Below are 56,892 nucleotides of genomic sequence, written 5' to 3' on the forward strand. Positions count from 1 at the left end.
CTTTGCCATGATCCGCGGAGGTCACGTCGACTTGTCTATTCTGGGCGCCCTTGAGGTTGCCCAGAATGGCGATCTCGCCAACTGGACCATCCCTGGTAAGATGGTGAAAGGCATGGGCGGCGCGATGGATCTTGTCGCTGGCGTGGCGCGGATCATCGTCCTGATGGACCATGTCTCGAAAGGCGGAGAACCCAAGTTTCGCAATGAGTGTAGTCTTCCACTTACCGGAGCGGACGTGGTCGACATGATCATCACCGATCTGGCGGTCTTCGAACGTCCCGAGCGCGGATCATGTCCCTTCAGATTGAGGGCAATGGCACCGGGTATCACTCTAGATGAAATAAGATCTAAGACGGAAGCGGCGTTCGCCGTCGATTGAAGTCGGCTCCTGTTATCATGGCGGGTCTGCTTCAGTCGAAGAACACCCGCCACTTACCGGCTGTCCCTGCACTACCTCATCGGCATCCGGGGCTCTATGAGCCAGTGGCTTTAGGCCACTTCGTCGTAACGTGTGGCGTGCGACAAGGATGGCAATCGACATGTCATCCCGCCATCCACGGTAATGGACTGGCCGGTGACGTAGCCACCGCCATCGGAAGCTAGATAGAGGGCGGCTGCAGCGATATCCTCAGGCTGACTATAACGACCGAGTACCGATGCTATTTCAAGATAAGCCTGCCCTTCAGCAGAATCTGCCGGGGAAAACCAGTTGCGCGTTATGCCGGTGACCGTGTTCGCCGGATTGATGCAATTTGCCGTGATCCCATATGAACCCAGTTCTATGGCAAAGCCCTTCATCAATCCGGACACAGCGTGCTTCGACGCGACATAAGCCCCTTGGAGTCGAAGTCCATATTCCGCGCAGACGGAGGCAGTGGTGATGATGCGCCCGTATCGGCTCGATCGCAGCAACGGCACACAAGCCCGCGTGAGACGAAAAACAGCATCGACATTCACAGCGAACACGCGGTTCCAGTTTGCGTCTGTCGTCTCATGCAGCATCGCTAGATCGCCCGGAATCCCCGCATTGTTCACGAGGACGTCCAGTCCACCCAAAAGCTCAGAGGCCGTGGTTACAAGGGTTTCGTGCGCGTTGTCCGACACGAGGTCCTGCGCAACCGGAAGTATTGCCGTGCTGCCCGCAAATGCACTCTGCAACTTCTCAGCGGATATGTCGACGGCCAGAACCCGAGCGCCGTCGCGTGCGAAGGCTTCCGCGACCGCCCTTCCAATTCCGTCGGCTGCACCTGTGACGAGCGCGCGGCGTCCCTCAAGTTGTGCCATGCCCTATCCTTTCATGAATGACAGGTTCAGTCGTCAGTTGAAATACATACCCCCATCGACATTCAGCGTCTGGCCGGTAACGAACGCGCTTTGGTCAGTGCAAAGGTAGAGAATCGCGTCGGCGCAATCTTGTGGGCGACACAGACGTCCGAGTGGCGTCGCTGCCAGAAGGGCCGCTTCAATGCTCAAGGCACTCTCAGAATCGCCCTTCTCGTAGGCGCTCTTGACGGCATCCCACATGGGTGTCTCCACGGCACCTGGTGCAATGGCATTCACGCGTATCTTATGGGGCGCGAGTTCCTGAGCCATTCCCTGCGTCAGGTTGATGACGCCCGCCTTGCTGGCTGAATACACAAGCGATCCGATGGATGGCTTGCGCCCAGCCGCCGAAGCGATATTCACGATAGCACCGCCCCCACCCACCTTGATCATATAGCGCGCGGCAATCTGGCTAACGAAGAACAGACCCTTCAGGTTGATATTCAGGACCTTGTCAAACTCGTCCTCTGTGACATCCATCAGCTGCTGCATCGAATACACGCCTGCACAGTTGATCAGTATGTCCAGTGCACCATGCTCCTGCCAGACCGCATCGAGTGCCGCTCGCACGCTCGAGACGCTTGTGACGTCGCAGGCCAGGTAAGACATTCGTTCGGGGAAGGCCGCACAGGTTTCAATACATGCCGCACCCGCCTTGTCAGCGGCGAACACCATCGCGCCTGATTCAGCGAGAGCCCTTGCCGTCTGACGACCGATTCCACTAGCCGCACCGGTCACAAAGGCAATCTGGCCGCCAAGATCTACAGTTGGCCTGGTTGTCTTCGCTCCCGCCTTTTGCATTATTATCTCGGCCCCATCCGAATTGCGCCATCGAGACGGATGACCTCCCCGTTCAGCATGGGATTTACGATGATCGACCGTACAAGATCGGCATATTCATAGGGCTGACCCAAGCGGCTCGGATGCGGCACCTGCTGGCCAAGGCTGTCTTGAGCGGATTGGGGAAACGCCTTCATCATGGGTGTCATGAAAATGCCCGGCGCGATTGTCATCACGCGGATCTTTTCGCGTGCCAAGTCTCGCGCGACGGGGAGCGTCAGTCCAACAACCCCGCTCTTCGACGCAGCATAGGCTGCCTGCCCTATTTGCCCGTCGAAAGCCGCAACCGATGCGGTGTTCACAATAACGCCCCGCTCTTCGCCAATCGGCTCTGCAGCAACGAGGCGCGCGGCGAACTGACTAAGAGCATTGAATGTTCCGATGAGGTTGATCTCAACGGCCCGTCGGAAATCATCGAGCGGGTGCGGCGTCCCGTCGCGGCCAACTGTTTTGATCCCTGGCGCAATCCCCGCGCAGTTTACGAGGATCCGGGCTGTCCCAAAAGCTGCCTCTGCCTCGGCCAGCGCTGCCTCAATGCCGCTCGCATCCGTCACATCCGCCGGGATGAACCGCCCCTCAATCGCACGAGCATGCGCATCACCTGCCTCGCGGTCCCGGTCGAGGATCGTGACCTTCGCACCTTCGGCCGCAAGCATGGCCGCGGTTGCAGCACCCAGTCCCGAGGCCCCGCCTGTCACCAGCGCGGTGAGGCCGTCAATTTTCATAATGTTTCTCCCAATCCCTTCGCGCTGAGCGCGTTCCGCCGCCCCTTGTCGCAAAATCCGGTTGGCGTTTGCCCAGGAAGGCCGCCACGCCTTCCCTGCCTTCCGCAGCGGCAGCTTGGGTGCGCACGCTCAGCGCTTCCAAGTCCATCTGCGCTTCGGGGCTCATGCTATCGGAAGACAGTAGCAGGCGGCGGGTCGCGGCAAAGGCTCCGACAGGGCCTGACGCCAGCGTTTCCGCTAGGGCACGCGCTTCCCGAGCTAAGTCTCCAGGGGGAACCGACCTCGTTACGAGGCCGAGTGCCACTGCCTCCGCGCTTGTCAGGCGCCCATTGGTATAGGCAAGTTCTTGTGTCTTGCGCAGTCCGATTAGGCGCGGCAGCAGCCAGGTCGCGCCGCCGTCGGGCGAAAAGCCGATGCCGGCATAGGCCATGGAAAAATGCGCGGCATCGGACGCCAGAACGATGTCGCCGACAGCCGCAAGCCCAAGGCCGCCGCCCGCCACCGGGCCGTTCACAGCCACCACCAGCGGCTTGTCCATATGGAGTAATTTACTGACGGCCGCGTGCAACGGGGTGGTGATGCGGTCCAGCAATATCCCCACTTCGTCTCCGCTTGCGGCGATACGCTTCACGTCACCGCCGACGCAGAAGAAACGCCCCTGCCCCGTTAGCAGAACGCATCGGACCGCAGCATCACGCGCTGCCTCCTGCACTCTCTCAAGGAGCGCCTCGGCCATTTCGACGTCCAGCGCATTCCCTGTCTGAGAGTTTGAGAGGGTTATAACGGCAACCCCGTTGGTCCGCTCGATGCGCACCGGTGGCTTGCTGTATTCCGCGGGGTTCACGGCTCAGGCCGCCTGTTTGGCTGCGGCCACCCGGCCCGCGATGATATCGGCCGCCTTTTCGCCGATCATGATGGCGGTGGCATTAGTATTGGTGCTCGGCAGTGTCGGCATGATGGATGCGTCGGCGACGCGCAACCCTTCAATGCCTCGGACCCGCAGCTGCGGATCGACGACCGACTGAGCGTCACTGCCCATGCGGCAGGTTCCCACCGCATGATAGCCCAGCGCCGCCTTGGCGCGAATGAACGCCGCCCATTCCTCATCGTTGGCAGGAATCGGATTGGGACTGCGGTCGGCGGTCACAAGGCTCCGCATCGCTGGTGTATGATAGAGTTGGTTGATCAACTTGCAGCCCTCGATCATCGTGGCCAAATCTCGCTCGTCATCGAAAAGACGATGCATTATCCGTGGCCGGAGATCTGCGTTCAGCACGACTCTGCCACGACTCTTGGGGTGACAGACGGACGCATAGAGCGTGATGATCTGTTCCTTTGGAAGTCCACTGGAATCCCAGGAGGTTGCGTTGGGGTCCATGTCGTAGCCGAGCGGCATGAAATGGAACTGGACGTTGGGCTCATCCAGATCGTCGCGCGTTCGCACCAAGCCCATTGCCGGTACAGCCGGTGCGGAAAGCGGACCGCTGCGGTTCCATGCATAGCGCAATAGATAACGGAGAATATCGACAGGCCGCATCCGGCTGTTCATCGTCGGCTGGTTCACATATTTATTCTGCCCGACGCCCGGATGTTCCTGAAGATTGGCGCCGACCTGGGACGCATCCTGGCGAACACTAATGCCGTGCTCTTGCAGGATACCGGCAGGCCCGATGCCAGAGCGCATCAACAAGGCCGGTGTCCCCATAGCGCCTGCAGAGAGGATCACTTCGCCGCGCGCCCTGGCCTTGCGCTTGATGCCTTTGTGCAGATAGGTAACCCCGACCGCGCGCGCACCTTCAAAGTCCACATGTTCAACATCGGCATCGACGATGATCTCGAGATTGGGCCGCGAGCGGGCTGGGCGCAAATAGGCTTTCTCCGTGCTACAGCGCCAACCGTCGCGTTGCGAGCCATGGGTGAGATACACCCCTTCCATCTGCCCGTCCTGATATTCGAAAAGGGTCGGAATTCCAAGCTCGTTGCAGGCCTTCAAAAAGGTATGCGTTAGCGGGTGGAAACCTGGTCGCATGGGCGCAACGGACAGCGGACCGTGCGACCCATGAGCTTGGCTCGGCTTGCCCGACCAGTTCTCAGACTTGAGAAAATAGGGGAAGACATCGTTGAAGCCCCAGCCCGTTGCGCCCGCCTCGGCCCAGCGATCATAATCCCGTCGCGTGCCGCGGACATAGACCATCCCGTTGATGGCGCTGCCACCCCCCAATGCCTTGCCGCCGGACCAGGCGAATGACCGATTGTCGATGGTGGGGTCCGGATCCTGGGGATAGACCCAGTCGTATTTGGTGTTGCCAATCAACTGAACCACGCCGGCGGGAACCTGCATCACCAGCGACCGGCCGTTCCCCCCTGCTTCGAGAAGAACCACCTTGGACCGCCCGTCTTCGCTGAGCCGGTTTGCGAGTACCGCGCCGGCGCTACCCCCGCCTACGATGATGTAATCAGCGACTATCGCGTCGTCTTTCATATGCTTCCTCTCCGGCTCGGCCATGTCGCTCAAAAGGTCGGCCGATCGACCTCACCCTACCGCTGACGGCCGGTTTACTTTCGTTTCCTCCATGGCAGCGATGCGCTCTTCGCGCAGTTGCTGCCGCCGGACCTTGCCGGCGTCGTCCCGCAGCGCGCCCGTCACGAACTCGAAACTTCGCGGAAGCTTGTAGGCAACCAGCCTTTCGCGCAGGAATGCGAGCAATTCGTCGGCGGTTAGGCGCCCCTGCGCCTCCACCGTCGGTTGAACGATAGCGTGGGTGGTGGCGCCATAATCATCATCGGGCAGCCCGATGACCACGGCTCCCTCTACGTCCGAGTGCGCCATCAAGGCGCCTTCGACCTCGGCTGGGAAGATGTTAGCGCCCCCCGACACAATCATGTCGGTGCGGCGATCGGCGATGTAGAGATAGCCGTCTTCATCCATCCAACCGAAGTCGCCCAAGGTTTCAAAGCCATCTTCGGTCGTCCGCGCGTCGGCGCCGATATAGCGATAGGTGGACCCCCGGCCTCCGGCCGGAAGCGCGAAAATCTCGCCCACTTCCCCGCGCGGCAATTCCTTGCCTGCTTCATCGACGATCTTGATCTTGTCGAGGTACGGACGCCCCACCGACCCGCGATGGGCCAGCCATTCAACGCCGTTCAATATGGTGGTGACAATCCCTTCTGTACCCCCGTAAATTTCCCAAATCTTCTCGGGACCAAGCCAGTCGATCCACTCCTGCTTGAGCTCTCGCGGCATGGGCGCAGCCCAATGCCACACCGTCTCAAGCGAGGAGACGTCATATTTTTCGCGCACCTCTTTGGGCAGGCGCGAAATTCGCATCATCATTGTCGGTACGAAGCTTGTCCATTTAACTCGGAAAGCTTCAATTAGTCGAAGCGCCTCCTCCGGATCGAACCGCGTCATGCCGATGATCGAGTGGCCCTCAGACAATGCCTGGATGTTCGTCGTCACCGGCATGTTGTGGTAGACTGGGCCAGTTGCGAGGATCGGCCCCTTGTCGGGAAATCGCAATGGGGGTTTCCGATCGGTATCGAAACTGTTTGGCCCCGGGGCTACGATAATCTTCGGGCGGCCGGTCGATCCCCCGGAAGACATCGCTTTCCATCGGGGAGCGATGACGGCCTGTAGCGGCGTTGCTTCCGGATGGTCGCGTCCAAAATCACCAGGCTGCGCCCCGAATGCTTTCCGTAGCGCCGCGTCGGATGCGATCACCATCTTCGGCTCTGCCACTGCTACGATCGCTTGAAGTTCGGCGAGCGGCAGACGATAGGATACAACGTGCGGCGTAGCCCCGATCGTCCAAAGTGCGAACATCAGCTCGTAAAATGCCGATCCATTCGGAAGCGCCAACGTGACAAGATCGCCAGGGCCGATGTTGACGCCACGCAACGCATGGGCGCGCCGGAGCGCCCGGTCAGCCAATTCGCCCCAGCTTATCACATCGTCGCCATGCCGGATCGCCCACGCATCGCAGCCATGGAGCGCTGAACCCCGCGCAGGAATTTCAGCCAGAGGAATTATGGCCATTCGCAACATCCTTTATAATGTGCCACCGCTTATTCAGAAGCGGGCTTGCCCTTCCAGGCGGCCTTGTCCCTCACAGCGGCTGGGAGGTTAGTGGGATCGATCGGCAGGCCAAAAATCTGCTCATTATGTGAATGGCTAAGTTGATGCAGAGCGAAGCTCGTGCCCATAGCGTTCACGCGACCTTGTGCATCTTGCGCGGCATTAACGGCTTCCTTGAGAAGCTTCAGCGTGAAGGCTGGCTTTTTGGCGATTTTGCACGCCATGGCCTCGGTGAAGCTTTGCAGTTCCTCCCTGGGAACCACATGGTTCACCATTCCCAGCCGATAAGCCTCCTGTGCATCGATGAAATCGCTGGTGAACAGCATTTCCTTAGCCTTGCGGACCCCCAGTTCCCATGGGTGATTGAAGAATTCAGCACCGGCGACCCCAATATCAGCCGTATTATCGGCGAATTCTGCGTCCTCCGCCGCAATTATGATATCACACGGCCAAATGAGCATCAGTCCGCCGGAGATCGCCTTTCCCTGAACCTGAGCGATCGTGACCTTCGGAATGTTGCGCCAGCGCTCGGAGAGGCCGAGGAACATTTCCTTTTCAATCCCCATACGCCCTTCGGCTCCCGTGCAGCTGAAACCGCACCAGGTCCCCACAGGATCCCAAGGCGCCATTTCCGCCACGAAATCCGGAATACGAAGGTCATGGCCGGAGGAGAAATGCTTTCCCCGCGCGGCGAGGATAATCACCTTGACCGAGTCGTCCCGAGCGGCTTGGTTGAAGGCAGTATTGAGCTCATAGAGCATCGCCGCATTCTGGGCATTGCGGCTCTCGGGCCGATTAAGTGCAATCCGCACCACGCCCGGAACGACGTCCTCGAACACTATGGTCTCAAACGCCTCTCGTCCAACTTCGCTCGTCATAGCTCATCCTATCCCGCAGTGCCTGTTATCGGCCGATCTGTGCCAGGGACGCCTGAGCTCCTATTGTCAGGCGTCCCAGACAATCATCAAGCAGCGTCGCGCTTACGCCCCGCGCCCGCGTCGGCTTGGTTTTTGGGATAGAGCCGCTCGAGCTTGGAGTAGGTTTCCTGCCCCTCGTTGCTCTTGTCCCAGACCATCCAACCACGATCCATGTGGGAAAGTGCCTGCAGCGCCATGCCATATCCCACCCCAACCCGGTCGTTGAACAGTTGCTTCCAGCGATCCACGAAGCACTGCCGCGTGTAGCGAAGGGTTAGATCATCGTAGGTTGCCATCTGGTGAGCGAGTTCTAGGGCACGGGGCATCAGCTCTTCAGGCTTCACAACTTCGTTGACGACGCCCAGACGCTGGGCTTCATAGGCATCGATATGCTGGCCCGTGAGCAGGAAATATTTGCCGCGGTTGGTCCCCAGCAGTTCCTGCCACAGGATGTGCACGCCATCACCGGGCACCTCGCCGGCAGTGAAATGACCCTCATCGGCATAAACGGCGGTCGTCGATGCAAGGTTGATGTCGCCCAGAACCATCAGCTCGCCGTGGATCAGCGCCGGGCCATTACAGGCGCAGATCAACGGCGCCTCGATTTCGAACAAGCGGCGGAACATCATCTTTTCGCCCCAGGAGGGCACATCGAAATTGCTGGGCGTTTTAATGGGAACACCCCATTCGCCGTGGCGGTCGATGAAGACATCGCCGGTGCCGGTGAACACGACGACACGATTGTCACGGTCGCCCCCAATATCCGTGAAAGCGGGGGCCCATTCGGAATGATGCTCAGCGCCATAGAGCACCGGTCCGTTATTGCTATGCCACTGCACGACGAGAACACCGTCCGCCGATCGGTCGAACTTGAGGGTCTTGTACTTGTCGAAATATTCTGGACGCTCGCTCATCACATCTTCTCCTTAAAATCCAAATTAATGATCGACCCGATCAGGCGATGACCATTCCGCCATCGACCGACAGCGTTGCTCCGGTCAGGTAAGAGGCCGCTTCGGAACACGCCCATATGACGGCCGAAGCGATTTCGTCCGGCCGGCCCGCCCTGCTCATGGGCACGGACGACTGGACATATTGGTCGATGCTGAAGAAACCTTCGGCTGCTTTCTTAGCGAGCATTGGCGTTTCTATGACGCCGGGGCATACGATATTCACCCGAATGTTCTGCTTGGCATATTCGAGCGCAGTTACCTTGGTAAGGCCGATCAGCGCATGTTTGCTCGCCACATAGGCGGGCAACTGCGGCGCTGCGCGCAGCGAAGAAACCGACCCCGTGTTCATGATTGCTCCGCCGCTTGTCTTGAGCATGGCCTGGATCTCGTGCTTCATGCACAACCACACGCCGGTGACATTGACGGCGAATATTTGATCCCAAAGTTCCCGCGTACAATCCACCGTGGTGCCGGTATCCGGTGAGATCCCCGCGTTGTTATAGGCTGCGTCGAGGCGGCCGAAGCGGCTCACCGTCTCGCCGACCGAGGCCGCGACAGAGTCCTCATTGGTCACGTCAGTGAGCAGGAAGATCGCCTCACCCCCCGCTCGAAGAATGGCCTCCAGGGTCTCGCTCCCGGCGCGCTCATCGCGGTCAAGCACAGCCACCTTTGCGCCCAAAGCCGCGAACTCCTGCGCGGCGGAACGGCCGATGCCACTGCCGGCACCGGTAATGAGCGCAACCCGTCCGCTCCAATCCATCTTATTCACGTGCGTTGCTCCCACTAATCGGTGCCGAGAAATGCATCATTTGCGCATGTTTTCGGGAAGGCGATCGTCGGGAATGGGAGGGCGATAGTCTTCCGCCACGCCATCGGTGATGCAGACGCGCTGCAACGTCCGGGTTTTACCCGGTACAAGCCCGCCGCGCGCATGATGATATGCTTGGTTCGCCCAGATCACGAGGTCGCCATTACGCCACCGATGCTCGTAAATGTTTGCATCGGCGTAAAGATGCTCGTGCAGTTCAGCGAGCAGATCCTCGCTCTCTGTTTCGCTCAGCCCGACGACGAGAGCCGTGTTTTGCTGGGTTGCAAAGAGCACTTCCTTACCCGTGATGGGATCGACATGTATCAGCGGATGTTCAGCGCGGGGCGCATTATCCGGGTAGCCTTCAATGCGCTGGCGTCCGGTTAACCCTTCTTCGCTGGCGGAGAAGAGATTGAGGCCTTTGAGACCGCGCAGACGCTCTCTGGTCGCGGGTGCGAGCGCTTCGAGCGCCAGACTTCCGCTTGCGAACCGTGTCCACGTCTCTTCATAGGGCACTTCGATCCCGTGCAAGGAAATGCCCAGAAGCGGAACCGGTGTGTAGAGGAAGTCGAGGTGAAAAGAGACCTCGGAGTCGCCTAGAATGCCATCTTTTCGGGTATTCGAAACATACCCAACCGTCGTGAAATCTTCCAGGACGGGGCCCAGCTTGGACATCACCCGCTTCTGCTGATCCTGCGTCAATGCTTGTTCGCGAAAGACAAGATAGCCATGCTCCTTGAACAGGCGGACCACCTCGTCGTCATTCTTCTCTTCACGCAGGTCGAGGTCCACCTCAACCCCGAATGGCTGAATTCTTGAAATCTTCGTTGCCGATTGAACAGACATCACAACCTCCTAGATGCTGGATTTTATCGCATGGCGGACCTGCTCGCGGGCCGCGTCCCGTTTCACCGTTCAGTACACATCCCGCTGGTACCGATCCTCGCTTTGCAAAGTTCGAAGGAATGCCTCGGCTGCTGGAGCGGTAAGCCCCATCCCAATCTGGAAGACGGAGATCAGGGCACGATGCACATCCGGAGCCATGTTAGCCGCGTCGCCGCAGACAAAGACATGAGCACCATCGGCAATCCAACGGCAGAGTTCATCGGCCTCTTCCACAAGCCGATGCTGCACATAAACCTTGGCTTCCCCGTCACGCGAGAAAGCGGTATCAATTCGGGTCAGAATGCCCGACTGCAAAAACGCGCTCAGTTCGTCCTCATAAAGGAAATCAGTGGACCGATTGCGCTCACCAAAGAACAGCCACGCCCGGCCTGCACCTTCCTGCGCGGCGCGCTCTTGCAAGAACCCGCGATAGGGGGCGACGCCCGTGCCCGCGCCAATCATAATGACCGGAACTTCCGGGGCGGGTAGGCGAAAATGCGAATTGGAATGCACATAAACTTGAACACGTGTCCCGACGGGCGTCCTCTCGCATAGCTGACCGGTGGCTACGCCCCGGCGCTCTTCACCCCAAAGCATGTAAGCGACGGGGGCGATGGTCAGATGCACCTGACCCGGAACGGCTTTGAGACTGGATGCAATCGAATAAAGCCTAGGCTGCAGAGACCGCAACATGTTGACAAAGGTCTGCGCTTCTAGGTCGGCAGCGGGATAGCGCCGCATGATATCGACGATGTGATGATCGCGCGTCACGACCGTGGGCGGGCTGCTCTCCGATCCCGAGCCAAGAGCAGGAAGCAACTGGCTGGCCGACGCTGCACCCCATGCCTCGAGGAAGCGCGGCGTTACCGCCGTAACATCCAGATAGAGGCGGAGCGCATCGCCGAGCATCAGCGTCTCCCCTTTGAGCGTCACAACCGTTTCTGCGGCGAGCCGCCCAGCATCAAGCACAGCTGCTACCAGAGCCGGATCATTTTCGACGATGACTCCTAACGCGTCACCGGGCTCATAAGCCCCTGCAGTCGTGTCCGACAGCGATAGCGCAAGATGACGCGTGGCCTTCGTCGAACCCTCACCCGTCAGCACGCGGCTCTCAACCACGATGCCCTCGGTCAATCGATATTTTTCACGACGCGCCGCTGCTAAACCATTGCTTAGGCCGACAGACGGGGTGACTACCGGCTTATGCGTGATCGTTGCGAGCACGGCGGCCCGCCACTCTGCTGCCGGTTCCTCATAGTCGATGTCGCAGTCCACCCGGTCGAGAAGGCGCCGTGCGCCGAGTGCAACAAGTGCTTCGTCCAGGCGACGCCCGGCTGCACAAAAATGCTCGTACGTTGAATCACCAAGAGCCAGCACGGCGTAGCGCAGATGATCGAGTGATATGGCATCGGCAGAATTGAGAGCGGCAAAGAAGCCCTCTGCCGCGTAGGGCGCATCACCGTCACCGGTCGTGCTGGCAACGAAAAGCGCGATCTCGATGTCCGCTAAGTCGGCAATGTCCGCGTCCGCCATATCGATGACCCGGGCAGTCAGTCCATTCTGTTCAACAGCCTTACCCAAAGCCTTAGCGACATCCTCGCTGGCGCCTGTCTCCGTCGCGAACAGAACCGTCACAGATCCTGCTTTCAAACCGCCATCGCCGTTCGATGCCTCGTGGTCATGCCTATCGTGCACGCCGTCGGGCATGTCACCTTGGACCTGATGCGCATCGAAGGCCGTTTCGATCAATGTCACCGCAAGGATCTCCAGCCGGAAAGGTCGAACGGAGAGATCACGCCGACGCCGCCTCGGCATTGTCGAACGTCACATAAATTTTGTCGCCCTCGACTTCGACTGGATAGACCTTGACCGGAATCCAGGCCGGTACGCCCGTCACCTCACCCGTCAGGAAGCTGAAACGGGAACTGTGCGCCGGGCATTCCACGCTGTCGCCGCAAATCCATCCCTCGCTGAGGGACTCGTCCTCATGGGTGCACCGATCATCGATAGCGCGGAACCCATGATCCTCGATATGCGCGACGCAGAGCGTGCGATCGCCAACCTCGATCTTCCGCATCTCACCGGGCGGAAGGTCAGTGACTTTGAGGATTTCAACCTTGCTCATGCGCGCGGACTCCAATTGTCGAGGATGACGGGGAAAGAAATGTAAGTGGGGATCTGATCGCGGGGATCGTCCGATGGCTTAAGCGGCAATGTTTGCGCCTGCGCGTGGGGATCCCGCCTGATTCCCGCGCGGAAGAGACCTTGAACGAGCCTCAGATGACTGCCGCTCTTGCCGTCATTGCCAAGTACGGCCCGCAGGCCTAGGCATTGGTGCGCGCCGGTCGCAAACGCCAAGCCATAGCGGCTGATACCCTCTGGAATCTCTCGCCGCGGATTGAATTCATTGGCGTCGTCGCCGAAAACCGCAGCATCGCGACCCGCCCGCGCCACCCATGCCTGCACTTCGTCACCTGCCTTCAGGTGAACATCGCTGACCTCGAGATCCTCGACAGCCAGCCGCGTGAGGAAAGGGACAAAGGGCGCACGGAGCCGCAGTGCCTCCTGCAAGGCGTTGCTCACGAATTCCATATCCTCGATGCAGCCGCGATCGTCGGGATGCTTTTCGAACCAGTCGAGAAGATATTCGACGGTAGAAAGCACGGCTTGCACGCTGGTGCCGGTTGTCGCGACGAAGAAGAGGATCGCCTCCTTGATGCCGACATCCTCGTCGGCATAACTTTCATGGGCCTGCGTAGCAATCATCTGCAACAGGTTGAGCGGCACATCCTCTTCCGTCAGTTCACCCGCCTCAAGCCCCTTCAACTGCTGACGAGTATACTCGAGCGACGGACGGTAAAATTCTTCAACGAAAACCTTTTTCGCTTCGATGCCCGCTTTGGTAACGCCTTCGCGATCCTCGAAATGCGCCGCGCTCAGACCCCCAAAGATCGGCAGCGCGCATCCGCGCAACCGCGCCATGCCCTCCTCCGACTCGACGCCCTCGATACCGATGATCTTCGCCGCGAATTCCAGGAAAATCAGCTCGACCACGCCGGCTAGGTCACAACCAAACGCGCCGTCCTCGTTGCGCTTGATCATGCGCCCCATCCACCGGTCGACGGAAGGTAGAATGATGTCCTCTCGGAAGCGGACGAGCTGTTCGGGCCGCACCAGCGAATTGAGCAGGCGCCTGCGCTGGCGATGAACGTCGCCATTGCTCATGGCGAGATTGCCTTGCTGGAATTCGCGCACGTTAATCGCGGCCAAGGCGTTCGGACACACGTAATTGTCCGCTGATACATCGGCATTTTCTTCGACTGCCTTGGAGCGAAGAACCTGCTGCATGGTATCAAGCGTGTCGATCTTGACACGCGAGACCGGGCACTGAGACTTGGCTGCCTGTGGCACGGTGTCCATGTTCATACTCTCCCATTGCGGAAGTGCGCGGCCGCTTGCCGACGCATCCACCGCTTGAAACTTGCATCATCGAAATTAAGGTGAGTGAGCCGCCGTGTATGTCACCGATGCTGGGGACCAACGACGCCGCACGTCGCCATGCTGCTATAGCGCCGACCAGCCGCCATCGACGGGAAGGCAGACCCCTGTCACAAACTCCGCCTGATCGGAGCTGAGGAACATGACGGCCTGGGCGATCTCACGAGGTTTGCCTAGCCGCTTCATGGGATGCATGTCCGCGATAGCCTGCCGGGCGGCATCCTCCTGCTCCCGCTCCAGACCGGACAGGCTCTGCGCCATCATGCCGGTCGGAATCCCGCCGGGCGCTACCGCATTGATGCGGATGCGGGCGGTCGCATATTCAATGGCGGCGTTTTTCGTCAGTCCAACGAGCGCCGCCTTGCTTGCCGCATAGGCGGTCTGCATCGGCATGCTGTGATGGCTCAGGAAGGATGCCGTGTTGACTATGGATCCCCCGCCCTGCGTCTGCATGACCTTGATTTCGGCGCGCATGCAGAGCCAGACACCGGTGACGTTGATCCGCATCACGCGGTCCCACTCATCCAGGGTTAGGTCCGCCGCGAGCGTCGAGGATTGGGTTATGCCGGCGTTGTTGAAGGCGCAATCGACTCGCCCAGTAACGGCCTTCGCCCGATCTATCGCGGTTGCAACCGAATCTTCGTCTGCGACATCTGCCGTTATGGGCTCGAACCGAGCCCCGATGGCGCGGAGTTTTTCAGCCGTTTCATCCAAGCCGTCCGAGGAGCGATCAATGCCGACCACGACCGCGCCGGCCTCCGCGAAAGCCAGAGCGCTTTCCTGGCCGATGCCGCTTGCAGCACCGGTAATGAGCACTGTCTTGCCGTCGAAACGCGCTGCCATCTTATCTCTCTCCATATTTCTTATTTTGTCGGGGAGTCCGAAGCGTTAGCGGACCCGCACCAGTACGCTCGCATAATTGGCGACTGCCGCCCCGCCCATGTTGAACACACCGGCCAGTTCGGCCCCGGTAACCTGCATCCCTTCGGGTGCTTCGCCGCATAGCTGCATGGCGCAAAGCGCGTGCATCGACACGCCGGTTGCCCCGATCGGATGCCCCTTGGCCTTCAAACCGCCAGAGGCGTTGACGGGAAGGCGCCCGCCGATCTCCGTCCAGCCTTCCAGCACGGCTCGCGCGCCCTCACCGCTGGGAACGAGGCCCATGGCTTCATATTCGATCAGCTCGGCGATCGTGAAACAGTCATGTGTCTCGACAAGCGACAGATCGTCGAGAGTGATGCCCGCCTCCGCTAATGCCCTCTGCCAAGCCTTGGTGCAGCCTTCGAACTGGGTGATGTCGCGCCGCGACATAGGCAGGAAATCCTGAACATGCCCTCTCCCGCGGAAATGGACGGCGCGCGCGGCGCCAGCGGCTATGTCTGGCGCCGCCAACACGACCGCGGCCGCGCCGTCGGACACCAAGGAGCAATCGGTCCGCTTCAACGGACCTGCGACGAAAGGATTGTGCTCACTTTCAGCCCGGCAGAATTCATATCCAAGATCCTTGCGCATCTGGGCCCAGGGATTGCTTACACCATTCCGATGATTTTTGGCGGCAATCCGCGCCAGCGCGTCGGTCTGGTCACCATATTTCTGAAAATAGGATTGCGCTATCTTACCGAATATACCTGCGAACCCGCCCTCAGTTTCACCTTCTTCTGCGAGATAGGAGGCGCGAAGCAGGTTTTCGGCGATCTGCGGCGAGGTAGAATCAGTCATCTTCTCGACGCCGACCACAAGAACGATCTCCGCCCGGCCTGCTTCGATGGCGTTAACGCCTTGGAAAACTGCGGCCGACCCAGAAGCGCAGGCATTTTCCGTTCGCAATGCGGGCTTGAAACGCAGCAGAGGACTGGCTTGCAGCACCAATGCCGACGTCAGATTCTGTTTTGAAAAGCCCGCGTTGAAGTGTCCCAGGACGATGGAATCGACATCTTCCGGCCCAATACCGGCATGGGCGATGGCTTCATTTGCCGCTGCAACGACCAATGTCTCCACGGTTTCGTCGGGTTTCTTTCCAAAAGGCGTATGCCCCCAACCAATGATCGAAGCGGTCACGTTCGTACTCCACGACAAAGATGTAAGTTTCCAAAGCAATTTAGCCCAGTTTAGCGCCCTAAGATCTCCCGCTCCGCAAGCCAGTCCTGCGTGAGTGAAGTCGCGCGTTCGAGATGTTGAGGTTGTCCCACATAGTAGTGAGTCGCCCCTTCGATCACGATGTGCTGCTTGTCCGTAGACGTAGCCGCCTCATAAACGGACCGACAGTGATACTGAGGGACCGCATCGTCGGCCGTGTTTTCTATGAAGAGGAGCGGCGCAGAAATCCGCGCGGCGTTCGCAACTCCTTCTGCGTTGGTATCATCGATCGACCATTGCGAGAGCCAGGCGCGCAGAGTGGAAAAACGCGCGAGCCCAACCGGACCGCTGTTCACAGTTTCTGGCACCCCCAGATAGCATCGGCCGATCGGCCGGTCATTGGGATCGAGGGTCGCATCCAGAAAGCGAGGATCGGCAAGTGTCCGGTGCGTGACAAACCCCCGCTCCTTTTCCGCTCCACCTGCGGTCCTTAAGCGTTCAAGCGTGCTCTTCACCCACTCGGTGATCCGGCGAACCCGCGCCAATTGTGCCGCACGATATCGGGCGATGAACTCGGCCGAATAAGGAGGCTCGAGCTTTCCCGCATAGATATCGAGTGCAGGGTCGCGCACATCTGGATCGCGCTCATCGATTACCGAAGGGTCGATGATATCGAGCAGAAGTTTGGCCCGCGAACTATGCGCCGCCTGGAACACCACCGCATCAGCGGGAATCAGGCCGGCTTTCGTAAGGTCCAGAGGATCGCCTGCCGGCGTGTGGGTGATAGTCGGTGATTCTGCCTGCGATTGGTAGAAGAGGGACAGCGATCCGCCACCGCTCCAGCCTACAAGGACGATGCGCTTGTATCCCCATACCGATTTGGCGTGCCGGATATACGCCCCGAGATCGAGGAGGACATTCTCCAATATGCAGGCGGTGTCGTTCCGCGCGTATCGGCTGCCAGCGCACAGGACATGGGCTCCCCGACGTGCAGCTTCCCTGGGTACTGGAAGGAGCTGCAGCGTTGAAGCCGGATGCATGTAGATCTGCAACGTTTCGCATGGAATGCCGGCGGGTCGGATGAGGATTCCCTCGAGGTTCACAGCACCTTGATTGCCTGCGAAACCATAGGTTTCGGTGAAACTTTGCGTCTCATCGTAGTGGATGTGGACCCATTCAAAGGTGATTTCGTGCGCATGCGGCATGCAAGAACCGTGCCTTCCTGCTTCAAAAGCCTTTCGGCCTTGTGAATCTGTGTATCGATGCCTAGGATGTAGCAGGAAGCCAGGCGTGCTCGTGTCCCTACTGCGCGGGACCAAAAAGCAAAAAATCGGCATGGCTCAACGGAGAGACTATGCCTTTTTGGACCGCCTTACCGGAATTAGCGCTTCACAAGCTTGCCGCGAATTTTCCCGCCTTGATAATGTCCATCGGACAGAAACAGTTTGGCGTAAAGCTGCTGACGCTCCTCAATGATACCTGCGGGGCCGAGCACGCCACGGTTTTTCACCTGACCGCCGACAATTTGATCGAAGTGACGGCGGCCAGCATGGACGGTTCCGACACCGCCCATCGGCAGGTCGGCGTTTATCTCAAGGAAGGCCTGTGGCGCCGAGATCCTACCCTTACGGAAGCCAAGCTCCGCCTCTCGTCCGAAGATGAGGCGTTCGTCCGTACTGATATCGCCCATCTTGGCGACGACGTTCTACGCGACATCGTCTACGGCCAGCCGGATATCGGCGATCGCCTGCTCATCTGTTCCCGCTGGGGCGATGACATCGTTGGGCTAAGCGTACTGCGCTCCTCCGATGCAGGCCCATTCACTAGTTCCGATATCAACGGGGTGCAGTCGATCGCAGGAACAATTTTCGCTCTCCTCGCCAAGCATATCAGTATCACTTGGGACGGACCCAACATATCGGTCGCCCTCACGTCCCTTCACGAAATCGAAACTTGCATCTCTGCATGCGCCTCATCGCTCCCGAGGCGCGAGGCGGAAGTCTGCAGCCGTATCATCTACGGCATGTCCACTGTCGGCATCTCGCTCGAGCTCAACATCAGCGAGGAAACCGTGATGACGTACCGGAAGCGGACCTATCAGAGATTGGGTATCGCAACCCAGCGGGAACTGTTGCTCTGGTACCTGGATCTATGGAGCCACTGGCAGGATCGCGCCACCCGCGAACCCGCTCCGCTGTCGTGGAAGCCAGAGGAGATAGCGTCCACTTCATAGCATAATGCCGGCCCCCTTGGTCCGGGGCCGGCAGATAACTTAGCATGTACTTGAAGCATCAGTTAGACGGTAATCTTCAAGGCTTTCGGCGTCGCGCGGCGATCAGCTCGGTCATCGCTTGACTGACATCCCGTCCGGCTGCAATGGCGAGCTTTTTGCCTTCGTTCCACATAGTCAGGTCGGCCTGTCCCTTGGCGGAGTGGCGATTCCAATCTGGATCGGTCGGATAGGTGATTTCGAGACGAAGGCCGTTGGGATCCCGGAAATAGATACTGTAGATCAAGCCCCCGTGATCGGTCGGCCCCACGACCTCAATGCCCTTGCTCGTAAGCCATCGGTGCCACTGATCGACTTCCTCGCGCGTCTCCGCTTGCAATGCGATATGATCGAATATGTCATAGGCAGGATGAGACACAGGGGGACGTGCCGGTAATCCAGGAGCCTCGAAGAAGGCGATCGTGGACCCATCTTTCATCCGAAAGAAGATATGAAAATAGGGAAACGGATCGCCAGTCGAAGGGATTGTGTCGTCGATGACCGTACTTGCCAATTCCATGCCCATGATGTTCATGTAGAAATCGGCAGTCGCTTCGACATCATGCGTCACCCAAGCTGCATGACTAAGCATGTGCGGAGTGAGCCGTGCCGAAGGATCGGCAACCGCCGTCTCGGCGGACATAACCATGGAAATTCCTCTCTGGTTGGGAACAGGTTGCTGATAATGAAAAGCTCCGCAGGCCGCTGTCCCCAAGTCGCGGGACCGATCCGCTACTCGCGGGCGACGGATATTGCTGGCATCTCGCCGATGCTCACATTTTGTCGCCTCCATGCATCAATCTGCTCCTGGCGTCTCAATGTCTCGCCAATCTCGTCAACCCCTTCCAAGAGCGCAGCCTTGCGGCCAGCGTCGATGTCGAACGCTGAAACATAGGCGCCATCGGCTTCTATACATTGCCGGACAAGGTCGATCTTCATGCGGGCGGTGGCAGGGATTTCGGCGAGGCGCTGAAAGCGTTCGTGTTCCTGTAACTCGAGGATGATCGGCAGGATCCCGTTCTTGAAGCAATTATTGTAAAAGATGTCCGCGAAGCTTTTCGCGATAATTACGCTGATCCCAAAGTCGATCAGCGCCCATGGCGCATGCTCCCGACTTGAGCCACAGCCGAAATTATGCCCGGCGATCAGGATGCCCGCATTCCGCCAGGGGTCGCGATTGAGGATGAACCCCAGATTTTCGGACCCATCTTCGCGGTAGCGCATGCGTGCGAACAGGGCGGCGCCCAGCCCCGCGCGGCTGACCGTCTTGAGAAATTCGCCCGGCAAGATCTTGTCAGTGTCGACATTGTCCTGTGGCAGAGAGGCCGCGATTGCGTCAAGTTCCGTGAATTTCCGCATCAAAAATAGGTCCTGACATCGGTGATCGACCCCGCCACTGCCGCTGCCGCTGCCATGGCCGGCGACATGAGGTGCGTTCGACCGCCAGGCCCTTGCCGCCCCTCAAAATTGCGATTGGAGGTGGAAGCGCAGCGTTGCCCAGGCGACAAGCGATCGGGATTCATCCCCAAGCACATCGAACATCCAGCATCCCGCCACTCAAATCCCGCATCCCGGAATATATCGGCAAGCCCTTCCTCTTCAGCCTGACGCTTGACGCTGCCGGAACCCGGCACGACCAGCGCGCGCACGCCTTTAGCCACGTGACGCCCAGCCGCGATCGCCGCAGCGCTGCGCAGATCCTCGATCCTCCCATTTGTGCAGCTGCCGATAAAGACGACATCGATCGGCACGCCCATGATCGCCTGCCGCGGCCGCAACCCCATATAATCGAGCATGGTACGCGCCTGATCCTGCTTCCCAAGCTCCAGCGATTCGATCGAGGGTATCGCCTCATCGATGCGGATTACGGCTTCCGGGCTGGTGCCCCATGTCACCATAGGTGCAACCTCCCTGGCATCCACGAGCAGCTCCTTGTCGAACGTGGCGCCGGGGTCGGACCGCAACTCCAGCCAGCGATCCGTCGCTTCTTGAAAGGCTGCCCCAGCCGGAACGCTGGGCCTGCCCTCCAGCCATGCAAAGGTCTTGCTGTCGGGCGCGATAAGGCCAGCGCGGGCGCCTGCTTCAATCGACATGTTGCACACGGTCATCCGCCCGGCCATGTCTAGGTCAGTAATCGCCTGCCCGACATATTCGATCACATGGCCGGTTCCGCCAGCGGTCCCAAGCTTGCCGATAATATAAAGGACGAGATCCTTCGCCGTAGTGCCGATGGGTAGGGCATGCTCGACCTGCACGCGCAGGGTGCGTGCCCACTTTTGCCGCAAGGTCTGGGTAGCAAGGACGTGCTCCACCTCCGACGTGCCGATGCCGAAGGCCAAGGCGCCGAAGGCGCCATGGGTGGAGGTATGACTGTCCCCGCAGACGATCGTCATGCCGGGAAGCGTCAGGCCTAGTTCGGGGCCGATGACGTGAACGATGCCTTGCGCCTCGCTGCGCAGCGGAACGTACGGCACGCCGAACTCCGCGACGTTCCGTTCGAGCGTCTCTACCTGAAGTCTGCTGTCGGGATCCGAGATCGGCCTGTCGCGATTTTCGGTGGGCACATTATGATCCGCAACCGCTATCGTCAGTTGCGGATACGGAAGCTGCCTACCCGCTGTGCGAAGTCCCTCGAAAGCCTGCGGGCTGGTGACCTCATTGATCAGATGGCGATCGATCTGGAGCAGCCACGATCCATCATCAAGCTCCAGGATCGCATGCGCTTCCCAGATTTTCTCGAAGAGAGTGCGGGGCTTGCCGGTCACGCCATTTCCTCCCGGCGTGTCTGTGCATTCAGCGCGTCACGAACCCGCCCGCCGACACAAGCGCCAGGGAGGGTCGCGGCTTTGTCCGCCGCCTCCAGCAAGCGCGACAGATCGATGCCTGTAGCCACCCCCATCTTTGCGAACGTCCAGATGAGATCTTCGGTCGCAACGTTGCCTGTCGCACCCGGAGCGAAGGGACAGCCGCCTAGCCCCCCAAAGGATGAGTCGATCACCCACACGCCCGCGTTGAACGCCGCCAGCGCGTTGGCCACACCAAGGCCATAGGTATCATGGCCGTGAAAGGCCCAGTGACGAAGCTGCGGGAAACGTTCCTTCGCGCTTCGGAAAAGGTCGCCAACCCTGTCCGGGGTCACCCGGCCAGTCGTATCGCACAGGCAGTATTCCGCCTCCGCCGACACCTTTGCCAGTGCCTCGACCAGATTGAGCGTGGCAGCCGGATCGACTGGGCCATCAAACGGGCAATCGAACGAGGTGGCAAGGTTCAGACGAATCTTGGCGTCAGGCGGGAGCAGTGCAACGATTGCCCGAAAATCTTCGACAGATTCCTGCGGCGTCCGCAACACATTACTCTGATTGTGCTTGGGCGAAACTGAAAGCACGAAGGCAAGGTGCCGTGCATCGGCGGCAAGCGCGCGCTCCGCCTGACGCTGGCTGGGAACGAGCACCTGAATATCCAGGCCCGGTTTCGTCGCGCAATGGGCAAGCAATTGCGGAGCGTCGGCCATTTGCGGGACCGCGCGAGGGCTTACGAACGCCGTCGCCTCCATGCGCCTTATGCCGGCGTCATAAAGCATGTCGATCAACAATGCCTTTAGCGCGGTGGGAATGAATTCACCGATCGGCTGAAAGCCGTCCCTAGGGCCGACCTCGACAATCGAAACTAATGATGCGCTCATTTCAAAACTCCGGCGCTTTTGAGTTCGAGAATATGTGTTTCGTCGTAACCCAGCAGATCCTTCAGGAGGGTTTCGCTATCGGCACCGATGTCCGGACCAGTATTGCGCACTTGTCCCGGGCCGTCGGGAAAATGCGGCACGATGCCCGGATGAAGGACCATCCCAAGCAGGGGATCCTCCAGTTCGCGTACCATTCCGCGCGCACGATATTGAGGGTCGCGCGCGATATCCTCGGCCGTGTAGACCTTCGAAGCCGGGATATCCGCGTCGGCGAGCATCTTCGAGAGCCTCTCGGCCGCGTGGCCACGACTCCATTCCTCGATCAGCGCGTCAAGCTCGCAAGCGTGGCGGACACGTTGCGCATTTCCCTGGAATCGCGGATCGTCGATAAGGTCGGCTCGATCCATAATGCCCAGCAATTTGGCAAAGAGGGGCTCGGAATTGGCGGCGATGAGAATCCATTGCCCATCGGCTGTCGGATAGGCGTTGGACGGCGCGGCGGTGGCGATCGCGCCACCCGTCGGCTGCTTGACCTTGCCCAATGCGCCAAATTCGGGAAGCATTCCCTCCATCAAACTGAGCACGCTTTCGGTCAGCGCGACGTCCACCATTTGAAACCTGGGGTCTGCGCCAAAACTCTCCCGGCGCCAGAGGGCGGAGACGATGCCGAAGGCGGCATATAGTCCCGCCAGCGAGTCACCGATGCTGACGCCTACACGAACCGGCGGCAGCCCATAGGTTCCGGGGGGATGGTTCGTCAGATGTCGGATACCACCGATCGCTTCGCCGATCACGCCGAAGGCGGCCTGATTGCGTCCCGGCCCACTTTGGCCATAGCCCGAAACATGCGCGACGATCAGCCCCGGCTGGCGCTCACGCAGCACCTCCGGGGCAAGTCCCATCTTGGCGAGTTGGCCGGGGCGAAAATTCTCCACGACTACGTCGCAGTGCTCGACAAGATCGAGCAGAACCTGACGACCGGCGGGGGTCTTGAGGTCGAGCGCGACACTACGCTTGTTGCGCCCGTGAACCGACCACCAAAGCGACCGCCCGTTGACCTGGGCGCCCCATTGTCGCACCGGATCCCCCTGTGGCGGCTCGATCTTGATGACCTCGGCGCCCAGATCCCCAAGCAGGCGTGTACAGAAAGGCGCGGCAACGAAATGGCCGATCTCCAGCACGCGGATGCCCGAAAGGACACCCCCTTCGCCGCCCTGCTCGTCGCTCATGCGCCCACCGCATCCTTCGCAGCGCCGCTCAACGCCTTGTAATTGCTGATCCGGTCGGGATCGATCTCAAGGGGCCGGCGATAGGATGGATCGAGGCGATCCCGGCTGGGCTGCGGAGCCGTTTCGGCGACCTTGAACTCGAATGGTTGCAGGCAATCGTAATTTGCGCCGCCTTCCGGGGTCTTCGATCCTTCGACCGTATTGATGGAAGGCGCCACCCAGTCCACGATATATTCGCGCGCGACGATACCCCATTTGCCCTTCCGCTTTTCCATGCGGTCAATGTAGCGGCCGCCAATGGCGCTGAACGGGGCTCCCGTCTTGTTCATGCCGGAATAGGACAGATATGTTTCACAATGCGCGACATCGCCGTCGATCCAGGCGAGGTGATTGCCGATCATGTGCTGAGTCGCGCTATGATTTTCTGAATGCATCTTGCGCACCCAGGACCAGAATTCGTCCGGCGATCCGACGAACATGTTGTGATCGTCGATCGCGTCTTCATGATAGGCGGACATCACCATCTCCCTGTCGAGACGATCGACGCCACGGCAGTACCGGTTCACCACGTCCAGAATTTCCTGCCGATCCATAAGATAGGTCAGCTTTTCCTGCATCTCCTCAAGCGTCATCATATGCTGCTTCTCCGGTTCCAGTCTGCTGCGCGCTCGATGCGATCGAGCAGCCGGTGAGTTTTGACGGCATCATCAAAGGTCGGAGCGATCGAAGAACCGGTGGTGAGGTCTTCATGGACCGCGCGGTAGGCATGCGCGACGGCGTCGGAATATCCCAAGGGATCGGTCGGCAGCAGCCGATATTGCGCCGGAACGGTCAGATCATCGGTCGGCCCGGTGCCTTGGCGACCGCTTATCCGCACATGGCCATATTGAAGATGACCGCTGTTGCCTTCCACGATGAGAACCCCATCTCTCCCGTTGATTTCCCAACGGAATCCACATTCTGGCGCATCGCCTCCGCGATACTGAAGCGCAACGACCGCGCCGCTGTCCAATATACCGCCGACCGCAATCTGGTCTGGAGCTGTAGCGTCAACGCTCCCGTCCGCATCGACGAGCTTCACCAACGGGTAGCGCGTCGCCAGGCTGGCATGAAGGCGCGAGAAATCGCCGAGAACCCAGGTGAACATGTCGACCATATGGCCGAACGGAATGCTCAGCATCGTCGCCCCGCTCGTATCGTCCAGCACATAGGCCATGCCGGCCATGGCGGCACCGCCCCAGGGAAATCCGCCCGCACCGATCACATTGGACGAAATCACCTCGCCAACATAACCCTTCCGGACCAGATCGCGCAGGTAGCGGATAGCCGGTGCACTCCGACCCTGCAGGCCCACAAAGGCTCTGACGCCGCGTTCCTCGGCGGAGGCCGCGATCGCGCGCCCTTCGTCCAAATCCTTGCCGAGCGGCCATTCGCAGTAGACCGCCTTGCCCCGATTTAGGGCCTGAGCGACCAGTTCCTTATGATGCGGCACCTTGACGGTGACGACCACCAGGTCGATGCCCGGCTGCGCGGCAAGTATGGCAGGATCGTCCGTGGCGAAGCCAATGTCATGAGCCTCACCCGCGGCTTGAGCACTGCCCGGCGTCGAAGCGGACAGCGCCCGGATCACAAAACGATCCGGCATGGCGCGAAGTGCCTCGAAATGGGCCGTGGCGGCCCAGCCTCCCTTGGCGCTCAATCCAATGAAGCCAACGCCTAGCGGTGCTGCGGTCCCAGGCATCTATCCGGCCACCCGCGAACCGGGCGTGAAGTTCACATGGAGGCTTTCAAGCGCATGGATCTGGAAATGCTCCATAAACCTTGGTGCTGGATGATTTTCAGATATGCGGATGTCCTTCAATCGTTCCAGCAGGCGGTTGATCGCCACCCGCATCTCCATGCGCGCAAGCTGGTTACCGACGCAGAAGTGAATGCCTCGACCGAAAGCCAGATGGTTCCGAACGCCCTTGCGGTCGATGTCGATCTTCTCGGGACATTCCCATTTCGCCTTGTCATAATTGCCCGCTAGGTAGCTGACTTGGACCACCGTTCCCTTGGGGATCTCCACACCGCACAGTTCGGTGTCCTGCGTCGTATAGCGATATTGATGCGGCACCGGGGCATGGGCGCGCAGCATCTCTTCTATCACGGCCGGAATCAGTGCGGGATCGGCGATCAGCCGCGCCTTCAACGCCGGATCGCTCAGGATCATATACATGGCGCTTGTGATGCCCGTGGTCGTGGTCTCGTTGCCTGCGACAAGGATGAGCTGCGCGATCATCAGCAGCTGGCCCATCGTCAGCTTTTCGCCGTTCACCTCCGCATGCACGAGCCGGCTCAGCATATTGTCATTGGGCGCCGCTTCATATTCGCGCGCGCGGGCCGCCAGATAATTCTGCATGTCGATCATGCGATCCGTCAGCATGAGCTCGCGCTCCGGAGGACAGTTGGGGTCGTTGCGATCCACCCAAGCCGTCGACCAGAGCTTGAACTGCTCATAATCTTCCCGGGCAACGCCAAGCTGGTCGGAAATAATGTACATCGGCAGGTGAACGGCAAATCCCGAACTCAGGTCGGTCTCACCCTGCTCGATAAATCCGTCAATCAGCTCGTCTACGAGGTTTAACGCATAGGGTTCAAGCTTCTTGACATAGCTTGGCGTGAACACTTTATCGACCAATGCCCGGTGAAGGCCGTGTTCCGGCGGGTCGGCGAACGCCAGCACATGCTCTTCGGGCCAGCCGCGCTCGCGATAACGCTTCGCCACCTCTTCGGACACCGACGTCTGCCGGTTGATCATGATCGGCGTCTTGCTCGAAAAGATCCCGGGATTGCTGTTGACATAATTGATGTCGTCATAACGGCTGACGATGTACATCCCCGTACCGGGGTCCCGGTATACCGGCGCTTCTTCCAGCAACCGATTTAGGAAAGGGAAAGGGCATCGCTGCACTTCACCCGATGTGTAGCTACCCAGGTCATCCTTCACGGTTTCCATATTCCTGCTCCACTGACTGCCGGTTCCGACTTTCTTGCGAAGTCGTTCGGACGTCATTCAAAACTTACTGGTTCGTCCTAGCAGACGCGCTGCATGCAGCCTGTCACCGAGCACCGGGACAGCGCGCACTAATCATGCGGCCAGAGCGGACGCACCGCTCTGGGCAACTTGCTCATCCTGATCGGGCAGCACTCCCGATACTCCGATGGCGCCGACACAATACCCGTCCTGCCGGAGCGGGATGCCCCCACGAAACGGATAAATTCCTGCTATCGCGGTCATCGACGGCAGAGCGGCGACGGCTTGTTCCAACGCGGCGGTGGACATGTTGAGTTCTACCGCCGTGCGCGCCTTTCCCTCGGCTACCCGCAACGAGATGAGCGGCGCATCTTCAAGCCGATCCAGACGCAGCAGATGGCCGCCTTCATCGACGATGCAGATCGTCACCGCAAAGCCGCCTGCCGCTGCGGCCGCATGCGCTTTGGCCATGATCCCATCGATCTCGGCGGGTGTGAGACGCGGTCGAAAAAGCATAGTCATTCCTCTCCCGCCGCCAAGGGCGCCGTGCTCATGCCTTCACCTTCTCCGTCCAGCGGCGCCGTCCGGTACATGTCCAGGATGAAGGCGTCGATTTCCCTGTCTGTCCTGCTGCGTGCCAACTCGCACATATATTTCGCATCTTCCCCCACAGGGTAGCGCGTTTCGGGCGTCTTCACCTTCAAGGCGTGAAGCACCACCGCAGCAAGAGCATCGGGAGAGGTAAATTTCTCGGCAGCCAGACCTTCGTCAGCCCTGTACTTCATCTGTCGGTAAAGCCGCCCGTAAAGGGCTGCCTCTTCCTCCGGCAGATGGGTTATCACCTGCGCGAGCGATGCCTGGCTGCGCCGCATCATCTGGGTATCAAGAGCGCCCGGCTGCATAAGCACGACATCGACGCCCCAGGCGCTCGCCTCCTGCCGCATGACATCGACCAACCCTTCGAGTGCAAACTTGGAAGCGACATAACTCGCCATTACGGGTGTCGCGACGACACCCGACCAGGACCCCGTCAATATGATGCGACCCCGCGTCCGCCTGAGCGCGGGCAGGCATGCCTGATAGACAGCGAGATTGGAGAAACAGTTGATCTCCATCGTACGACGGAACACGTCCAAGGGGGTCATTTCGGCCGGAGCGAAGGGTGCCACGGCAGCGCAAATGACGACTGCGTTCAACGACCCGAGTTTGCTTATCAGACGCTCGACTTGCGCCCGGAGCTCCTCGGGATGGGAAAGGTCGGCATGTTCCAGCGCCGCGCAGTCTGGGAATGCCTTGGAGAAGGGGAAGATCGCTTCGGGGCGCGAAACGGTTGCAGCCACCTGGTAGCCCGCCTCCAGTAGCGCTTTCGTGACCGACAGGCCCATCCCCCCGTTCCCACCGATCACGAGGGCGGCGGGCGCGGTCAAAGCTGCCTTCCCTGGCGCATCAGCCTCACAGCGATTCTCTAACGAGAGCAAGCGTACCATGGTCCTCGACCGCGGTGGAGACCCGGAGCAGCGCCACGGCCATTGTCTCCCAGCCATAGCTTTCCGGCGGACAAGTCAACCATCCGATATACAGCGTCCAGAGGGCCGCGCGCCTATGCTCGGTCCAGAGCACTTCGGGTGAGGGAGGTGTCCGCACGCCCAATTCGATCAGCTTGTCGCGGTAATATTCAAGCAAAGCCCGCTCATACGCGCGTCGCTCCGCAATCGATAACGCGGTGTTGATGATATAGGTGACGTCGTGAAGCGCGAAGCCCTTCACGCATAACTGCCAATCATGCAGACCCACACTGCCGTCCGGCATGCGATAGGTGTTGCCGATATGAAGATCCCCATGGAGCAACGTCTGCGGCAAGGTTGCCTGATGCTGCTTGTTCGCGCACATGCCCGCGAACAGTTCGCGTTCGGTGGTACCCAGCCGCTCCAGCAATTCCCGCTTGAATTTGTGAAGCTCCAACTGACTGCGAATGCCTTCTTCAGGAATGACGCTTCGCATATGGTCTTCCACGCCGCCGCGGAGATGGGTTTCGACCCAGGCCATATCTCCAACGAACCGGTCGCTTTCCCAAAAGGTCGCATGAACCTTGGCGATGGCGTCGAGTATGCGCTTTACATTCTCGACGCCCACCGCATCGAGATTGCTCGGGAAGGTCGCCCCCCGTTGCGTGACGTCCTCCATGATTAGCAGGTAGCGCTTCGTCGCCCGATCGAAGTAGCCACCAAGCGAGCCCGGGGCCTCGATGGCAAGGGACGGCCTTATGCGGTTATAGAAATTTACCTCATTCGCGAATAATCCGTCGAGCTGACAGTACCACGCATCCGTGCCCTTTTTGCGCGGATCGAAGGATAACTTAAGGATGACGTCACGGGGCAGGTCAGCCGGAGAACCATCCGAATAATCAAGTGTTGCCGTAGCCCGCGCCGATGTCGAAACATCTCCGTCGCCATATTCGTGCGACTTGACGATCGACACGCCACCGACAGTGGCGCCGGGAACCACTTGACTGACAATATCGCTGAGAAGACCCGGAGTCAGTTCATAGGGAGAGGGAGGTATTTGCATCAGAAGACTCCTTGGATTATTCGAACAGCGCTGCCAGTATGTCGAGACTCCCCGAGAGCAGTTGAAGCCGGCTTTGTTCGAAATCTCGCGCCTCGGCTTCCGGCAGAGGCGTGTCATAGGTCAGGCGGCGCTCGACGAGGGTCGGACCTTCGCCACTGACGGGGTAGAGCTGCATCGCGCCATAGACATTATAGACCGGCAGGGGCAATTCGCCGATAACGTCATATTCCTGGACCCAAACCCGATCATCCATGCCCGTGAGTACTTCATCGAAATAGCTCCCGTCGGAATAGGTTACTCTCCGCCTCACGCCGATCGTGAGCCCGTCACCGCCCTCCAGTGTTATTTTTGGATGATGCTCAATCCATTGTGAATGCGAACCGAAGTCGCGGATCGCCGCCCAGATCTGGGCGACGGGTGCATTGATTATCCTACGCGCGCGCACCGTGGGCATTAGAACTGTTCCTCATTTATGTACGTTATTGAGCCGTCATTCCGCCGTCGACGGGTATCGCAGCTCCAGTAATGAAGGACGCGTCGTCGCTGGCGAGAAATGCTACCACAGCAGCGATTTCGCTGGGTTCGGCAAAGCGTTTTAAGGCGTGCTTATCTGCCCAGGCTTCCACCATCCCTTCCTCCATGAACGAAAGGGCCAGGGAAGTCAGAACACCGCCCGGACATAGCGCGTTGACGCGAATGTTATGGCGGCCATATTCCAATGCCGCAGACCGAGTCATGCCGACTACCGCGGCTTTGGAGGCCGCATAGATGGACAAGGTTTCAAAGCCGATGAGAGCGGCAACTGACGCGATGTTGACGATGGCCCCGCCTCCCCCCGCGACCATTGAAGGCAGGACATGCCGCATAGCCAACCAGCAAGCCCGCAAATTAACATCGATCACCCGAGCGAAATCTCGTTCCTCGCCGTCAGCCAGCAAGGCGGGCACACCGTCGATTCCCGCATTATTCACTAAGATGTCGATCCGGCCCCAACGCTGCTCGATGTCGCACAGGGCAGCCCTCAGCACGGACGAATCGGCAACGTCGCCGATACTCCCACATGCCTGATTGCCGATTGCCTCCGCCACGGCTTTCACCCTCTCGTCCAGATCGATGCACATAACCTGTGCACCTTCTTCCGCGAGACGGCGCGCTGTTGCCTCTCCGATTCCTTGCGCCGCGCCCGTCACCACGGCGACCCTCCCCTTCAGACGCGGCGCCCTAGAAGTCGTAGCGGTCATCGCAACGTCCAGCCGCCATCGGCGGCAAAGCTCCCGCCGGTGAGGAAACTGGCCGAATTCGACGCCAGAAAGACGATAACGTTTGCGATCTCCTCCGGCGTCCCGGGGCGTGGTATCGGCAGCCCCGAAGCAAATTGCAGGATTGGAGCGAAAGCCTCCTCCCCCCCATCGGGTCGCACCATCGGCGTGTCGACCAATCCGGGGTGAACGGAATTCACTCGTATTTTATCCTTAGCGAGATCGAGCGCGGCCACCTTCGTCATACCCGTCACGGCAAACTTGCTCGCTGTATAGGCAATAGCCCCCCATTCGGCTTTCAAGCCCGCGACGGACGAGACGTTCACAATTGCACCTCTGCCAAAGCGAATCATGGAAGGCACAACCGCCTTCATGCCGAGAAAGCAGGAGACCTGATTGACATCGATCGTACGCCGGTAATCCACCTCGCTCACTTCGTGCAGAGGCGCCGGAGGCAGAGCTATCCCGGCGTTGTTCACGAGGATGGAAATCGGACCGAACGCATCTTCCGCTATAGAAACAGCGGCGCTCCAGTCACAAGCGTTGCTGACATCATGAGCCGCAAACCGAGCGGCCTCGCCAATTTCTGCGGCGACGCACGCGCCTTCGGCCTGCTTCACGTCCGTCAGGACAACCTTGGCTCCAAGAGCCGCCAGCGATCTCGCCGCTGCGGCGCCGATCCCACCGGCCGCTCCGGTGACAATGGCAACCTCGCCCAGCAATGTTTCGGCGTTCATGCCATTTCCTTTGCCGGGGGCCAATTCTGGATCCGCCCCCGGTTTGTCATTAAAAACGATAGCTGAAGTTCGCGCCGAACGTGCGCGGCTCGCCGGTGAAGCGTACGGCGCCGTCGCCGGAAGAAGCCACCGAATTCCAATAATATTTGTTCGTCAGATTGCGGCCATAAATGCTGACCCGCCATCCATTGATGGACTCCACGCCCAACCTGGCATCCAGCAGAGTGTAGGACGGCATGGCGAAAGCGGGATTTTCCCCAAGATCAGCATAGGTCTTATCGCGATAGGTCACGGTCCCGCCAATAAAGGGTGTCAGGTTTCCCCCTGTATCAAACTTATATTCCGCATCGAGATTAGCTGACCAAGGTGGAGCATAGTTAAACTCCTTGCCCGAAAAATCGAGCGGCTGACCAGCGAAGTCAAACCCAACGTAATTTTCCACCTTGGTTTTGATATAGGTGACCCCGCCGCTGAGACGTAGCCCCCCAAATTGCGCCGTAATTTCCAAATCCGCGCCATCGACGGTCGATTTGGGAATGTTCACCAGTGTAGCTGTAACGAGCGCACCCTGCAGGACTGGCAGAAATGAGAAGAACTGCTTGTTCACATAGTCATAGTGAAAAGCCGAGAGGTTCAGCTGGACGTGATTATCCAGCAGCGTCAGCTTCGCGCCAGCCTCATAGGAAGTCAGCTTTTCCTGCTTCACCGGCTGGATGACGGAATTGAACAGGTTCACGATGACAGGAAAGGTTCCTGCCTTGAAACCGCGGCTCACTGAACCGTAAAGCAGTACGTCGTCCGTTACTTTGTAATTGATGGCGCCCCGCCAGGCAACATTATGTTCCTTCTGCTGGCCGTCGGCAAAAATTGGCAAGAATGTGGGAGCCGTACCTCCATCATCGATCGTGATGCATCCGCCGGAAACATAGGCAGCAGCCAGCGCCGGATTGATTGCTCCAACGATAGCCTGCGAGACACCTCGGATACCTGGCGTGCCGCCCCGATCGAACGTGCAGCCGCTGATCGTCTGCTTCGTCTCGGTGTAGCGCGCACCGGCAGTAAGGGTCAGCCCGTCGATCACCTCGTAGTCCACGCTACCGAACACTGCCGCAGCGCGCTGGGTTAGATCATATATCCATTCGGCAGGAGAGTTGGGCGGAAACCCGGTATATCCGACATAGGAGTTGGCGACGCCTTCGGTGATGTCATCCTTGCCGTAGCTTGCACCCAACACGAAGTTGAGACCGATGTCCTTGTAGTTGCCTGCGATCCGGATTTCCTGATTGAAGGACTTGATGTCGGCCTTCGCAGTCGCGGGCTGCATGGGAACGGCGGTGCCATCTTGGTCATGCGGCGAGCGAAAGCGCGTTTTAATGTAGTTCGTTATGGAGGTCAACGTCAGCTGATCGGTAACATCATAATCGGCGCGAAGGACACCCTGGTAAGTATAGTTGTCCGCTCGCGTGTCATAACCCGAGTCGAAATCGGCATCGCGGGCGTTCGTCGGCAAATTGTCCCGATACAGCAGGAACGGCTGTGCGGAAGGCGCAGCCGGATTCACAGGCTGGATGAGGAATGCCTGGGCTTGCTGCTGCTCGCTGCGGTCTTTAGCCGCATTCAGATTGACCGAAACTTTGAGCCTATCCGTGGGAGTCCAGTCGAGGAGCAACCGCCCTGCAATTTTGTTTTGATCGCCGTTCTTTTGATCATTTAGATAATAACCGCGCTGCCAACCACCGAACTGCGTGGTCTGAACGGCGAGGCGCGCTCTCAACGTGTCTGAAAGCGGACCACTGACAAAGCCTTCGGCATTGGTTTCATCCCAATGATTAACGTCAATCCGAAAGCCTGCAGAAAGCTCCGCTGTCGGCTTTGCCGCAATCACATTGATGGAGCCACCAGTCGCATTCTGGCCGAACAGGGTTCCTTGCGGCCCCTTGAGCACCTCGACCCGTTCGACGTCGAGGAACAAGGCTTGCCCCATAACAGGATAAGGAATCGCAGCTTCGTCGATGTATGAACTTACAGTTGGAGGCGCTGATGCCTGAAAGGAGTTGAAGTTTACGCCGCGCAGCGAGAAGACCGGCGGACCGAACACGCTGGTAGAGGCCGTAAATCCAGGCACAACCGCGCCGAGCCCCTCTGCATCGACGACCCCGGCGCTCTGAAGCTGCGTAGCGGAGGCGACCGAAACGGTGACGCCCACATCATTCAGCCGCTGCTCGCGCTTTTGCGCAGTAACGATGATTTCGCCAAGTCCGGTTTCTTGAGAGGCCGGCTGCGCAACTGGGGCGGGCGCGCCCGCAGATTGAGCGTTAGCCTGCCCACTAACCGCCATAGACCAGCAGCACAGGGCGGCGATTGCTGCAGATGTATAAAAATCCTGTTTCATTCATCCCCTCCTGGAATACCCCTATTTGGGGTCTGAAGAGCAGCTTATGCGGCTAGTCGATCACGCGATGTCACCTGACGGGGTGACTTTGTCCAGCCCCGCTCAAAAAGGCGGCTCTGAGATGCTGTTGGCCGCGGCGTTTGCTGCACGATACAATCCTGATTGCAGGATCGCATTTATCCTGCAATCAGGCGATGAACGAACCAGATTTCTAAACATCATGCGACATCCTCTCCTTCGTCGTTACCCAATGCAAGAAACGCTGCAGAGGATAGAAGGCGTAATGGGGTCGGCCCAGCGAATTCTCCATGGCTTCGCCCAGAGCAACGTCTTTACGCCGACCGGCGGCTCGGCCGTTTCCGATGCGTTGGCCGAAGCAATATCCCTGCCCGCCAGCAACTGGCTACGCCACGTCGTAATCTGGTTTGGTGCATGACGCGGAACCAGCGATCGAGATTTTCGTGCGCGGAGCGAGTGATAGAGCGCTTGAGCGTTACCTGGCCAGCCAGACAGATGGCCGCCGTCGTTCTACCAACGGGTCTTCGCGCTCCATAAGCGCCCGCGACACTTCGCCATGTTCAACAGATTATGCAGGCGCATCAACGCCTACCAAAAGATATCCGAATCTGCCGCGCGCTGGGAGGCTCCGCCGGACATGGCCTTGCAGCCCGAATGGCCACGAAAAGTCCGGCGCAAAACCGCCAATCTCAACAGCAAACAGAAGCCTGGCCCCTCGGCTCAGGCGGTTCAGACCCGACTATTCTGATCCGGTCCTCGTTGAAGCCCATGGCGGCGCTGGAATAGCATCTTCGCCGCCGATGCGATCAAAATCGCCGCCAGCATGGGCAGTAGCGCAGCTTCGGGCACGATGCCGAGCAGCCGACCACCAACGAAGCTGCCTACGATCGGGCCCAGCGCCATGATGATGACGAACATGCGATGCCGTCCGATCACCGCGAAGCTGCTGTCGCGGCTGTAGCGCGCGAACCCCGCGATCATCGTGGGCAGGCTGATCGCGAGCGACAGGCTGCCAGCCAGCTTCACGTCGACACCGAACAGCAGGATCAGCGTCGGGATCAGCAACTCGCCGCCGGCAACCCCAAGCAGCGCTGCAACGATGCCGATCGCAAAACCGCCAAGAATGCCGACAATGATCCGCATCATCCCGTCGGCGACCAGACTGTGGCCGCCGCTCAGGCCTTGACCGAACATAAGCACCATCGCGATCCTCACCAGGAGGATGCCGATCAACCGGTGCAAGTTTTCCGGCCGCAGGCCGATTGCCCATCCGGCGCCGAACCAGGCTCCCGCAAGGCTTCCGGCAAGCAGGTTGAGAATGACCGGCCAGTGCGCGGCGATCTCGGCGAAGGGAACGGTGCCCATGCGGAACGGCAGCGCGGTCGCCACCACGATCAAACTCATGGCCTTGTTGAGGATCCGGCAGTGAAGGTCGTGACGGGATTGCGGACCGTCAGCACGTCAGTTTGCGTCATTGATCCGTCCTGCCAGTTTGAGAAGGTCGCCACGTCATTCGAGAAGTCCAAGAGCGCGCGCCCGCTCCTTCTCGCGGCGCACGCCTTCGGGTGCCCATGACAGACCACCGCGGGCCGTGGGTTCCCGTAGATCGCGCGAAAGCCATGTCGCGAGTTCCCGCAACGTCGCATCGGGATGCGTGCGAACCCTGTCCGCGAGTAACCGCGCGACGCGGGTATCGGGCGGCAAGCGCCCTGCTTTGTCGAGAATGGAAGGGTTTGCATGGCCAGCGCGCACCAAAGTGCGGCAGGCCTTGACCAGCGTCCGTTCCGAGAAGGAGCGGACTGGTGGCGAGATTGCCTGCAACTGCCTTACCACCAGCTTCCACGGCAGATGCGGGCGCAGACGCTCGACCGTCGGCAACCATCGATGCCGCCCATCGAGCAAATCATTGAGATAGCGCTCCCGATGACCATAGCGGATATCAGCGATGGCGCGCGTGTCGCGCGCGCGCATCTTGGGGTTGTCGGGTTTGGCGCCCCGCGCGACCGCGGCCTTCAGCCCCGCCCGTGTTCGCTCCCGGATGAGCGCCCTTTCGAACTCCGCAAACGCGCCCAGCATCTGGGTCATCAACATGCCTTGCGCGCTGCCGGTGTCGATCGGGTCATTGATGGACCGGAAATGGGCGCCCTTCTTCCTCAGCATCTCCACGACCTCCAGCAAATGCGACAGCGAGCGCGCGAGGCGGTCGATGCGGACCACCAGCAGCGTGTCGCCCTCCCCTGCCCTTCCGATGGCGCGTGCCAGCTGCGGACGCTCGCGGCTCGCGCCGCTGGCCTTGTCTTCAAAGATGATGGCGCACCCCGCCGCCCGCAGCGCATCGAGTTGCGCAGCGGTATCCTGCTCGTCCGTCGAAACCCGCGCATAGCCCAAGATAGCCAATTCGATTTCGCCCGATCTGCCGTTTGGCCCGTTTTGTCACAAATAGGGTAACGGGGGCAACCGGTCGGTTGCTCCCGTTACGCAGGTTCTATTCGGGAATGCTCGAGGGAATCGAACCGCTGACAGTGCGCCCGCACGTCGCTCCCGACTATGAGGTACAAGACGGCGGCAACGCCGCTCGATCAACCGCCAGTCGGCGCATGCCTTCATAGTTCTGGCCCCATAGACCAATGCGTTGCCGGGCCGCCTGCTGCATCAGCTTCACATAGGCACCGCCAGAATATCGCCGATAATCTACGGCATAGCCCTGCGCGACCATTGTGGCTGCGAGGCTCGCCCCATTTTTCTTCAGGCGACATGAGAGGTTCAGTCGACCATAGCTGGTTGCGGGGCTGCGACACTGCTGTTCCTGGCGAAGCGCGACATCAAACAAGCTGGCTGCACACTCGACGCCCCCATCGCGCTGAACCAGACCTGCCATCGTCTGCGCTGACAGCCGCTTGAGCTGTGGAAGATCATCGTCCGGCGCATCAATCCCAACAGTGCGAACCGTTGATCCCGCTACCTCCAGCGTATCACCATCAATCACTCGGGGTGCTGGATCGATTAATCGCAGCGACGCAATTCGTCCGATCTGCTGCTTTTGCTGTGCCAAGGCATAGACCGACACCGCACCAAACATCAGCGCAAGCATGACCCGTTGATGGTTGGGAAGCCCAGGAAACAGCTTCACTGCGAACGGATCTCACGCAAAAGGTCATTCCAGTCGCCAGAGTGCGGCGGCAGCTTCACATCGAGCTGCCGCCCCTTGTCAGTGAGATGCGGCTCCGCGCGTTCAATGGCGCGCTCTGCCTCACCGCCATGCTGGCTATAGATGATGATCTTGTGGATGCTCTCGGGAATGGTGATGGCCTGATATCGTTCGATCCCCAACACCGGCCACACGAAGGTTTCCGGCTCCAGCATGTTCATGACGCTCGCGGCGTCCTCAACCCCTTCTGCGAGCCGCAATATGCCATCGGCAGGAATTCCACCCCATCGTACGGCGCCACCACCAGGGTTTCCCAACAACCTCTTGGGCTTGGTGATCGCAGCCTTGCCCTTCCCGTCAGCCTGCAAAAAGGTGCGGTGGATGGCGACCACACCGATATCTTCTTCAACCGGAACAATGAGAGCAGGCGCAAAAGCCTTGTCCTCACCGCCGCCAAACTGACAGCGTGCATCAAAGCGGGCGGTGATGCCCGTCGGCACGATCGCCCGACCGCGGATATACCGTTCCGCGAGACTGCCGATGAAGGGATCGGCAAAGCGCCACGTAGATAGCGCCAGCTTATTGAAGTCGGCCTTCCCTCCCTCATGGCGTCGGCCAGGATCATGGCCAGCCGGCGGAGCGAATTGGCCGGTGCGCAGCGCTTCGACAATGGCATCGGAGGTGCAGCCGGCGAAGCAGTGAAAGAGCACTGCTTTGCGGCCGACCCGGACCGACAGGCTGGGATCGCCATCGGCATGGGCGGGACAGCGGCACATGGCGTAATCACCCTGCCATTTGCCGCCAAGCTGTCGGACGATGCGTTCGGCATCTCGTGCCACCGCGTCGGGATTGCGACCGCTCACTGGACCTCCTCTCACTTGCCACTTACCCTAAGGCTAATAAGAATAACGTCACGATACCAGCGATATATATATAAATCGCTGCATGAGGTAAAATGGAACTCGAACTGATCCTGGAACGCGAACTCACATCCCATCGCCCGGTCGCGGGCACGATCACCGACATTCAGGTGCATCAACGGGATGACGATGGCAAGTGGTACATCAACGTCCGGGTCAGCTGGCGCGGTTCGACGCCCTACCATGTCGCACTCTACGATAAGAAAAGAATCCGTTTATATTCAAAGATTTCATCAGCCATTCGCCATATTGTGAATGCCTATGGCTACAGCGCGATGATTGGCGTCAATCCATCGCCCCAATGGAACGATCCATCCCGTTTCTGAAATCGAAAAACCAGATAATCCCGTAGTTTCAGGAATTTGCTTCATCGGGGCAGGCTAGGCAGTGCCCTGAAAGCGACTTAAGCTGTTTTTCCATAGAGGTGAAAACATGCGAAATCGCTTGTCTATTTCCTTCGGCGTTGCTGCATGCCTTTTGACGTGTGCTACGCCCTATTCGGCCAAGGCCGCCGACAGCACATGGGCTTGTGAGGTGCTGCTGTGCGCGAGCAATCCAGGCGGCTGGATGCAATATGCGCAGTGCGTGCCTCCTATCCGCAAACTGCTGCGGAGCCTTGCCCTGGGCGGGAGCTTTCCGACATGCACCGCCGGCGGTGTCAGGGCGGCGAAGTACAGTGAGCCGAAAAATGGGCGACCCGGCGCTGTCGTCATGACGATGCAAGATGGCAGCCGACAGACCTATTTTGTCCCGACACAAGCGGAGGTGGCGCAAGCCGAGGCCTCCGCCATCCCGGGTGGGCCGCAATAATGCAGTTCACGACCGCCGCGATCCTGGGATTGGCAGCACAATGCGCAAGCGGCGTTGCCCCATCCACGATTGCAGCCGTGGTGCATACCGAAAGCAAAGGTTATCAGTTTGCCCTCAACGTCAACGGTGTGGCCCGGCAACCCGATCGCCCGACCAATGCGGCGGATGCGGCGCGCATCGCGCGCAGCTACATCGCCAAAGGCTATTCGGTTGATCTTGGCCTTGGGCAGATCAACTCCAACAATATGAATGCGCTCGGTCTTACATGGGTCAGCGTGTTCGATCCCTGCACCAATATCAGCGCGGCCGGACAGGTGCTTGCGGGCAATTACCATCGGGTCCGCGACGGCAGGATGCCCCAGGAGGCCCTGCGCATCGCTCTCTCGATGTACAATACCGGCAGCCAGATTCGCGGTTTTCGCAACGGCTATGTGCATCGTGTGCTGAGCAACGCTGGCGTCGCCAATGGTGTGACCCCTGTTGCCTATGCCGCGCCGATAAGCGCCGCAGAAGGCGTCAAGGAGAGCCAGCCCCCAACGACGACGCTGGCCGAGCTTGCCGCTGAAAATATGGCCGATGCCGGGCCGACACCGGCGGCATCACCACCGCCCGCCTGGGACGTCTTCTCCCGCGCGGCTTTCGAGCATGCCCGCCACGCGGAAATAGGAGGAAGCTGATGAAATTGAGCGCAGTCTCGCAAATACACCCGTGGCCGGTACGATCGTCCGTCCAGCGCTATGCAAGGGGCATGTCACCACTGCAACGCAGGGTGACGTCATTTGCCGCCATAGCCGCTATCGTCAGCATTGCGACGCTCCTCTCTCCCGACCCCGCTTTTGCCCAATCTGCTAATCTGGAGGGCTTCGCCAATAATGTGCTCAGCCTACTCAGCAATGGCCTGCTGCGCGCCTTGGCGGTGATCGCGGTCATCATCGCGGGCGCGGGATGGCTAATGGGGCGGGTCAACACCGGTGGCCTTGTCACGGTGATCATCGGGATTGCGATCATCTTTTCCGCGCCGTGGATCGTGGATCAGATCGCAGGCTCCGCCTGATAGCCAAGCGGCTCGACACGATGCCGGGCCGCCATTTTCTGAGAGCCAGGAGGACCGCTTGGGCGAGGAGAGAGAAGAAATAGCGCGCAACACGCTGTTCCTGGCAGTGACGCGCCCTGCCCTATGGGCCGGTATCCCAATTGAGGCCGCCGTGCCGATCCTGTTGGTTTCGGCGATCGTTCTCATCGGCACCAATAATCCGATCTATGCCCTCATCACGGCGGCTGTCTGCTATGGCCTCGCCCGCATCGTGGTGCGTCAGGATGTGAATGCCTTTCGGCTGATTTTCCTGTTCTTCCGCACCAAGGCGGCGAACCGCAACCGGACCTTCTGGGGCGGATCGAGCTACACCCCCCTTCCCCTCAAGGGCATCGCGCGCAAGGGCTTCGGCCGCCATGGCTAGTGCCCATCGCCTCTCAGCCCAGGTGCCGTTGAAGGTCGCGCTCAAGGAAGTGATGCCGACCAAGTTTCTGCCTTATGCCCGGCATATCAACGACCAGATGATCATGCTCGATTCTGGCGCCATTATGCTCAGCTTCGAGTTACAGGGGCGCGCCTTCGAAACCGCCGATGTTCGCGACCTCAACGATTGGCACGCCAAATTGAATGGCATGCTCCGCAACCTCCATGATGACCGCCTCTCCATCTGGACGCATCTTGTAAGAGCGCGGGTCGAACAATATCCCGGCGGCAATTTCCGATCGAAATTCGCCAGCGATCTGGATGCCGCCTATTTCGGTCGGATCAACCGCGAGCGGATGTTCATCAACCGCTTCTTTGTCACCCTGCTGGTGCGCCCTTCTGCGCATGGCGCCGACAAGCTCATTCATCTCTTCCGGTCCAAAGGCAGGAATGACGCGGCCGCCAATGCAGTCGATCAGAATCTAATCGAGTTCCTGGAAGACAAGGCCCGGGATTTCGAGAAGCTGATGGCCCGCTGCGAGCCACGCCGCCTCGCCATCTATGGGCAGCGCGGCCTTAAATTCTCCGAACCGCTGGAAGTCGCCGAGATGGTGATGACCGGCCGCTATCGCCGCGTGCCGATCATTCGCGGTCATCTGGGCAGCGCACTCTATCGGCAGCGGGTCATTTTCGGGGGAGAGACCGTGGAAGTCCGCGATGCGGATCGCAGTTCGTTCGGCGGCATATTCGGAATTCGCGAATATCCCGCCTTTACCACGCCTCGCCAGTTTGAATCCCTCCTCGCCGTCGATTTCGGGTTCGTCCTCACCCAATCCTTCACCTTCCTTGGCCGCGCCACCGCAGCGGAGCGCTTTCGCCTGCGGCAGCGTCAGATGGAGAATGCCGACGATCGGGCTATCAGCCAGATGCACGATCTGGTCGATGCGGCCGACGATCTCATGTCGAACCGCTTCGTGCTCGGCGACCATCATTTTACCCTGGCCGTCTATGGCGGCAGCCTTAAATCCCTGCGCGATCATATGTCGATCGCGCGTGCCGCGCTTGCAGACACAGGCATGGTGGCAGCACGCGAGGGGGCCGCCCTGGAAGCCGCCTATTGGAGCCAGCTTGTCGGCAATTTTGCATGGCGGGCGCGGCCGGCGCCGATCACGTCGCTCAATTTCGCGGCCTTCTCGCCCTTCCATACCTATCCCGCTGGTCACGCAACCGGCAATCATTGGGGCGACGCCATCGCGCTACTCAAGACTAGCGCGCGCAGCCCCTATTTCTTCAGCTTCCACAAGCGAGATGTCGGACACACGATGGTCATCGGCCCGACTGGCGGTGGCAAGACGGTCCTCTTGAACTTCCTCATGGCACAGGCGGAAAAGACCGGTGCCCGGCAGATCTTCATCGACAAGGATCGCGGCGCCCAGATTTTTGTGCTGGCGAGCGGCGGCAGCTATCTGACGCTCGCCAACGGCGCACCGACGGGCTTCGCTCCATTGAAGGCATTGTCGGACACGCCGGAAGACCGCGCATGGCTATCGCTGTGGATCCGCCAATTGGTTCGCGTCGAAGGACGGGCCATTTCCATTCAGGAAGAAAAGCGGATTGATGATGGCATTGCGGCCGTCATGAAACTGCCGCCCGCTGCCCGCTCGCTCGATGCGTTGCGGACCATGCTCGGCATGGCCGATGAAGGCGGGGTGGGCGCGAGGCTGGAGAAATGGACCTCGCGCGGCGCGCTGGGCTGGGTGTTCGATAACGCCGCAGACGAAATGACGCTCGACGCCCGCTTCATCGGCTTCGACATGACCGATTTTCTCGACAATGCCGATATTCGCGCTCCGTTGATGCTCTATCTGTTCCATCGCATCGACAAGCTGCTGACCGGCGAGCGCACCATGATCGTGATCGACGAATTCTGGAAGGCGCTGGGTGACAATGCATTTCGCAGCTTCGCGCAGGACGGCTTGAAGACATACCGCAAGCGCAATGCGCTCATGGTGTTCGCGACCCAATCGCCCGGCGATGCGCTCAAGAGCGACATCAGCCATTCCATCCTTGAGCAGGTCGCGACGAAGATAATGCTCCCCAACCCCAATGGCCAGCGGCGGGACTATATCGAGGGCTTCTCCATGACGGAGGCCGAATTTGTCCTCATCCGCGAGGAGCTTGCCCAAGAATCCCACAAATTTCTGGTGAAGCAGGGTCACGATTCTGTTGTCGTCGAATTGGATCTGACCGGCCTCGACAATGAGCTGGCCGTTTTGTCAGGCCGGGCGGAAACGACCGCCGTCGCCTGCGAGGTGATCGCCGAACATGGCCGCGATCCTGCCACGTGGCTCCCCATTTTCCATCAGCGCCGACGCTCAAGTTGAGAGGAGAGGTAAGGATGAAGGGCAAAAGACTTCACTATTGGGTGGCAGGGGCCTCGCTTCTGACCATCGCAACGTCAGCGCAGGCGCAGGGAATCCCCGTCAGCGATACCCGTGGCTTATTCCAGCAGCTGGAGCAAGTTCGCCAGGGCGTGTCGATGCTGCAGCAGGGCGCCAATCAACTTCAGCAGGCCCGCGACCTGTATCGCGATCTCAACAAGGCGACCGATATCGGGAGCATTGCGAGCAGCCTGCGCACCGACGCCATGCGAGAGTTGAACGTGTCTTCCGGCAGTCTGGACGGTTATGCCAACGGAAATCTGGATGTGATCGGTCGTCTGCGTGGCCGTTCCGACAGCGTGTATCAAGGCTTGATGGGGCAGCTGTCCCCCGATGTCTCGGACAGCACGCGCGCAAGCTATGAGACCGGCGCACGAAGCGCGGCCGTTACGGCGGGCCTGGCGGGATCGGTGGGCGATTCCGTGACAAGTCGCCGCGAAGGCCTGGAAGAACTGCGCAGCCGCCTGGCCACCGCGAACTCAGCGGCAGAACGCGCCGACATGAGCGCTCGCCTTCAGCTGGAACAGGCGCAGATGACGAATGACATGATGGCCCTGCAAGCGGTCGAGCTGCAACGCCGCGCGAAGGCCGAAGCCGATTATCAGGGATATGTCACGCTCCAGCAGCGGGAAGCCGCGAAATTCCGTCGCCAGATGGGGATCGACTAATGCGGATACCACTTATCCTTGCCGCCACCTCCCTGGCGCTGTCTGCGTGCTCGCCGTCCGAGAAGGCGCAGACGGGAGACGGCCTTCGTTCAGACATTCCTCTTCGCACGGTCGCGTATTTCATCAAAAATGACAGCGATCGGGCTGAAATGGACGCAGTATGTACCGCTTGGAAGGGTTCGCAGCGCCCGATCACGAGCTGGCCCGCTGTTGTGACCGAAAACTGCAACAATGCCGACACCGCTCGATATCAGCTGATCCAAAAGCGCGAGCGTGAAAAATTCAAAAAGCAAATGGGCATCTGATGCCGCGATAGGGCGATAACCGATGGATTTCCCGATCTTCGAGACCATGATGAATTCAGTGGATGGCGCCCTCGCCGGCATCATCGCTCTCTATTCCTCGGTGATCGGCATTATTTCTGCTCCGCTCCGTGTCGGCGTGACCATCTATATCATCCTGCTGGGCGGCGCGATCCTGAGAGGAGCTGTGCAATATCCCGCGCGTGAATTTGTCTATCGTGCGCTGAAACTCGCGGCCCTTACATGGGCAGTCAGCTCCCTCTATGGCGCGTCTGTCGGTCTATTCACAATGCATGGGTTGCCCGGTCAGTTCGCCAGCGCGCTCGGCGGTGCGGATATCAACGGTCTCGGCGGTTATTTCGACACGCTGTTACAAGGCGCGGCGCGAGCCATCGCAAAGATCACCGAAATCGTCGACGAGCATACTCAAGAGGCCGGGAAGAACTTGGTCGGCATTCCCAATAATTTTGTGGAGATCATCCTCGCTGCCATCGCCAATCTCGTCATATTGATTGCCGCTCTGCTGTCATGTGCACTCGGCTTCACAATTTGCGCCTTTGCCCTCTTCGCACTCGCGCTGCTGGCAGTCGTCGGACCACTTTTCGTGGCCGCTTTGCTATTCGATTCTACACGGGGATGGTTCTTCTCATGGATGGGGTCGGCGATCAGCTATATCATGCTGGTCGTCTTCGCGCTGCTGGTCACCCTCTTCATCTCGCAAACGACCGACACCTTCATCAACGCAATCTCGAACGAGGACAGCGTGCTGGTCGCCGCATTCAAAGCTCTGTCATTCTATGTGCTGGGCTTCTACTTCTTCCTGCAGATCCCCAGCCTGGCATCGGGCCTGGGTGGCGGTGGCCCTGCCCTGGCAGCCCAATTTGCCAACGCCGTTACAGTGAACTTCGCCCCGGCCGCTGGCCGCACCATGGCGGGCGCACCCTCAAGCGGCGTCCGCGCCATTGGTGCTGGCGCCTGGCAATTGGGTGGCAGCCGAAACGGCGGCGGCGGAACGTTGACCCGCACGCGATAGGAGAAATGCCGTGAATATCGTCAAGGCCCTCGTGCCGCTTGCCCTTCTTACCATTCCATTGGCCGCCCCCGTCTTTGCGGCCAAGGAAGCCAAGGTCCCGCGCTGCAATGGCCAGTCCAAGCGGCCCGCCAACCCCTATGGGACAATCCTCCCGACGCTCCCCGCGCGCGGTGCTGCGGCACCCACGCCTGCAATCCCGCCGACCCAGTTCTTTCCTTCACCCAGCAGTCCGCAAAGCGATGGTCCAGCAGCGAAGGTGGATCGCGTGCCACCGATCAGCGAGGCCACGCCTCCCCCTGCCCCCGGCGCGACCTCTCGCGCCGTCTATGCGAGTTGCTGACCATGGCAATCGGGGTCAAAGACAGCGCCGAGGATCTGAAGGCCTACTTCGCCGAAGCGCAAAGCTGGGATCGGGAACGCTTCGTCGCGGCCGAACGGTCGAAGCGGCTCGCCTGGATCGTGGCAGGCTCCGCCAGCGCAATCGCGGTCATCGGCGTCGCGGCGGTGGCGATGTTATCACCGCTCAAGACCGTGGTGCCCTATGTCGTCACCGTCGATCGCTCGACCGGCGCCACCGAAGTGACCCAGCAACTTCGGGGCGACAAGACGGTCACCTATGATGAGGCGGTCCGCAAATATTTCCTCGCCAATTATGTCCGGTCCCGCGAGGGCTGGATACCGCAGGCGCGGCAGGAATTTTTCAACCAGGTACTGGCGCTGTCGGCGCCGGAGGAACAGCGCCGCTGGATCAGCTTCTACAAGAAGGACAATCCCGACTCCCCGCAAAACCAGCTGACGGCCAGTGATACAGTCTTCGTCGCGGTGCGGGCGGTCTCCTTCATTTCGCCGACCGTGGCCCAGGTGCGGTTCACCAAGCGGCTGGAACGAGATGGGCAGGCCACCGAAACGCCGGCCATCGCAACCATTACGTTCGACGTGCTTTCCAAGCCGGAATCTGAAGCCGGCCGCTACGCCAATCCGCTCGGCTTCCAGGTGAAAGCCTATCGCGCGGACGTAGAGATAGGTGGAAAATGAAACAGCTCCTCATGGTATCGGCCGCGATGCTGGCCTTTGCGCTCCCGATGAGCGCCCGCGCCGAAAACACGCCCCGCCCTGTCACCGCCGACCATCGGGTCCGCGAGGTCAATTATAGCGATCAGAATGTCATCGCCATCCGCAGCGCCTTTCGCACGGCCACCCAGATCGAGTTCGCGCAAGGCGAGGTGATCAAATTCGTGGCCATGGGCGATACCGTGTCCTGGGAAGTCGCCCCGGCCGAAAATTCCCTGTTCATCAAACCGCGCGAGCGCGCGGGCGGGACCAATCTCATCGTCGTCACCGACTATGCCGGCCAGAAGCGCAATTACACCTTTGCGCTCGCCGCCGTCGCCAATGGCCGCTCGTCCGAAACATTCTACAAGGTCAGGGTCCGCTATCCCGAACAGGAGGCGGCAGCCCGCCGGGAGGCCGCTGCCCGCCAGCAGCTCACCCAGGTGCTCGCTCAGCAAAATGGGGCAATCAAGGCCGCACTGGACCTCGGCGTGCTCGAAGGCACCCGCAACCTCAACTACAGCGTGCAGGGCTCCTCGGAGATCCAACCTTCCGAAGTCACCGACAATGGCCAGTTCACGGTCCTGCGTTTTCCCAATCAGCGCGAGATTCCCGCCATCTTCACGGTCAATCCCGATGGCAGCGAAGCCACGGCCTCCTTCGATGTGCGCGACGAATTTGTCGTGATCCATGGCGTGTTCCGGCAACTGCGCCTGCGCCGGGGCAAGGTGGTGCTGTGCATCTACAATGACAGCCCGAACTTCTACGGCCGTGATCCCAAGACGGACACGGCGTCGGAAGTGGTGGAGCGCAAGACGGAGAATTGATGTGAACGACAGGCATTTCGACGTCGACGCGACCCCCGACATGAACGAGATCGACCGGGATGCGGCAGCGGTCGATCGCCCCAACCGCATTCCTTCGCTGACATCCGTCCAATGGGACACGAAGAAGATGATCGTGGCCGGGGCCATCGGCGGCTCGCTGCTGTTTGCCGGCCTCACTATCGCCGCGGGTGTCGGCGGCAACAACAAGCTGCCCGAGGTCAAGGCCAAGCCGCCCGCGCCTGAAGTACCCTATGATCCCAAGACCGTGATCGCGCCCACGCTGGAGACAGCCGCGCAAGATCCCAACGCGCCCATTCCGCTCACCGGCGAGCAGGTCCCCGCAATCGGGCCGGGAACCCCTGGCACCTATGCCAAGCAATCGCCGGAAGCAACCGCTGCACAGCGACGGATGGCAGAGGCGCAGGCCCTGCGCGATTCCGCCCGCCGCTCCACCCTGGTTGCCTATAGCGGCACCAGCGGCCAATCGCTTGGCCAACAAGCCGCAGCGTTCGGCGGCAACCTGCCCGATGCCAACGCTGGTGAAGGCGGCTCCCAACAAAATACCGCGCTGGACAATCTCAAGCGTACCTCGGCAATCGGCCGCACCAGCGCCCGCATGATCGGTGACCGCAATTATCTGGTCACAGCAGGCTCGATCATTCCCTGCACCCTTCAGACCGCGATGGACAGCAGCGTGCCGGGCTACGCCACCTGCATCGTTCCACGCGACATTTATTCCGACAATGGCCGGGTCGTGCTGATGGAGAAAGGCACCCGGGTCTTCGGCGAATATCAGGCCGGGCTCAATCGCGGGCAATATCGCCTCTTTGCCATGTGGAGCCGCGCCGTCACGCCGCGCGGGGTCGCGATCGACATCACGTCGCCCGCGTCAGACAGTTTGGGGCGCGCAGGCATTGGCGGGAAGGTCGATCGCTTCTTCTGGGAGCGCTTTGGCTCCGCCCTGCTGTTCAGCGTGCTGGAGGATGGCGCCTCGGTCGCCTCCAATGCCGTGGGCCAGGCCGGCAGCAATGTGACCCGCGTGCCCTCGGATTCCGCGTCCACCATCCTCCAGGACACGCAGCAGATAAAGCCCGTGTTGCGGGTGGCGCAGGGGACCGACCTTGCGATCACCGTGGCGCAGGATTTCGACTTTGCCCAGGTTTATGGATTGAGTCTCAAATGACCGTCACCGCCTTCCGCAATACGGCGGTGCTGGACGACGCCATCCAGCCCTTACGCAAATATCTCGATGATGAGGACGTCACCGAGGTTGTCATCAACCAGCCTCTGGAGGTTGCGGTCGAGCGGCGAGGTGGCTGGACTTGGGGCCGGGAAGAGGAATTGACCCTCCCTCGCCTCAACATATTGGCGACGGCAGCGGCAGCGTTCACCTCCCAGGACGTCACGCGCGAGAACCCGATCTGCTCGACCATCTTTCCAACCGGCGAGCGCGTCCAGATCGTCGCGCCGCCGGTGGCGCCGGACGGAACAGTGTCGATCACGATCCGCAAGCCCTCGACGAAGGCCATGAGCATGGAGGATTTCGATGCCAGTGGCCTCTTTGCCGAAACGAAGGTCGCCGAGCGGGGCATGACCGACATCGAGCATCAGCTCCTTGGCCTGCTGGCAGACGCGCGCCATGTCGAGTTTTTCAAGTTGGCGGTGCGCAGCCGCCTCAATATCCTCATCTCCGGCGCAACCGGGTCAGGCAAGACGACCTTCGCCAAGGGGCTGATCCAGCTCATCCCGGAAGAGGAACGGCTGCTCACCATCGAAGACACACGCGAGCTGGTGGTCCCCCACCGCAATGTCGTCCACATGACCTACAGCAAGGACGGCCAGGGCACCGCCAAGGTCACAGCCAAGGAATTGCTCGAAAGCGCCCTGCGGATGCGGCCCGATCGCATTTTGCTGCAGGAGTTGCGGGACGGCACCGCCTTCTTCTACCTGCGCAACGTCAATAGCGGCCATCCCGGATCCATCACGACCATCCACGCTGCGTCGGCGGAACTGGCCTTCGACCAGCTCACCCTGCTGGTGAAGGAGAGCGAGGGGGGAGCGGATCTTGGCCGCGACGATATCCGCTCGCTCCTCAAGATCCTCGTCGACGTCGTGGTTCAGATGAAAAAGGTGAGAGGGCAGTTTCGCGTCATGGAAATCTATTATGATCCCGCAGGGCGGCACGCCGCATGAGCCGGGGCGCGACGCTGGCGATCGGCATTCCCGCCGTCCTCCTGCTCCTGTGTCTTACCGGCTCCATTGTCGCGTGGTTTGCCCTCGGCCTTCCCGCCGCCGCCTATGATCCGCTGAAGATGCCAGCCTTCTTCTGGTATTATCGGGGTGACCCTGTCGTCCAAAAGGGGCTCGCCGGCGGCATGGCAGCCGGATCGCTGCTGTCGGGTCTGCTTCTTTACTGGTTCGTGACCCGCAAGCCGCCACTGCACGGCGCGGCCCGCTTTGCCAGGGAACGCGAGATTGTGCGCCACGGCTTCCGCGGCAAGGACGGGATCGTCCTGGGCAAGAAATCCGGTCGCTACCTGATTTTCGAGGGCAATGAACATTGCATCGTCGAAGCCCCCACGCACTCAGGTAAAGGCATTGGTATCGTCATCCCCAATCTGCTGAGCTGGCCCGGCTCGACCGTCGTGCTCGATGTGAAGCGTGAGAATTATGATGTGACCGCAGGCTTTCGCGCGAAACATGGCCAAGCCGTCTATCTGTTCAACCCGACCGAACCCGAGGGCCGTACCGCCCGCTATAACCCGCTCAGCTATATCGACAGGCAGGACGCCGACCAGGTCATCATCGAGCTTCAGAAGATCGCGACCATGTTGTTCGTGCCTCCTGAGCGGGGTGAACCCTTCTGGACCGATTCCGCGCGCACGGCCTTTGTCGGCGTCGGCGCCTATCTCGCCCAGGCCGACGGGCCCTTCACGATCGGCGCCATCTACCGGCTGATGACCACGGGCGATACACGGGGCACTTTCCGTCGGATCCTCGACGATCGGAGTCTGCGCCTCTCGGCAGGCTGCCGCAACGCGCTCGCTGATTTCACGTCGGGCGCTGACAACACCTTTGCCGGCATTGTCCAGACGGTCACATCCAAGCTCAGCTTGTGGCTCAACCCCCGGGTCGATGCGGCCACCGAGGATAGCGATTTCGATCTGCGCGAACTGCGGATGCGGCCCATGTCGGTCTATCTGGGGGTGTCGCCCGATGAGCTGGATCGGGTGGCGCCGCTCTATAATCTCCTGTTCCAACAGCTCATCGACCTCAATGTCCGCGAATTGCCTGACGCACGCACGCCGATATCCGTGCTGGTGCTGCTCGACGAGTTTGCGCGGCTCGGCCGCGCCCAGGTTATAGCCGGCGCCTTCTCCTATGTGGCGGGCTATGGCATCCGGCTTTTGCCGGTCATCCAGTCCCGTTCCCAGCTTCGCGCTGTCTATGGCGAGCATGTTGCCGACGAGATCGTCGCCAATTGCGGCGTCGAGATCGCGTTCACGCCCAAGGAACTGCGGGTCGCCAACGAGCTGTCGGAACGGATTGGCTATGTGGGGCAAGAGTCAGTGACCAAATCCCTCACCATCCATGGCATTCTTGCCAATCGCTCAAAATCCATGTCCGACCATCGCCGCGCGCTGTTGCTGCCGCAGGAACTGATGCAGTTCCCCAGTGACGAGCTACTGTTGCTGCGCGGGGGCATGCCGCCGATCCGGGCTGACAAGATCCGCTATTATGGCGATCGCCATTTCACGCGCCGGCTGGCTCCGCCACCGAGCGTCGCGCCCATCGTCCGGCGCATCGCGGAGGATGAGGACCTGCCTCCCTGCGTTCTGCCCGACGCCGACCAGCTGGCGAACCCTGACCCTGAGACCTTCGCCATGGATTGTGTCGTGATCTCGGATTTTGACGACATTTTGATCGATGTGGAGGCGAGTGAGCGCGGCGACCGCCGTGTGGGCATCATTGAGCAGGAGCGATAATATGGCTGATAACCTCACCCCGCCCGACGCTGGACCCGAGCCGACGCGCAAGCGCGCCACCGTCGAAATGCCCCAGGAGCTCGAAACCCGTTTCTTGCGGGTGGGGGACAAGCTCTATCGCAGCGCGCATGACAAGGATCCGGTGGCGACGATTTCTCCCGACCGCATCAAGGCGAAAGATAGCCGCGCCCTCCCCGATCTCATTCGGCTTGCCAAAGCCAATGGCTGGACTGCGCTCAAGATCAATGGCGACGCGGAGTTCAAGCGCGCCGCCTATCTGGCCGCAGCCGCACAAGGGCTGACGATTGAGGGGTATCGGCCTGACGCCAAGACGCGGGCGGCGGCGCAGCGTGACCAGACCCTCCAGGCTGGAACCCCGAAGTCACGTACCCAGACACGCGACGTTGGCGAGGCGGAGTCTAAGCAGCGCGCGTCCAGAACGGCCAGCCAGGTCCGGGACAGTAAGGAAAAGCCCGACCCGCGGACCGACCTCGCCGAACGGTTCCGCCGTCAATCCCACATCGACAATGCCAAGGACCCGGAACTGCGCCGCGCGCAGAGCCATGTCGCCCACGCCATGACGATTGCGGCCAAGCGCTTCCCGCAGGATGAAGGTCGGCGGAACGCCTTTGTGGATCGCCGCAAGGAAGAGGTGGCTGTCCGGATAGAGCGCGGCGAACGGATTGCGGGCGTGCAGATCCGCCAGCAGCAGGATGAGCGCGTCCGCTCGATCCAGCAAAGCCAGATTTTGCAACGGCAACGCTCACCCAACGGACGCTGATCAGATCGAGCGAGGAGGCAGGTTATGACGCAGCAACCAGAAGGGAGGCACGGTCTCCACGTTCGGAGCGCCGACGCGCAAGGGATTGGATTGGCAAATGGACCCAAGCAGTGGGTCGCGCCCTGGTCCAGCATCGTGGAAATTGCTGCCACGGTGACGCCGTACCAGGGTCGGCGTCTCCTTGTCGCTGTCATTGGGGTCGGGCCGCAGCGGGTCGTGATCGTTTCCGAAGATGAGCCGGTCTGGCCCCTGTTGCACAGCGCCATTGAGGTCCATTTGCCCAATGCCAGACGTCTCGCCGAATGGGAACCTGAAGCTCGGAAGGGAGAGAGCGTCCATGTCATCTTTGCAGGGCAGCCGGTTTGATCAATTGGCAGAGATTTGATCTCTGTTGAAATCAGAGAGTGACAGCCGGCTAACAGTAAATGCCGGGTCACTCGTCAGAAGTTTATGTTCTCCCAAAACGCGCAATATTTACATTGCTGAAAATATCGCGCACAGCAGGCTCATCACTCAAGATGGGTCAATCCTCATGGCAGACGAAACCAATTCCGACATCACCGCCCTCACCGTTCAACTGTTGAGCGCATTCGTCTCGAACAATAGTGTTTCGAGCGATGGTCTTGCGGAGCTGATCAAGACCACCCGATCTGCCTTGACCCAGGATGTGGCGGCGCCCGCCGCGCAAGCCGCAGCGGAAGAATTTGCGCCGGCCGTTTCGGTTCGCAAGAGCCTTGCATCGCGGGAGCATATCCTCAGCCTCATCGACGGCAAGCCCTACAAGACCCTGAAGCGGCACCTCGCCCAGCATGGCCTGACGCCCGAACAATATCGCGAGCGCTACAAGCTGCCCAAAACCTATCCGCTCGTGGCCCCCAGCTATTCGGATGCGCGTCGCGCCGTGGCTGAGAAACTGGGCCTGGGGAAGAAGCCTGTCGCTGCACCGGCTGAAAAAGCAGCGTCCGTCCCTGCTGCCACGGTTGCTCCTGCCAAGGCGCCTGTGAAAGCGGCAACGCCGAAGGCTTCGCCCGCACCGGTCGCCAAGGCCGAAATGAGCTCGAAGCCCACCAAGGCCGCTACTGCGGAAAAGGCCGCGCCACGCAAGCGTCTGTCGATCGCGACGCCGAAGGTAGAGAAGCCGGCGGCGCCGGCGGCCGTGAAGACGCAAGCCTCGGTTGCCCCGTCCAGCGCGCCCAAGAGCGACGTGGCGAAAACTGCCAAGCCGAAGACTGCGGCGAAGGCGAAGCCTGCTGCAAAGGCAAAGGCGGCACCCAAGGCCAAGACTGCGAAGGGTGACGCAAAGCCTGCCGCTCCGGCGCCCGTGGAAGCAAAGGCCCCGGAAACCGCCGCCGCCAGCAACTGAATAGGGGGAGATGTGCAGCCTCACGAAACCGTGGGGCTGCATATTTTGATCTCGCTAGGTGGACGGCCTATCGGCGAAACCATTCGTCGCGGATGGCCTCCAACCGCTCTGGACAGCGAACACCGATCCTCATTAAGCGCAGCCCGTGCCACAGGAACTGAGTCTTGCCGTTGTCGGAGCGTTATACCCCAACAACGATGGCTCGAACCGGCAGTTCGAAATCCGGATGCTCAATCCGGGCGATGCGATTTCGCTCCTTCCCGAACCCGCCAACAGATTAGACAGCAGCGCCGTCGCCGTCTTCTCCTTCCGCGGATTTCAGATCGGCTATCTGTCCGCTGAACGCTGTGGCTGGATTGGCGCGAAAATCCAGCAAGGACAGGATGTCCGCGCCATCTTCCAGGCACCGACCAACGATGGCGCGATCATCCGGGTCCATCTCGATGGCGGCACCCCTACCCTGCCGCCGCCCCCACCTGAGTCGGTGCTTTCGGTCGATGCGCTCTATGCGCAGCAAGCCGATCTCGCATCAGGCTTCTGGCCCGATTATCTGCCGCCCGATGATTGAAGCGCACCGCGCCCGGCCAGCGTCAGTCCCTAATGGACCCGCCCCAGGGCGCGCTTCGCTTCAGGGGTGATCGTGTAAACGGCTTCGCGCTGCGCGCCCCGGTTGGCGTGATCGACCCGGAATCCCTTATAGTGGCGGCGCAGCAACCCCGCGCGGACCAGGTCCGACGCTGCCCTACTGATGCTGGTACGGCCCGATCGCACTATACGGGCTTTGATTTCCTCCGCGATCCGCGCCTCGGCTGCGACCGGATCTTCGGGCAGCTGCCCCTTGGTCACAAGATCGGCGCGCACTGCATCGATCAGCGTGCGACGGCGACCGTCCTTCTGCGCCAACGGGATCAACGCCTCGCAAAGCCAGTCCCGCACCGGCAGCAGCGCGCCGTCATAGCGGACATAAGGCCCGATGCTATCGCCTTGCCCCACGGCCTTGTAGATGAGGTTCAGCACCATGAAGGCATAGCGCGGGCGCTTGGAGACCTGCGAAATTCGGTCGATAAGATCGGGCAATGACCCAAGGGTGGGGGCTGTTTCGCGGGGTTCGAAAAGGTCGGGCTGCTGGAACATATCAGGAATCTAGCACAAGCGCGGTCCCTGTGAATCCCCCCGCGCGGCTGGGGAACCACAAAAAACAGATATGTCACTTTACCGAGCCCCGAAGGGGCTTGCCGCCGCAAATTCCGTTGCTGCGGGCCCAAAAGCCAGTAAATAAGGCCTCTCCATTCCTTAGGAGAGATGCTTCATGAACAATAGCGCAATCGCCGAAGCCATTGCTAGCGAGCATGGCCTCACCAAGACCGACGCCCGTACCTATGTCGATGCGGTGTTCACCGCTATCGCCGACGCCGCCGCCAATGGCAACGAAGTGAGCCTGAACGGCTTCGGGAAATTCAAGGTCAAGGACAGCCCGGCTCGTGAAGGCCGCAATCCGGCCAACGGGGAAACCATCCAGATCGCCGCGTCCAAGAAGCTGACCTTCACGCCTGCCAAGGCGGTCAAAGATCAGTTGAACGGCTGATTTTTGTGTGGGCGCCGTCGGACGCGGCGGCGCTCCATCACCCATCAAAGAATGTCACTTTTTCTGGCCCGCTAAAGTGACACGCCTGCCATTTCATATGCGGTTTTTTCGGCAGAGATAGTGAGCCCGCGAATGGCGGTAGCAAGAATAGCGGCCAGTAATGAACGACCTCGGCGCGCCGATTCCTTCCGGGCGCGGCGGATCGAGCGATCACTGCCAAACTTATCCACATTCCTTTCACCATCTTATCCACAGACGGTACTTCGGGAACGATAGCAGCACCCAAACAATTGAATCGGCAAAGCGGCCGACGAAGAAACAGCATTGTGGTCCTGACCGAAGCCGGGTCGCTGCTGGCGAAGGATACGCGGAATCGCGTTTATGTATATGAAAGAAACGACTTTGTCTCTGCCGCGAACCACCGGCTAGGCGCCGCTGGCTTGTGATATCTCTTCGTCCCACGCCAGTTCGTGCAACAGCGTGTTGCACAATTACGGGTCCACGCTCATCCAGCCTGCGGATCGAAGCCTATCGCCTTTAGCCACGCCACAACCTGACCAAAGGCATCCTGCTGCCACTCGTCTGGGCTGCGATCATCGAGGATATCAGAGTTTTCAACGAAACGGCGGACGCTGGTGGGCCCGAAATCATCCGGTCGGCGGAATTTACCTGCGATTTTAAAATAGCCGTCTACTGCGCTCTGCTCGTGGAGGAGCGGCTTGCAGGCTTCCGCCAGCGCCTCGATACCGTCCGGATAATTTCGAACCGAATAATAAATGTCGTATCCGTCCTTGGGCTTATTCCGGCCATCAAGGGCGTGGCCTTTCATCGCCAACAACGCAGGTATGGATGCAACGGCGATCATCACTTTGTTGACGCCACCGCCAGGCATCGCTCCCTCGAGCGCTACCATTTCATAAAAGCGTGTGGCGAGATCTGCTCCAAACGCCCGTTGGGTGGCAAAGTCCGCTGTGAGTGCAGGCCGATTCTTTTCGATGACAGCGTCATAAGGACGCAAGAAATCGATGACGATCGTGATCGGGGCACCGCCATCGCCCGGATCGAAAGTCCGCTCCATCTGGAAATTCTTCAGATCTTCAACATGGGCATAACCCTGTTCCCGAAGCGCTTCTACCAATCCGACATATTGATCATCCGCAGCAAGCGCCTCAGCATCAAGGCTGAGGTCGATATCAGCCGTCCCGACATGCTTCATATCGCTTTCTTCAAGCAGCAACCAAGGGACAGCGCCACCGATCACGGCAAACTTGCCCCGATAGCTACCAAGAGTTTGGCCGATTTCCACCAACACCGAACGAACGGCGTTACTGGTACGATCATCATAGTCGGTGGCTGACTGCGGTTCCTGATTCATGAAGCCCGATGTAGGAGCTTTTGCCGAAGATGGGCAGCGGCTTCTTGCCCGCGATCCCCACCTTGCATCAAATCTAGATAGGTTTGCACAGGACTGGTTGCAATCCGTCCTTCGCCCACCGGTATGGCATCATCCAGAACCCCTTCTTCTTCCGGGACGACGATGATGACGTTCGCACCCTTTGGCGCCTCGGTCGTTGCGAGAAGTTGGTCTAGCGCGGCCAGGCCCGCCTCATCGGCGTAGAAGTAATGATTGGGATGACGGGCAAAGGGAGACAGCCATTCAGCCGCCGAGAATGAGGCGAGCGCCACCTTGCCGTCGAGCGCGTCGAGACCTCGCAGTCGCTCAGCCAATCTACTGCCGTGGAGGGTGGTATGGCGCCTGAATTCCTCGCCCTGGGGCGGCCGGTAATTTTCCGCCCAGCTGTCGAGCAGATCCCCAGGCGCGCTCAGAAGCAGGCCGGCATCGGTCTGGTCGGCCCATCCTCTTTCCCGCAGTACAGAGCCGACATTGCTGACCAGACCGACGCTCACCTGGGCGGCCTCAGCAAGTTCCACCGTTCGCCAATTCCGGCCAGGCTCGGCCAGCAGTCGACGCAAAATGCGCGCCGATTTGGGCTGGTAAAGCGACCGCAACACCCGCCGCTCCGTTTCTGGACGCCCTGGAACTTCGCGCTCGATATACACGCTATCGAATGCGATCAGCGCATTACCCATGAAATCGAGATATCCAACCCGCTCATCCTTGCAAACGTCACGGGCTTGAGGCGACAAGTAGGGCGCCATGACGATCGGTATGGCATCGCTATGCGCGTCCCGAAGGTAAGTACGCAGTTGACGGGCCGCGTCCCTCACGATCCTCGGCTGGCCACTGCTTTTCACGTCCACCGCGAGATGGAGTGGCCTATCTGCGAAGCGGCCCTCGACACGTATGTCGATGCCTTTGTCGCTATTGCTTGGATCGTCGCGTAGAATCTCCTCAATCTCAACATTGGGGAGATTCGCCAGGAACAACTCGAGGCTACGGGCGGCTTCGCGCTCTGCGTTCACTATTTTATGCCTTTTCATCGACACGTTGAATACGCCATTCCGGTGAAAATGGCAACGGTTCACTAAAATCGCTATTTCAACAAAATGCTGAAGCTCATATTTTAATGAAATTCAATGATGACGCCCGAGCCGGCCCGCGCGATACGGAGGCAGGGGCGGCGTCAGCGTCATACAAGGAGGAGACCGCCTCGACCTTAAGCGTTTCATGAAGTTTTCCGCATCATCGTAGGGATTTACCCGCCGGCATCATCGATCCGGTGATGCATTTCGCAGACCGCACTCCCGAAAGCTGATTAAGTTCCATCGACTCGTCGGGAAATTGCCTGAACGAAAGTTAATCTTGTTCGGTTCGTCGCAAAAAAGCGCTATAGGAGTCGTGCGACCCGAAGGCTCTGGCTTATAGCTGAGAGACTTCTACTGACCCGATTATCTTCATGATAGTCGGGTCATTTTTAGTGCCGGACCGAGATAGCTGAGGTGCGACCCAAAGGCGAGCTTCTCGGCCCAGCTTCACCCTTTTACATTTTACTTTGGTATTCCCCTAACTCGCTGCCTGGCTGACCATGGTTTGACGGTCAAGGGAACCGATCCACGAAGAAGTTCTGTCACATACGCCCCGATGGCGTTTTCGCGCTGGGCCGCGCATGATCATTCGTCTTGGGTGGAGGGGCAATGAACCGGCGATTCAGATGGGCAACGGCAGGAGCAACTCTTGTGACCGCCATGATCGGCGCGGCGTGCTCGCCTCTGCTGACATTCGACATGCTGGTTCCCAAGGATGACGGCGGCGTCAAAGTGGCGAGCGACATTTCCTATGGCGAGGGAACA

At 59.9% G+C, this 56,892-nt stretch carries 61 protein-coding genes (2 of these 61 only partly in view); 23 read left to right on the forward strand and 38 right to left on the reverse strand.

Annotated features, from left to right (window positions below):
- Positions 1-379: the 3' portion of a CoA transferase subunit B gene (locus VVT58_RS22465; RefSeq protein ID WP_066564600.1), read on the forward strand. 263 nt of this gene lie to the left of the window's left edge; the window shows 379 of its 642 coding nt (coding positions 264-642); the start codon falls outside the window, past its left edge; the stop codon is at positions 377-379.
- A gap of 110 nt (positions 380-489) precedes the next feature.
- On the opposite strand, the gene VVT58_RS22470 is transcribed toward VVT58_RS22465, so the two are convergent.
- The 16 genes from VVT58_RS22470 to VVT58_RS22545 form a co-directional block, all read right to left on the reverse strand.
- A complete protein-coding gene (locus tag VVT58_RS22470; RefSeq protein ID WP_066564603.1) occupies positions 490-1,284 on the reverse strand; it encodes an SDR family NAD(P)-dependent oxidoreductase in 795 nt (264 codons plus the stop codon).
- 33 nt (positions 1,285-1,317) lie between these two features.
- On the reverse strand, positions 1,318-2,124 hold the full coding sequence (locus tag VVT58_RS22475) for an SDR family NAD(P)-dependent oxidoreductase (protein WP_066564604.1): 807 nt from the start codon (positions 2,122-2,124) through the stop codon (positions 1,318-1,320).
- Between the two features lie 2 nt (positions 2,125-2,126).
- Entirely contained in the window at positions 2,127-2,888 is a 762-nt protein-coding gene (locus tag VVT58_RS22480) for an SDR family NAD(P)-dependent oxidoreductase (protein WP_066564606.1), read from the reverse strand.
- Positions 2,878-3,732, reverse strand: coding sequence for an enoyl-CoA hydratase/isomerase family protein (locus VVT58_RS22485; RefSeq protein ID WP_066564609.1), 855 nt, complete (start codon positions 3,730-3,732; stop codon positions 2,878-2,880). The genes VVT58_RS22480 and VVT58_RS22485 overlap by 11 nt, the downstream gene beginning before the upstream one ends.
- A 3-nt stretch (positions 3,733-3,735) precedes the next feature.
- Positions 3,736-5,370 (reverse strand): GMC family oxidoreductase, encoded by a 1,635-nt coding sequence (locus VVT58_RS22490; protein WP_066564611.1) that lies wholly within the window; start codon positions 5,368-5,370, stop codon positions 3,736-3,738.
- Between the two features lie 51 nt (positions 5,371-5,421).
- Positions 5,422-6,933 (reverse strand): AMP-binding protein, encoded by a 1,512-nt coding sequence (locus tag VVT58_RS22495; RefSeq protein ID WP_082749248.1) that lies wholly within the window; start codon positions 6,931-6,933, stop codon positions 5,422-5,424.
- A 20-nt stretch (positions 6,934-6,953) separates the two neighbouring features.
- Positions 6,954-7,841 (reverse strand): enoyl-CoA hydratase, encoded by an 888-nt coding sequence (locus tag VVT58_RS22500; protein ID WP_066564614.1) that lies wholly within the window; start codon positions 7,839-7,841, stop codon positions 6,954-6,956.
- Positions 7,842-7,927: 86 nt separating this feature from the next.
- On the reverse strand, positions 7,928-8,794 hold the full coding sequence (locus VVT58_RS22505) for an enoyl-CoA hydratase/isomerase family protein (protein ID WP_066564616.1): 867 nt from the start codon (positions 8,792-8,794) through the stop codon (positions 7,928-7,930).
- A 40-nt stretch (positions 8,795-8,834) separates the two neighbouring features.
- Complete coding sequence (locus VVT58_RS22510; protein WP_066564781.1) at positions 8,835-9,593, reverse strand: glucose 1-dehydrogenase; 759 nt, start codon at positions 9,591-9,593, stop codon at positions 8,835-8,837.
- 45 nt (positions 9,594-9,638) lie between these two features.
- Positions 9,639-10,487 (reverse strand): TauD/TfdA family dioxygenase, encoded by an 849-nt coding sequence (locus VVT58_RS22515; protein WP_082749249.1) that lies wholly within the window; start codon positions 10,485-10,487, stop codon positions 9,639-9,641.
- A gap of 69 nt (positions 10,488-10,556) precedes the next feature.
- Complete coding sequence (locus tag VVT58_RS22520) at positions 10,557-12,281, reverse strand: sulfite reductase flavoprotein subunit alpha (protein WP_158511804.1); 1,725 nt, start codon at positions 12,279-12,281, stop codon at positions 10,557-10,559.
- Between the two features lie 37 nt (positions 12,282-12,318).
- Positions 12,319-12,651, reverse strand: coding sequence for a non-heme iron oxygenase ferredoxin subunit (locus tag VVT58_RS22525; RefSeq protein WP_066564622.1), 333 nt, complete (start codon positions 12,649-12,651; stop codon positions 12,319-12,321).
- Positions 12,648-13,952 carry a cytochrome P450 gene (locus tag VVT58_RS22530; RefSeq protein WP_066564625.1) on the reverse strand — a complete coding sequence of 435 codons (1,305 nt, stop codon included), beginning with the start codon at positions 13,950-13,952 and terminating at the stop codon, positions 12,648-12,650. The genes VVT58_RS22525 and VVT58_RS22530 overlap by 4 nt, the downstream gene beginning before the upstream one ends.
- Positions 13,953-14,090: 138 nt before the next feature.
- On the reverse strand, positions 14,091-14,867 hold the full coding sequence (locus VVT58_RS22535) for an SDR family NAD(P)-dependent oxidoreductase (protein ID WP_066564628.1): 777 nt from the start codon (positions 14,865-14,867) through the stop codon (positions 14,091-14,093).
- Positions 14,868-14,912: 45 nt separating this feature from the next.
- Positions 14,913-16,082 carry an acetyl-CoA acetyltransferase gene (locus VVT58_RS22540; protein WP_066564639.1) on the reverse strand — a complete coding sequence of 390 codons (1,170 nt, stop codon included), beginning with the start codon at positions 16,080-16,082 and terminating at the stop codon, positions 14,913-14,915.
- Positions 16,083-16,944: 862 nt separating this feature from the next.
- A complete protein-coding gene (locus VVT58_RS22545) occupies positions 16,945-17,136 on the reverse strand; it encodes a hypothetical protein (RefSeq protein WP_350339860.1) in 192 nt (63 codons plus the stop codon).
- A 318-nt stretch (positions 17,137-17,454) separates the two neighbouring features.
- Between VVT58_RS22545 and VVT58_RS22550 the strand changes: the two genes are divergently transcribed.
- Positions 17,455-18,333 (forward strand): helix-turn-helix transcriptional regulator, encoded by an 879-nt coding sequence (locus VVT58_RS22550; protein WP_066564645.1) that lies wholly within the window; start codon positions 17,455-17,457, stop codon positions 18,331-18,333.
- Positions 18,334-18,409: 76 nt separating this feature from the next.
- Here the strand turns inward: VVT58_RS22550 and VVT58_RS22555 are convergent, their stop codons facing one another.
- The 15 genes from VVT58_RS22555 to VVT58_RS22625 form a co-directional block, all read right to left on the reverse strand.
- Positions 18,410-19,018, reverse strand: coding sequence for a VOC family protein (locus tag VVT58_RS22555; RefSeq protein WP_240962547.1), 609 nt, complete (start codon positions 19,016-19,018; stop codon positions 18,410-18,412).
- Positions 19,019-19,101: 83 nt separating this feature from the next.
- Positions 19,102-19,728: a 3-isopropylmalate dehydratase small subunit gene (gene leuD / locus VVT58_RS22560; RefSeq protein WP_066564647.1), complete on the reverse strand. Its 627-nt coding sequence runs from the start codon at positions 19,726-19,728 to the stop codon at positions 19,102-19,104.
- A complete protein-coding gene (leuC, locus tag VVT58_RS22565) occupies positions 19,728-21,134 on the reverse strand; it encodes a 3-isopropylmalate dehydratase large subunit (protein WP_066564650.1) in 1,407 nt (468 codons plus the stop codon). The genes leuD and leuC overlap by 1 nt, the downstream gene beginning before the upstream one ends.
- A complete protein-coding gene (locus VVT58_RS22570) occupies positions 21,131-22,051 on the reverse strand; it encodes a hydroxymethylglutaryl-CoA lyase (RefSeq protein WP_066564652.1) in 921 nt (306 codons plus the stop codon). The genes leuC and VVT58_RS22570 overlap by 4 nt, the downstream gene beginning before the upstream one ends.
- On the reverse strand, positions 22,048-23,280 hold the full coding sequence (locus VVT58_RS22575) for a CaiB/BaiF CoA-transferase family protein (RefSeq protein ID WP_066564655.1): 1,233 nt from the start codon (positions 23,278-23,280) through the stop codon (positions 22,048-22,050). Before VVT58_RS22575 ends, VVT58_RS22570 begins: the two co-directional genes overlap by 4 nt.
- Positions 23,277-23,915 carry a nuclear transport factor 2 family protein gene (locus VVT58_RS22580; protein WP_066564658.1) on the reverse strand — a complete coding sequence of 213 codons (639 nt, stop codon included), beginning with the start codon at positions 23,913-23,915 and terminating at the stop codon, positions 23,277-23,279. The genes VVT58_RS22575 and VVT58_RS22580 overlap by 4 nt, the downstream gene beginning before the upstream one ends.
- On the reverse strand, positions 23,912-24,979 hold the full coding sequence (locus tag VVT58_RS22585; protein WP_206377575.1) for a Gfo/Idh/MocA family protein: 1,068 nt from the start codon (positions 24,977-24,979) through the stop codon (positions 23,912-23,914). The genes VVT58_RS22580 and VVT58_RS22585 overlap by 4 nt, the downstream gene beginning before the upstream one ends.
- Before the next feature lie 42 nt (positions 24,980-25,021).
- Entirely contained in the window at positions 25,022-26,278 is a 1,257-nt protein-coding gene (locus VVT58_RS22590; protein WP_158511805.1) for a cytochrome P450, read from the reverse strand.
- A 132-nt stretch (positions 26,279-26,410) separates the two neighbouring features.
- Positions 26,411-26,767, reverse strand: coding sequence for a heme-binding protein (locus VVT58_RS22595; RefSeq protein ID WP_352000175.1), 357 nt, complete (start codon positions 26,765-26,767; stop codon positions 26,411-26,413).
- A gap of 47 nt (positions 26,768-26,814) precedes the next feature.
- On the reverse strand, positions 26,815-27,723 hold the full coding sequence (locus VVT58_RS22600; RefSeq protein WP_066564671.1) for an SDR family NAD(P)-dependent oxidoreductase: 909 nt from the start codon (positions 27,721-27,723) through the stop codon (positions 26,815-26,817).
- Positions 27,724-27,748: 25 nt separating this feature from the next.
- Positions 27,749-28,864: a phosphotransferase gene (locus VVT58_RS22605; protein WP_158511806.1), complete on the reverse strand. Its 1,116-nt coding sequence runs from the start codon at positions 28,862-28,864 to the stop codon at positions 27,749-27,751.
- Positions 28,865-28,880: 16 nt separating this feature from the next.
- Complete coding sequence (locus VVT58_RS22610) at positions 28,881-29,318, reverse strand: SRPBCC family protein (protein ID WP_169576718.1); 438 nt, start codon at positions 29,316-29,318, stop codon at positions 28,881-28,883.
- Positions 29,319-29,343: 25 nt separating this feature from the next.
- Positions 29,344-30,054 (reverse strand): SDR family NAD(P)-dependent oxidoreductase, encoded by a 711-nt coding sequence (locus VVT58_RS22615; RefSeq protein ID WP_206377574.1) that lies wholly within the window; start codon positions 30,052-30,054, stop codon positions 29,344-29,346.
- A gap of 47 nt (positions 30,055-30,101) precedes the next feature.
- The gene (locus tag VVT58_RS22620) at positions 30,102-30,860 is read right to left on the reverse strand and encodes an SDR family NAD(P)-dependent oxidoreductase (protein WP_066564683.1); all 759 of its coding nucleotides are present in this window, start codon (positions 30,858-30,860) and stop codon (positions 30,102-30,104) included.
- A 49-nt stretch (positions 30,861-30,909) separates the two neighbouring features.
- Positions 30,910-33,252, reverse strand: coding sequence for a TonB-dependent receptor (locus VVT58_RS22625; RefSeq protein ID WP_082749255.1), 2,343 nt, complete (start codon positions 33,250-33,252; stop codon positions 30,910-30,912).
- Between the two features lie 121 nt (positions 33,253-33,373).
- On the opposite strand from VVT58_RS22625, the gene VVT58_RS22630 reads away from it, so the two are divergent.
- Positions 33,374-33,688 carry a hypothetical protein gene (locus VVT58_RS22630; protein WP_145907831.1) on the forward strand — a complete coding sequence of 105 codons (315 nt, stop codon included), beginning with the start codon at positions 33,374-33,376 and terminating at the stop codon, positions 33,686-33,688.
- 311 nt (positions 33,689-33,999) lie between these two features.
- On the opposite strand, the gene VVT58_RS22635 is transcribed toward VVT58_RS22630, so the two are convergent.
- The 4 genes from VVT58_RS22635 to VVT58_RS22650 all read right to left on the reverse strand — a co-directional run bounded on the left by VVT58_RS22635 (position 34,000) and on the right by VVT58_RS22650 (position 37,281).
- Complete coding sequence (locus tag VVT58_RS22635) at positions 34,000-34,674, reverse strand: sulfite exporter TauE/SafE family protein (RefSeq protein ID WP_066564690.1); 675 nt, start codon at positions 34,672-34,674, stop codon at positions 34,000-34,002.
- Positions 34,675-34,779: 105 nt separating this feature from the next.
- Entirely contained in the window at positions 34,780-35,667 is an 888-nt protein-coding gene (locus VVT58_RS22640; RefSeq protein ID WP_066564693.1) for a recombinase family protein, read from the reverse strand.
- Between the two features lie 148 nt (positions 35,668-35,815).
- Positions 35,816-36,400, reverse strand: a complete 585-nt coding sequence (locus VVT58_RS22645) for a thermonuclease family protein (protein ID WP_237230217.1) — start codon at positions 36,398-36,400, stop codon at positions 35,816-35,818.
- Entirely contained in the window at positions 36,397-37,281 is an 885-nt protein-coding gene (locus VVT58_RS22650; RefSeq protein ID WP_237230218.1) for a toprim domain-containing protein, read from the reverse strand. Before VVT58_RS22650 ends, VVT58_RS22645 begins: the two co-directional genes overlap by 4 nt.
- Before the next feature lie 92 nt (positions 37,282-37,373).
- On the opposite strand from VVT58_RS22650, the gene VVT58_RS22655 reads away from it, so the two are divergent.
- From VVT58_RS22655 to VVT58_RS22740, 18 genes are all read left to right on the forward strand, one after another.
- Positions 37,374-37,664, forward strand: a complete 291-nt coding sequence (locus VVT58_RS22655) for a hypothetical protein (protein WP_066564695.1) — start codon at positions 37,374-37,376, stop codon at positions 37,662-37,664.
- 483 nt (positions 37,665-38,147) lie between these two features.
- Positions 38,148-38,825: a lytic transglycosylase domain-containing protein gene (locus VVT58_RS22660; protein ID WP_066564700.1), complete on the forward strand. Its 678-nt coding sequence runs from the start codon at positions 38,148-38,150 to the stop codon at positions 38,823-38,825.
- The gene (locus VVT58_RS22665) at positions 38,825-39,202 is read left to right on the forward strand and encodes a TrbC/VirB2 family protein (RefSeq protein ID WP_237230219.1); all 378 of its coding nucleotides are present in this window, start codon (positions 38,825-38,827) and stop codon (positions 39,200-39,202) included. The genes VVT58_RS22660 and VVT58_RS22665 overlap by 1 nt, the downstream gene beginning before the upstream one ends.
- Positions 39,203-39,260: 58 nt before the next feature.
- Positions 39,261-39,605: a type IV secretion system protein VirB3 gene (locus tag VVT58_RS22670; protein WP_157801350.1), complete on the forward strand. Its 345-nt coding sequence runs from the start codon at positions 39,261-39,263 to the stop codon at positions 39,603-39,605.
- The gene (locus tag VVT58_RS22675) at positions 39,598-41,988 is read left to right on the forward strand and encodes a VirB4 family type IV secretion/conjugal transfer ATPase (RefSeq protein WP_066564708.1); all 2,391 of its coding nucleotides are present in this window, start codon (positions 39,598-39,600) and stop codon (positions 41,986-41,988) included. Before VVT58_RS22670 ends, VVT58_RS22675 begins: the two co-directional genes overlap by 8 nt.
- A gap of 14 nt (positions 41,989-42,002) precedes the next feature.
- Positions 42,003-42,713: a type IV secretion system protein gene (locus tag VVT58_RS22680; RefSeq protein WP_082749256.1), complete on the forward strand. Its 711-nt coding sequence runs from the start codon at positions 42,003-42,005 to the stop codon at positions 42,711-42,713.
- Positions 42,713-43,018, forward strand: coding sequence for a hypothetical protein (locus VVT58_RS22685; protein WP_066564711.1), 306 nt, complete (start codon positions 42,713-42,715; stop codon positions 43,016-43,018). Before VVT58_RS22680 ends, VVT58_RS22685 begins: the two co-directional genes overlap by 1 nt.
- 22 nt (positions 43,019-43,040) lie before the next feature.
- Positions 43,041-44,048 (forward strand): type IV secretion system protein, encoded by a 1,008-nt coding sequence (locus VVT58_RS22690; RefSeq protein WP_066564713.1) that lies wholly within the window; start codon positions 43,041-43,043, stop codon positions 44,046-44,048.
- A 10-nt stretch (positions 44,049-44,058) separates the two neighbouring features.
- Positions 44,059-44,388 carry a hypothetical protein gene (locus tag VVT58_RS22695; RefSeq protein WP_066564715.1) on the forward strand — a complete coding sequence of 110 codons (330 nt, stop codon included), beginning with the start codon at positions 44,059-44,061 and terminating at the stop codon, positions 44,386-44,388.
- Positions 44,389-44,390: 2 nt separating this feature from the next.
- Complete coding sequence (locus tag VVT58_RS22700) at positions 44,391-45,083, forward strand: virB8 family protein (protein ID WP_066564717.1); 693 nt, start codon at positions 44,391-44,393, stop codon at positions 45,081-45,083.
- On the forward strand, positions 45,080-45,925 hold the full coding sequence (gene virB9 / locus VVT58_RS22705; RefSeq protein ID WP_066564719.1) for a P-type conjugative transfer protein VirB9: 846 nt from the start codon (positions 45,080-45,082) through the stop codon (positions 45,923-45,925). The genes VVT58_RS22700 and virB9 overlap by 4 nt, the downstream gene beginning before the upstream one ends.
- Before the next feature lies 1 nt (position 45,926).
- A complete protein-coding gene (virB10, locus tag VVT58_RS22710; protein ID WP_237230220.1) occupies positions 45,927-47,108 on the forward strand; it encodes a type IV secretion system protein VirB10 in 1,182 nt (393 codons plus the stop codon).
- Complete coding sequence (gene virB11, locus VVT58_RS22715; protein WP_066564720.1) at positions 47,105-48,118, forward strand: P-type DNA transfer ATPase VirB11; 1,014 nt, start codon at positions 47,105-47,107, stop codon at positions 48,116-48,118. Before virB10 ends, virB11 begins: the two co-directional genes overlap by 4 nt.
- A complete protein-coding gene (locus tag VVT58_RS22720) occupies positions 48,115-49,911 on the forward strand; it encodes a type IV secretory system conjugative DNA transfer family protein (protein WP_327753074.1) in 1,797 nt (598 codons plus the stop codon). Before virB11 ends, VVT58_RS22720 begins: the two co-directional genes overlap by 4 nt.
- A 1-nt stretch (position 49,912) precedes the next feature.
- Complete coding sequence (locus tag VVT58_RS22725; protein WP_066564724.1) at positions 49,913-50,692, forward strand: LPD7 domain-containing protein; 780 nt, start codon at positions 49,913-49,915, stop codon at positions 50,690-50,692.
- Between the two features lie 90 nt (positions 50,693-50,782).
- Positions 50,783-51,058: a hypothetical protein gene (locus VVT58_RS22730; RefSeq protein WP_145907833.1), complete on the forward strand. Its 276-nt coding sequence runs from the start codon at positions 50,783-50,785 to the stop codon at positions 51,056-51,058.
- A 166-nt stretch (positions 51,059-51,224) separates the two neighbouring features.
- Complete coding sequence (locus tag VVT58_RS22735; RefSeq protein WP_066564728.1) at positions 51,225-52,055, forward strand: MucR family transcriptional regulator; 831 nt, start codon at positions 51,225-51,227, stop codon at positions 52,053-52,055.
- A 145-nt stretch (positions 52,056-52,200) separates the two neighbouring features.
- Entirely contained in the window at positions 52,201-52,623 is a 423-nt protein-coding gene (locus VVT58_RS22740; protein ID WP_066564732.1) for an HIRAN domain-containing protein, read from the forward strand.
- Between the two features lie 29 nt (positions 52,624-52,652).
- Here the strand turns inward: VVT58_RS22740 and VVT58_RS22745 are convergent, their stop codons facing one another.
- The gene (locus VVT58_RS22745) at positions 52,653-53,189 is read right to left on the reverse strand and encodes a hypothetical protein (RefSeq protein WP_066564733.1); all 537 of its coding nucleotides are present in this window, start codon (positions 53,187-53,189) and stop codon (positions 52,653-52,655) included.
- 175 nt (positions 53,190-53,364) lie between these two features.
- Between VVT58_RS22745 and VVT58_RS22750 the strand changes: the two genes are divergently transcribed.
- Positions 53,365-53,640 carry an HU family DNA-binding protein gene (locus VVT58_RS22750; RefSeq protein WP_066564735.1) on the forward strand — a complete coding sequence of 92 codons (276 nt, stop codon included), beginning with the start codon at positions 53,365-53,367 and terminating at the stop codon, positions 53,638-53,640.
- A gap of 505 nt (positions 53,641-54,145) precedes the next feature.
- Here VVT58_RS22750 and VVT58_RS22755 read toward each other — a convergent pair.
- Complete coding sequence (locus VVT58_RS22755; protein ID WP_066564736.1) at positions 54,146-55,015, reverse strand: nucleotidyl transferase AbiEii/AbiGii toxin family protein; 870 nt, start codon at positions 55,013-55,015, stop codon at positions 54,146-54,148.
- Entirely contained in the window at positions 55,012-56,064 is a 1,053-nt protein-coding gene (locus VVT58_RS22760) for a type IV toxin-antitoxin system AbiEi family antitoxin (protein ID WP_237230221.1), read from the reverse strand. The genes VVT58_RS22755 and VVT58_RS22760 overlap by 4 nt, the downstream gene beginning before the upstream one ends.
- 723 nt (positions 56,065-56,787) lie before the next feature.
- On the opposite strand from VVT58_RS22760, the gene VVT58_RS22765 reads away from it, so the two are divergent.
- A protein-coding gene (locus VVT58_RS22765; RefSeq protein WP_237230236.1) for an alpha/beta hydrolase crosses the window boundary here: on the forward strand, positions 56,788-56,892 show its start. It continues 720 nt past the right edge of the window; the window shows 105 of its 825 coding nt (coding positions 1-105); its start codon is at positions 56,788-56,790; the stop codon falls past the right edge of the window.

This window comes from Sphingobium sp. SJ10-10, from assembly GCF_036038995.2.
In the GTDB taxonomy this organism is placed as follows: domain Bacteria; phylum Pseudomonadota; class Alphaproteobacteria; order Sphingomonadales; family Sphingomonadaceae; genus Sphingobium.

What these genes read in the sequence shown, in the direction of transcription:
- VVT58_RS22630 (WP_145907831.1), top strand. Translation starts at nt 33,374, where the DNA reads ATGCTGTTGGCCGCGGCGTTTGCTGCACGATACAATCCTGATTGCAGG.
- VVT58_RS22475 (WP_066564604.1), bottom strand. Translation starts at nt 2,124, where the DNA reads ATGCAAAAGGCGGGAGCGAAGACAACCAGGCCAACTGTAGATCTTGGC.
- VVT58_RS22750 (WP_066564735.1), top strand. Translation starts at nt 53,365, where the DNA reads ATGAACAATAGCGCAATCGCCGAAGCCATTGCTAGCGAGCATGGCCTC.
- VVT58_RS22635 (WP_066564690.1), bottom strand. Translation starts at nt 34,674, where the DNA reads ATGAGTTTGATCGTGGTGGCGACCGCGCTGCCGTTCCGCATGGGCACC.
- VVT58_RS22680 (WP_082749256.1), top strand. Translation starts at nt 42,003, where the DNA reads ATGAAGGGCAAAAGACTTCACTATTGGGTGGCAGGGGCCTCGCTTCTG.
- VVT58_RS22575 (WP_066564655.1), bottom strand. Translation starts at nt 23,280, where the DNA reads ATGAGCGACGAGCAGGGCGGCGAAGGGGGTGTCCTTTCGGGCATCCGC.
- VVT58_RS22480 (WP_066564606.1), bottom strand. Translation starts at nt 2,888, where the DNA reads ATGAAAATTGACGGCCTCACCGCGCTGGTGACAGGCGGGGCCTCGGGA.
- VVT58_RS22510 (WP_066564781.1), bottom strand. Translation starts at nt 9,593, where the DNA reads ATGGATTGGAGCGGACGGGTTGCGCTCATTACCGGTGCCGGCAGTGGC.
- VVT58_RS22580 (WP_066564658.1), bottom strand. Translation starts at nt 23,915, where the DNA reads ATGATGACGCTTGAGGAGATGCAGGAAAAGCTGACCTATCTTATGGAT.
- VVT58_RS22495 (WP_082749248.1), bottom strand. Translation starts at nt 6,933, where the DNA reads ATGTTGCGAATGGCCATAATTCCTCTGGCTGAAATTCCTGCGCGGGGT.
- virB11 (WP_066564720.1), top strand. Translation starts at nt 47,105, where the DNA reads ATGACCGTCACCGCCTTCCGCAATACGGCGGTGCTGGACGACGCCATC.
- VVT58_RS22625 (WP_082749255.1), bottom strand. Translation starts at nt 33,252, where the DNA reads ATGAAACAGGATTTTTATACATCTGCAGCAATCGCCGCCCTGTGCTGC.
- VVT58_RS22505 (WP_066564616.1), bottom strand. Translation starts at nt 8,794, where the DNA reads ATGAGCGAGCGTCCAGAATATTTCGACAAGTACAAGACCCTCAAGTTC.
- VVT58_RS22530 (WP_066564625.1), bottom strand. Translation starts at nt 13,952, where the DNA reads ATGAACATGGACACCGTGCCACAGGCAGCCAAGTCTCAGTGCCCGGTC.
- VVT58_RS22500 (WP_066564614.1), bottom strand. Translation starts at nt 7,841, where the DNA reads ATGACGAGCGAAGTTGGACGAGAGGCGTTTGAGACCATAGTGTTCGAG.
- VVT58_RS22605 (WP_158511806.1), bottom strand. Translation starts at nt 28,864, where the DNA reads ATGCAAATACCTCCCTCTCCCTATGAACTGACTCCGGGTCTTCTCAGC.
- virB9 (WP_066564719.1), top strand. Translation starts at nt 45,080, where the DNA reads ATGAAACAGCTCCTCATGGTATCGGCCGCGATGCTGGCCTTTGCGCTC.
- VVT58_RS22675 (WP_066564708.1), top strand. Translation starts at nt 39,598, where the DNA reads ATGGCTAGTGCCCATCGCCTCTCAGCCCAGGTGCCGTTGAAGGTCGCG.
- VVT58_RS22490 (WP_066564611.1), bottom strand. Translation starts at nt 5,370, where the DNA reads ATGAAAGACGACGCGATAGTCGCTGATTACATCATCGTAGGCGGGGGT.
- VVT58_RS22685 (WP_066564711.1), top strand. Translation starts at nt 42,713, where the DNA reads ATGCGGATACCACTTATCCTTGCCGCCACCTCCCTGGCGCTGTCTGCG.
- VVT58_RS22610 (WP_169576718.1), bottom strand. Translation starts at nt 29,318, where the DNA reads ATGCCCACGGTGCGCGCGCGTAGGATAATCAATGCACCCGTCGCCCAG.
- VVT58_RS22755 (WP_066564736.1), bottom strand. Translation starts at nt 55,015, where the DNA reads ATGAATCAGGAACCGCAGTCAGCCACCGACTATGATGATCGTACCAGT.
- VVT58_RS22620 (WP_066564683.1), bottom strand. Translation starts at nt 30,860, where the DNA reads ATGAACGCCGAAACATTGCTGGGCGAGGTTGCCATTGTCACCGGAGCG.
- VVT58_RS22700 (WP_066564717.1), top strand. Translation starts at nt 44,391, where the DNA reads ATGGCAATCGGGGTCAAAGACAGCGCCGAGGATCTGAAGGCCTACTTC.
- VVT58_RS22570 (WP_066564652.1), bottom strand. Translation starts at nt 22,051, where the DNA reads ATGAGCGCATCATTAGTTTCGATTGTCGAGGTCGGCCCTAGGGACGGC.
- VVT58_RS22655 (WP_066564695.1), top strand. Translation starts at nt 37,374, where the DNA reads ATGGAACTCGAACTGATCCTGGAACGCGAACTCACATCCCATCGCCCG.
- VVT58_RS22525 (WP_066564622.1), bottom strand. Translation starts at nt 12,651, where the DNA reads ATGAGCAAGGTTGAAATCCTCAAAGTCACTGACCTTCCGCCCGGTGAG.
- leuD (WP_066564647.1), bottom strand. Translation starts at nt 19,728, where the DNA reads ATGCGGAAATTCACGGAACTTGACGCAATCGCGGCCTCTCTGCCACAG.
- VVT58_RS22515 (WP_082749249.1), bottom strand. Translation starts at nt 10,487, where the DNA reads ATGTCTGTTCAATCGGCAACGAAGATTTCAAGAATTCAGCCATTCGGG.
- VVT58_RS22725 (WP_066564724.1), top strand. Translation starts at nt 49,913, where the DNA reads ATGGCTGATAACCTCACCCCGCCCGACGCTGGACCCGAGCCGACGCGC.
- VVT58_RS22590 (WP_158511805.1), bottom strand. Translation starts at nt 26,278, where the DNA reads ATGGAAACCGTGAAGGATGACCTGGGTAGCTACACATCGGGTGAAGTG.
- VVT58_RS22660 (WP_066564700.1), top strand. Translation starts at nt 38,148, where the DNA reads ATGCAGTTCACGACCGCCGCGATCCTGGGATTGGCAGCACAATGCGCA.
- VVT58_RS22595 (WP_352000175.1), bottom strand. Translation starts at nt 26,767, where the DNA reads ATGGCCAAAGCGCATGCGGCCGCAGCGGCAGGCGGCTTTGCGGTGACG.
- VVT58_RS22535 (WP_066564628.1), bottom strand. Translation starts at nt 14,867, where the DNA reads ATGGCAGCGCGTTTCGACGGCAAGACAGTGCTCATTACCGGTGCTGCA.
- VVT58_RS22735 (WP_066564728.1), top strand. Translation starts at nt 51,225, where the DNA reads ATGGCAGACGAAACCAATTCCGACATCACCGCCCTCACCGTTCAACTG.
- VVT58_RS22470 (WP_066564603.1), bottom strand. Translation starts at nt 1,284, where the DNA reads ATGGCACAACTTGAGGGACGCCGCGCGCTCGTCACAGGTGCAGCCGAC.
- VVT58_RS22745 (WP_066564733.1), bottom strand. Translation starts at nt 53,189, where the DNA reads ATGTTCCAGCAGCCCGACCTTTTCGAACCCCGCGAAACAGCCCCCACC.
- VVT58_RS22720 (WP_327753074.1), top strand. Translation starts at nt 48,115, where the DNA reads ATGAGCCGGGGCGCGACGCTGGCGATCGGCATTCCCGCCGTCCTCCTG.
- VVT58_RS22555 (WP_240962547.1), bottom strand. Translation starts at nt 19,018, where the DNA reads ATGGTTATGTCCGCCGAGACGGCGGTTGCCGATCCTTCGGCACGGCTC.
- VVT58_RS22665 (WP_237230219.1), top strand. Translation starts at nt 38,825, where the DNA reads ATGAAATTGAGCGCAGTCTCGCAAATACACCCGTGGCCGGTACGATCG.
- VVT58_RS22550 (WP_066564645.1), top strand. Translation starts at nt 17,455, where the DNA reads ATGCCTTTTTGGACCGCCTTACCGGAATTAGCGCTTCACAAGCTTGCC.
- VVT58_RS22690 (WP_066564713.1), top strand. Translation starts at nt 43,041, where the DNA reads ATGGATTTCCCGATCTTCGAGACCATGATGAATTCAGTGGATGGCGCC.